This window comes from Psychrobacter sp. APC 3426, assembly GCF_030408035.1.
In the GTDB taxonomy this organism is placed as follows: domain Bacteria; phylum Pseudomonadota; class Gammaproteobacteria; order Pseudomonadales; family Moraxellaceae; genus Psychrobacter.
The window spans coordinates 1-57,671 of record NZ_JASDCF010000017.1; the positions used below are offsets into that span (position 1 = coordinate 1).

Sequence of the window (57,671 nt, forward strand, 5' to 3'; positions counted from 1 at the left end):
AAGGTCATACCCTCGTCTAAGCTTTTAAGAACTTGCATACGAAAATCTAGTGAGTAAGTCATGGTCTTTATAATAACAATTGGGTTTGATAATTAATTTATAACACTTTTAGGTGTGCTTAGCTATATAAAGTAATAACGCCTTACTATAGCGTCAAGCCTTAAAGGCTGGGTCTTAAAATTGCATTTAAATTCAAATGAGGAAGTTAGCGTAATGATGCGTATTGGATTGTTCTTATTAACCAACTTAGCGGTGATTGTGGTATTTAGCATCGTGTTTGGTATCTTATCCAGATTTTTTGGGATTGGTGGCGTACATGGCGCGGGCGGGCTAAATTACACCAGCCTTGCCATTATGTGCGGTATATACGGCATGGTTGGCTCGATGGTTTCGCTATTCATCTCCAAGTGGATGGCAAAAAGATCGACGGGAACGGTTGTCATTGAGTCACCAAGTAATGTCACGGAACAATGGCTGGTAGACACTGTCGCCAAACAAGCTCGTGCGGTAAATATTGGTATGCCAGAAGTAGGGATTTTTAATAATTCACAGCCAAACGCGTTTGCAACAGGCTGGAATAAAAACAAAGCTTTGGTCGCCGTTTCATCTGGTCTATTGCAGAACATGAATCAGGATGAAGTAGAAGCGGTGTTGGCACATGAGATTGGTCACGTGGCAAATGGCGATATGGTAACCCTTGCGCTCATCCAAGGGGTAATAAACGCCTTTGTGATGTTCTTCGCGCGTATTATCGGCAGCTTCGTCGATCGGACTGTCTTTAAGAATACGAGCGATGGTCCAGGTATTGGTTACTTTGTCACGAGTATCGTAATGGATATTTTGCTCGGATTCTTGGCGTCTGCCATCGTGATGTGGTTCTCACGTCTGCGTGAGTTCCGTGCTGATGAGATGGGTGCAAAGCTTGCCAGCAAAGACAAAATGATAAGTGCGCTTGATGCCTTGCGTCCTTCTGCACAACGTCCAGATCAAATGCCAGAGAGCATGAAGGCGTTTGCTATCTCGTCAGGGCAATCTACAGGCTTTAGTATTGCCAACCTCTTCCGCTCACACCCAACGCTTGATGATCGTATTGCGGCATTGAGGAAGTATAATCCTAGTGAAGCGTGATGGTTTCTTTGAGTCGTAGGGTACGCCTCGCCCAGTTGAGTATATAATAGCGTATGGCAGGATTGGCTTCCTTTATCTTCCCGTAAAGTCACGACACAAACATAAAAAAAGCCTATCTTTAAAAGATAGGCTTTCTATTAAATAAACTTACTGATTAAATATCGAACTCAAGCGCCCTGTCACCTTCGCTATCTTTGATACGCGTTAGCAAGCCAATCTTATTGAGTAAATTAATAAATGGCTTAGCATCTAGCTCTTCAACGTTGACCATCTTGCCAGCATCCCACTCGCCAGTCGCAACCAGCATCGCAGCAGCAACAGGTGGTACGCCTGCAGTATAAGAGATACCTTGGCTGCCTACCTCGTTATAAGCTTCTTTGTGATCTGAGATATTATAGATAAATACTTCAGTATCAACGCCGTTTATTTTACCTTTAACCTTGTCACCGATGCAGGTCTTGCCCGTATAATTCGGCGCAAGAGAGCTTGGATCTGGTAATACAGCTTTGACCACTTTTAACGGAATCACTTCTTGTCCTTCCGCAGTCATCACCGGCTGCTCAGACAACAGACCTAAACTTTGTAGTACAGTGAAGACATTAATGTAGTGCTCACCAAAACCCATCCAAAAGCGGATATTTGGCACGTCTAAGTTGGCTGATAAAGAATGAATCTCGTCATGACCACTTAAGTAGCTGTTTTGTACACCAACGACTGGTAAATCATCGGTACGCTTCACTTCGAACATCTTGTTAGACTGCCACTTGCTGTCCTGCCAAGAGTAGACCGTACCAGTGAATTCACGGAAATTAATCTCAGGGTCGAAGTTGGTCGCGAAGTACTTGCCGTGGCTGCCCGCATTGATATCGATAATATCAATATCAGTCACCGAACCTGCATCCATCATGTCATAGCCAAGACGCGCATAGGCATTGACCATACCAGGATCAAATCCTGCACCCAAGATTGCCGTGACATTATTGTCTGCACAGCGCTGACGACGTTTCCACTCATAGTTGTCATACCATGGCGGCGTCTCACAAATCTTGCGTGGATCTTCATGAATGGCGGTATCAATATACGCAGTACCCGTCTCAATACAAGCTTCTAACACGGTCATATTGATAAATGCCGAGCCGACATTGATAACGATTTGTACACCGGTATCTTGAATCAGTTGTATGAGCGCTTGGCTGTCCATGGCATCGACTTGGTGCGTATGCAAGACTGCTGCTTGTTTAAAGCTACCTTTATCCTTTACGCTTTGAGCGATGGCATCACATTTGTCCTGAGTGCGTGAGGCGATATGAATCTCGCCGAGTACATCATTATGCATCGCACATTTATGCGCGACCACTTGAGCGACACCGCCTGCGCCGATGATGAGTACGTCTTTTTTGCTGGGCTTAGCTTGTTGGTTTGTGTTCAATGAACAATCCTCCTTTGTGTCCCTGTCGATACCATTGATATTGGCTATGCAAAACAGAAACGAGTGAATGATATGCGTGAATTAAAAAGGAAGACCGAGGAAAACCCACGCACCCGTCGGGCAAGCACCATTTTTAACCGATGGCATTTACCCGAGGCGATTATAACAATTTTTATTCAGTTAACGGTAAAAATAATGTTTAAAAAATAGACTGCTTAAAAATCTCAACAACTTGACCTAAACCTTTGTTTCTAAGAGTTTAAATAAGTTAAGAGAACGGTTAATTTAAGACAGGCTGGCCTTGTAATCTTGATAATCGAACTCGCGCTGGATATCGATAGTACCATCTAGGCGACGGATGACAATCGCTGGCATGTTGACACCATTGAACCAGTTTTTCTTTACCATGGTATATCCTGCAGCATTACCAAACGCAATGGTATCGCCTACCTGTAAATTGTTGAGTAAGGCATACTCGCCAAAGATATCGCCTGCTAAGCAAGAACGACCATAGATAATAGTGTTATCTGACATATCAGCTGTCTTAACCATATCAACAGGTAAAATATCAATCTCTGCTCCGTTAATTGCTGCTATTGGCGCAGACTCACGATAAATCAGTAGATCTAGCATGTGCGCTTCAATAGAAGCATCGACGACGGCTAAGTTCTTTTCATTGTGCATGGTATCTAATACGGTCGTAACCAATGACCCAGCGCCATGGATACTTGCCTCACCCGGCTCAAGATAAACTTGTACGCCATATTTTTCGCTAAAGCCTTTTAACCGTGTCGCGAGTTTTTCTAGTGGATAATCAGGCGCGATAAAATGAATGCCGCCGCCCAAGCTTACCCACTCAAGTTTCGCTAAAACATCACCAAACCTCGCTTCGATATCAGCCAAGCTAGCACTAAACGCCTCAAAGCTATCATTCTCACAATTGTTATGAATCATCACCCCAGTAATGTCATTGAGAACTGAGGCAATCTTATCTTTATCATGCTCACCAAGACGGCTAAAAGGACGTGCAGGATCAGCAATGATAAAAGACGAATTACTGGTCTTTGGGTTTAATCGCAGCCCTACTGGAATATTCTGTGCACTGGCTTTATCTTTAAAAGCATTCAACTGTGAAATAGAGTTAAAAATAACTTTGTCCGCGTAGCTTAATACTTCGTCGATTTCATCCACGCTATAGGCCACGCTATAGGCATGAGTTTCTTTTTTGTCTTCGCTATTGCCATCGCTATTATTGCCGAAGGTTTCATAACCTAAACGCACTTCATTGAGTGATGATGAGGTTGTACCGTGCAGGTAAGGCTGCATGACATCAAATACGCCCCAAGTCGCAAAGCATTTAAGCGCGAGCAATGCTTTCGCGCCTGATAATTCACATAGCCGAGCAATAATCTGCATGTTGGCAACGATTGCCGCTTCGTCTAGTAAATAATAAGGGGTTGGCGGTAGTGCGGAGTTAGGAGTTTTTACAGTGTTTTTTGAATTCATAAGAGGTTACCTAATAGCTGCTGTTGGCATCATGACAGATATAAATATTTGCGCTATAGTAGACTAAATCCATCATAATTAGAATATCTTATGTCACTATCAACCGATTATTCCACCTCTGCCAGTCACCCCAATTTGTCGCAACTTGACAAAGATAACATTAATTTAGAACATCTAAATTCTGATGCGCGTGCAGTATTGGATTTTTGGTTCGATAAAAATAATGAGCAATACTGGTTTGCCCAAAATGATAGTTTTGATAAGCAGATACGAGATAAATTTGGCGAGATTTGGCAAGCTGCCAAGCAAGGTGAATGTGTCACGTGGCGTGTTGCAGACGTACCAGCCGATAGCAACAGCTCAATCACGGCTTTGGCGGGGCGATTGGCTGAAATTATTGTGTTAGATCAGTTCTCACGCAACTTATGTCGTGGACAGGCTTGTGCCTTTTCGCAAGACAGCATGGTCGTAGCATTGGCACAAGAAGCGATTGGACAGCCACACTTTGACACATTACCAATGGAATGGCGCAGATTCACTATCATGCCCTTCATGCACTCTGAGTCATCGGTGATTCATGAACGTTATTTGCCATTGTTTGAACAGTTAAATGATGAGAGCACTCTCAGTTTTGAGCATCGCCATAAAGAAATCATTGACAGATTTGGTCGTTATCCGCATCGTAATGAAACACTGGGTCGTGAGTCAACTGAAGAAGAAAAAGAATTTTTAAAGCAGCCGAACTCGTCCTTTTAAGCCTTATCTCTCATAATAAAGGGCTGAATCAGCAACCTGATTCAGCCCTTCTCTTTATCAATTATTTATATAAAGCATCTGTATGATTGCCATGACAACTGTTTGAGTTGCTTAACTAGTAGTTCACTTTACCCGTCGTAAAGGCAAATGACTGCTGCTCCAACCTTTGGTTATCAACTAGCACATCAAAGCTTACTTGATATTTAGTATTACCATAGAGTCCGCACTGCTGACTTTGGTTGTTATTGCGTTTGATATTACAGCTTTTTAAATTATCGGTAATGGGTAAGATAAAAGCTTCATTCGCTGGTAGCGCATTTGGCGTGTTCTTGTATGGGTCTTGACGATAATCCAATAACTCAATAGGTACATCTATATTACGCTGGGTATCATGAAACTTAACATTGCTAATACTAATCGTCTTTGCTGATGGCACATTAACATAGATAGGCTGTCCAATAGGATTCAAACGTAAATCACGTCCAGTATGCTTAACAGGGTCCGGAGTCTCATTGTAGAGTGCAGTTACCGTACCCGTTACCCCTTGGCAAGGATAAGTAAATACCCCTGCGACTGTTCTATCCTTGGTTGCTTTCGTGGCAGAAGCATGATTGACCAACACGTAACCTTGGTTATTAGCAGTATCGCTACCATGAGGTTTGTAGGTGACCATGCCTGTACCCGTCAAGCTTGAGCTGGGTATCATTAACGAACGCAAATGATAAGGTGCTGCCAATAATGACTTGGCCATCAAGCCTGCCACCACATCCGAGCTCACTAGATTACCAGCTGAGCTATAGTAAATAGACTGAGCAATATTCTCAGCAGCGCCATATTTTGCATTCAGATAATTGGCATTTAACAGACGGTCTGAAAAGCTGAAGCCACCAAAGTAAGGATTGTTATCTCCTGTCACATGAGCGATATTTTCAATCTTATTTTCATAATGCGCGTTAAATACGGTCGGTGAACTATTAGCGAATGCATATTTAATATATCTAGCATGCTGAATCGCAATACTATCAAGCGCACTATCAACAGACAAACCGCTAAGACCGCAACTGGTTCTGGCAAGGCTAAATTCATTATTGGCATTTAATGCAGCTTGTTCATCATTGCTATTGCTGGGTTTGGGCTGCTTATTTGAGGTAGCTGTAGGTGGTTTGATTTCTGATTTGACAGTATCAGAACCACTATCAGAACCTCCCCCACCGCCACAGGCTGTTAAAAATACCGTTAGAAAAAGTGCTGTAGCAAGATTCTGCGGAGGTGTATTAAAAGACATTCTTTATCCTAAAAGTAGTAGCACATATATGAGTCAATGAGACCATCGTTGTATTCAGAGACGTTGACGTTAGTCATTGATAGCACAGTGATTATTTGATTGTAACCACATTGTAATACAGTCTATGGACTTTTACTTATTATTTTTAGAACTATCTACCCTTTGCTTTACCGTTAGCTTTCAAGCGCCTTTCTAACAGGGGCGAAGCTGCGTCTATGCTCTGGCAATACGCCAAGCGTTGCAACTGCTTCCATGTGAGCGCGAGTCGGATAGCCTTTATGCTTCGCAATACCATATTCAGGATACTGGGCATCAAGCGCATACATGGTTTTATCACGGCTCACCTTTGCCAATATACTGGCCGCCGCTATACTGGTATGACGAGCATCACCCTTTACCCAAGCCTGACAATCAATCGCTGATCTCTCTATTCCTGATAGAGCAAGCGCTCCATAATCCAAATCAGGACAGCGATTACCATCAATCAATACCTCGAAGTGTCTTTTATCCATCGCGTTGAGATATTTGGCAACACTCCTGAGTAAAACCTCAGCGCATAAACGCATGCCTAGCATTGTTGCTTGCAAAATATTCACTTGGTCAATGACGGCGGCAGGTATATCAGCGACGATGTGCCCGACTGCATTCTGTTGTACCAACGGATAAAGAATGTCACGTTTTTTTTCACTGAGTTGCTTTGAGTCCGTCAGTATAGATAGTGGAGTGCTTAGTAATGGCTGCTCCTCAATCAGTCCTGACCACGTGGCAGGTAATATCGCAGCAGCAACATTAACGCTACCTAACAAAGGCCCACGCCCTGCTTCATCGATACCAATTTGTATGAGTGATTGGTCGCTCGCTTCATTTATCGGATATAGTGCAAGTAGCTCAGAGATATTTAACTGCCCTGATAACTGTATCGGTGCTGCCAGTTGAATATACTGCCCTTTAATATCAACTTGCTCAATAAAAATATCAATTGGCGTAAAAGAATTTTCACTGCAGGATAGCTTACTCATATAATTGTCATGTCTTTTTTGTTAGATGCTATTAAATAATACTTTTAAATAAGAGTGAGCTTACTTTACTCAAGGCTTAAAATTGTCTTGTAAGAACCACTGCTCAATCACGCTATTAGCAGGGCCATGATTACTCTGCTGTTGCAATAGATGCTTGGTCGTGAGCAAGTCGTTTAGTTGCTCGGCATACGCCCGTGGCTGTAATAGCCGCATCACGGTACGGCAGATATTGTCACCACTTGCCTGCTCTTGAATGAGCTCTGGGACAATCGCACTATCTGCCAAAATATTGGGCAAGGCGACATAAGGTACTTTGACTAAGCGCTTAGCAATCTGATAGGTCAGCTGATTCAATTGATAAATAACCACCATCGGCCGCTCTAGCAGCATGGCTTCTAGAGTGGCAGTACCTGAAGCTAGCATCACCATATCTGATGCTGCGATCGCCTGCTGGCTAAAACTTGGCTGGCTATCATCATAAACAACAACGATGGCCGCTCGTAGTTGCTCTGAGCGTTTATCGATGACATCTTGGACAATGTATTGATGGTTTTGATCAACCGTTGGGATGATAAAACACAGCTTTGGATCCAATAGTATGAGCTTTTGAATACCATCTAGCATCAACGGGAGAATGGCGGTAATCTCACCCCGTCTAGAGCCTGGCATCACGCAAATCAGCTGACTAACATCATCAAAGCGATCGATAAAAAACTGCTGTAAACCATCATTGTGCCAGACCAATTCACTACGGCACTGATTGATTGGCGTCTCTAGCAATGTCTGGTCTATCGTACGTAGTAGCGGATGACCGACACATATCGCTGGATGGTTATGACGCTCATAAACTGGCAACTCAAATGGGAATAGACAAAGAACCAAATTGGTTGCTGCTTTAATGTTATGAATACGCGACTCACGCCATGCCCAAATAGAAGGGCTGACATATTGCACACAGAATATATCTAGCGGCTTCAACTTTTTAGAGACTCGCAAATTAAAATCGGGGGCATCAATACCGATAAACCAATCGATATCAGCCGCTTTAAATGCCGTTAATAACTCGCGTCGCGCTTTGAGCAAGTCAGGCAATTGCGCCATTACTTCCACCAAGCCCATCACTGCCAGACGTTCTAGTGGAAAAATACTTTGCAGCCCTTGCGCTTGCATCTTTGAGCCGCCAACACCCACCCAAATAATATCATCGCGCAGGTTATTCATCTGCTGCATGAAGTCTGCCCCCAAACTGTCTCCTGAGACCTCCCCAGCGACGATTCCTATCACTAACGGCGTACCCGTCATAGCGGGCATTGCATCATAAGAGTCATAGCCATCAAGCGATGACGTTAAATCAGAAGGTTGGTGAGGCGTAGCAGAATCTGTCATGACAAGCTCTCAATATCAAGTTAGTACCATCAAAGCAGTACAATTAAAATAGAACAAAAAATACAATATAGATATTATAAAATATAGTATATGAAATCGCTCATAAGATTCCCATTAAAAGCCACCTTAGCAGCATTTATAAGGCTCAAGCTCAATTTATAAGTCTTAAATGCAGTTATTTACAAGCTCATCATACGTGACAGTGCTGAAAATAGCTAAAAACAGCGAAACCAACCAATAAAAATTCAATCATTACTGCGTAAAGTTTTTGCTCTCATTGGTTGATACAGACAAAATCGTACTCCTCATTTAATGCCTAACTCTGATAGCCATTAGTCCCAGCTTATAGCTCAAATTTGGCAATGATAACTAAGTTTTGGTTTCCTCATTCCAGTTATCAGTCAATTAACTGTGCGACTGCCCTTGTCAACCAACACTTTTGTCCGCATAATGAATATCCCTATAAATCAGCTAGACGATATATAACCATGACAACACCAGTTACCCATAATGCAGATATTGACGACGTGAATATTGAAAAATTCATTCCTTTGATCACTCCCGCTGAGCTAAAAGCTGAGCTGCCTTTATCAGACGAAGCTTATAAAACCGTACTAAAAGGTCGTAATACCATCCAAGACATCTTAGATGGTAAAGACAAGCGTCTGTTTGTGGTCATTGGTCCTTGCTCTATTCATGACATTAAAGCCGCTCACGAATATGCCGATCGTTTGGCCGTATTGGCAAAAGAGATCGAAGACAGTGTATTCGTTGTGATGCGTGTTTATTTTGAAAAACCGCGTACCACGGTTGGCTGGAAGGGGATGATTAATGACCCTGATATGAATGACAGCTTTGATATCGAAAAAGGTCTACGTACGGCACGTAAACTATTGATTGACTTGAATGAGAAAGGCCTGCCTTGCGCGACTGAAGCATTGGATCCGAACACCCCGCAGTACATGCAGGATTTGATCAGCTGGTCAGCCATTGGCGCTCGTACTACCGAGAGTCAAACGCATCGTGAAATGAGCTCAGGTCTATCATGCCCAGTTGGTTTCAAAAACGGTACCGATGGTGGCATGACGGTTGCTGTCAATGCCATGCAAGCCGTTAAAGAGGGTCATAGCTTCCTAGGTCTATCATCAGATGGCAAGGTCTCTATCATCAAATCTAAAGGCAACCCTTACGCGCACGTCGTACTACGCGGTGGTAACGGCAAGCCTAACTATGATGAAACGGCCGTGGCACAAGTTGAAAATGAGCTGGCAAAAGGCAAAACCAACAGCAAGATTATGATTGACTCAAGCCACGCCAACTCAGGTAAAGATCCGTACCTGCAACCGATGGTCATCCAAAACGTTGCCGAGCAGATTAAAAACGGTAATAAATCTATCATCGGCCTGATGATTGAGAGCCATCTAAAAGGCGGCAATCAAAAACTGACGGCTGATTTGAGCCAGCTTGAGTATGGTAAGTCTATCACCGATGGTTGCTTGGATTGGGATAGCACAGTTACCGCGCTATATGATCTACGTGATATGGTCAAAGATGTGTTGCCTAACCGCTAATCTTTTCTTCGATAACGGTTGCCCATAAGCAAAAGTTATTAAGCATTATTCAACGTTTCATAAAGAAGCCCATCCGATAGCAATATCAGATGGGCTTTTCCTTATTAAGTACTTTAGGGTCTTATAGAGTACTTCTCATAAATTACTTTAATTCACTCTACTCGCTCGCTGACCCTAAAACACTGTCTAAGCTCTCTAGCACATGTTTTGATGCAACGTGTTGTTGCAAGTCTATCAGCTGCTCATGCGCCATCTGGCGACGTGGCTCAGCCAATGTATTCCAACGTGCCAGCACTTGTAATAAGCGCGAGGCCAACACTGGATTGGCATCATCCAACTTTTCGATGACACTGGTATAAATATCCAAACCTTTTGTCGTCCATAACACCGTGGGCTGCGAGGTAAACGCACTGACGACCGAGCGCACACGGTTCGGTGTATTCCAATCGAACTCTGCATGAGCAAGCAACGACTTGATGGCATCAGGTGTGACAGTCTCAGCAGACGCTTGCACGCTAAACCATAAATCAATGACCAAATCATTGTCTTGGAAACGCTCATAAAAATCTGCTAGATAGCTATCCGCATTTTCCACTTGATGATTGACCATCACCTTTAAGGCACCGAAGCGCTCTGTCATACAACTGGCATTGTCATATTGCTGCTGCGCCCATGCTGCTGCGCCTTCAACGTTAGCCGTCAATGCCATGTCTAGTACCACATTGCGCAAGGCACGAGCACCACGAGCCTCAGGACTGTCTTCATAAGACTGCATTGGCAATTTTTTATAAAGCTCAGCCCACTGGTCTTTTAGTGTGTCGGCCACCAGCTGATACAAACTATCACGCTGCGCTTTAATCACCTCAGGATCGTAGTCTTTATGAATGGCAGAAGCCAGCTCTTGCGCGGATGGAATATCAAGCAAACGTGCCGCCAACATCGCATCCTCAGCCGCGAGCACAGGCAATGTCTGCGCCAGTGCTTGCAGGTAGATATCAGGGCTACTCTTCTGACCTTTACCTTGCAACAAGATACGATTGACCAGCATCTGCGTCACTTGCCAGCGGTTAAAGCCATTGGTTTCATGCTTGAGTAAAAATGCCAAGTCTTCATCTTGATAATCATAATTTAGCTGTACTGGCGCACTAAAATCACGTAGCAAAGATACTACCGGCTCACCAGTTACCCCTTCAAAGGTAAAGGTCTGAGTTGCTTGATCGAGTAGTAACATACGCTCAGCAACAATGTTACCAGTGCCTTTATCAAATAGCGCGGTCGCTACAGGTATCGGCAATGGTTTTGGCGCATCAAAACCACTAACATGGCGAGTTTGCTGACTCAACGTAATAGTCAGTGTCTGCGATTTGCTGTTGTAGTCTTGATGACCAGACACCACAGGTGTGCCAGGCTGACGATACCAATCGATAAAGTCCTCAATCTTGCTATCGCTAATACTGAGCGCAGATAAGAAGTCCTCCACTGTGACCGCTTGCCCATCATAGCGACGGAAATACTCATCTGTCCCTTTTCGGAAGTTGTCTGGCCCTAGCGTATTGGCAATCATACGCACGATTTCAGCGCCTTTCTCATAGACAGTTGTCGTATAGAAGTTATTAATCTCAACGAAGCTCTCAGGGCGTACAGGGTGCGCTAACGGTCCTGCATCTTCGGCAAACTGATGCGCACGCAAGGTTGCCACATCATCGATACGCTGTACCGCACTTGACTGCTGGTCGGCTGAAAATGACTGATCACGGTAAACCGTCAAGCCTTCTTTTAGGCACAACTGAAACCAGTCACGACACGTGATGCGATTGCCTGTCCAGTTATGAAAGTACTCATGAGCAATGATGGACTTGACACTAAAGCTACGCGCATCCGTCGTCGTTTCAGGACTAGATAACACACAGGCCGTATTAAAAATATTCAGCCCTTTATTCTCCATTGCGCCCATATTAAACTGACTAACAGCAACAATCATATAACGATCTAAATCATAGGCTCGTCCATAATTGACCTCATCCCATTTCATAGAATCTTTTAGGGCTTGCATACCGACATCACATTTATCGATATCGGCAGATTTTGCATACAGCTCAAGCTTAACGTCTCGCCCTTCACTAGTGGTAAAAGAATCCGTCAGCACATCTAAATCAGCGACCACACAGGCAAACAGATAGCTTGGCTTATTGGTCGGATCATGCCAAATCGCATAATGACGGTCTGACGCACCAGTAACCTCACCTGCCTCTACCAAATTGCCATTAGACAATAGCGTTGGATAGCGCTTGTCTGCTTCAAGACGCGTGGTAAATATTGCCAGCACATCAGGACGATCTGGATAAAAGGTAATCTTGCGAAAACCCTCAGGCTCACATTGGCTGACAAACATGGTATCGTCACCAGTACCTGCCATATAAAACCCTTCAAGCGCGGTATTGCTCTGCGGATGAATACGTACTTGAATCTCTAAGACAACCTCGTCAGGTGCATCCGATATCGTCAGCTTGCCCACCTGCTGCTGATAACGTTCAGAGGTTAATTTCTCGCCATTCATCGAGATAGCCAGCAGCTCTAACTCTTCACCATATAGTACAATATCGCCGGCTGTTTGACGTATCATCTTGAGCGTACTATCTACCTGTGCATACTCTTCAAACAACTTGATATCCAAGTCAACAGTTTGCACATCAAAACTTGGTTTTTTATAATCTTTTAAGTTAATTTTACTCGGCGCATGTGGTGGTACATCTGGCATTTCAGGATTGATAATTTGAGCAGCAGTTTCAGCAGTAGACATGTTTGTTCCTATTATTATTTATGAAAAAATGCATATGATAAAAAATACAATCACTTAGATTAAGGCGATTCATCAATAAGTATAAATTGATTGCTTCTAAAGTTTCTGTGATACATTCTACGTTATCTAGCTACATTGACCTAAACGACCAGATTTCAAGAGCAGCTTCGCAGATTATTGTGCTGGTAATCGGTGACTCATATCAAAAGCGTCAATCTTTCATTGGATAATGAATACCAAAGTGATTTAATACACACACTGATGACTACCATTTGATAAACGGCTTATTATATGACAAAGCAATCCGCTCGTCGCGCAGACGTTACGCTACCCCTATTGATAGATTATATTGATGCGCTGCTGCCCACACTGACACAGAATAACGATGTTCAGGCAGACGCTCAAACCACCGCCAAAGAGGTTGACGATAAGCCCGAGCTACTGTGGATAACAGAAGATAAAAACACACTTTCATCACTGAGCACAGAGCTGAAAAATCATGCTTCTTTTAAGGAAGGTGGCGCTACAACAGAGCCAGCTGGTGGGTATGCGTTATCGACCTTATTAGCGCTTAGCCAACAGCCAGTATCTGAACGTTATGAGTTGGTGTGCTTTTGGCTACCGACACTATCAGCGGAGATACTACAGCAGTATATTCCATTGCTCATGCGTTATCGCGACCTGTATGCAGCCCACCTGCTCATCGCACTTGATAGCAGCATAGACCTAAAAGCTTACGGATTTACCCCATTTGATATAGTGAACGCGCCGTTTTTAGCAACAGACAATCTTCATCCAAAAGACTCTTTATTGTTGATGACAAATCCATCAATATCAGCCACACTTTGGCAGTTCAATTTGTATGACTACAAACAGTTGCCAAACTGGCTCAACGCAGATTATTGGGCCAACCCTGAAAACTGGGGCAAACACCGTTGGTAGTCTCTCACTGCCAGCTTTTTGCTACCAGTCTTTTACTGCCAATATTTTATTAATAATATCCTGCATATCTGATTGTAAAAACTCGAATTATTTACAGTAATAGTACTTACATAAAGTAACATTTAGTATATTATAGATAGCAATTGCCTAAGTTTTATCGTAAGCAGTTTAAAAAAACAAATTTAATTAAAATTTTAGGAGCTCATCATGTCAATTAGTTTTTCTAAGATCGCAATCCTCGCTGTACTATCAAGCGCTGTAGCAATTACCACCGGTTGTGCTACCAAACGCTCTACTTCTGAGGTTGTTGTTGCCCCACTAGGTATCCCAGGCGGTCAAGCTGGTTACAATGGCGCGGTCATCGTAGATAACTCAAACGCTGTCATCACTGGCGCTGAAAACCTACAAGCCGTTGTTTACTTTGCTTTTGATAGCAGCGAAATCACTGCACAAGCAGCAAGCGTTCTGAACCAACATGCAGGTTTGCTCAGCTCAAACCCAGCCGCTGGTGTTGTTATCGCTGGTCACACTGATGAGCGCGGTAGCCGTGAATACAATATCGCTCTAGGTGAACGCCGTGCCCAAGCAGCGCGTAACTATCTTGCAACACAAGGTGTTGCTGCAAACAATATCCGTGTGATTAGCTATGGCGAAGAACGTCCTGCTGCTGCCGGCAACACAGAAGACGCTTATGCCCAAAATCGCCGTGCTGAACTGTCTTACTAAGACTTAGCATTATCTATCATAATCTTTACTGATGATAATTGAATATATTTCCATAAAAAGCCCAGCCATTTAATATTGCTGGGCTTTTTACATTTTTGTCAGCTAAAATAGCTAATACTAAAAAAGACAAACAACCAATAAGAATGATGATGGTGCAACACTTACTGTTAACTCAGGTTAAATATACTCAGCTCAATTCCATGACATGGTACGCCACTGCAGAGGTTGAAGAGTCGCTTTGTCTGAGTTTCCAGCCGCTATTGTACGATGCCTTACGGTTGCCGTTTTATCATTTATCACACGTTACCATACCTCAATTTGATAGCCACAACTGGCAGTCATACCTCTCAAAAGATAACTTCTCATCACATCAGCCATCCCGCAATATTGCTCACAATCAACGGCAAATACAACGTGCAGGCGTGCGTCTACTATTACAGCAACTACTTAATAAGTTAGAGATTAGCGATACGTTAGATGAGTCGGATTTTCCGTATCGTCTTGTCAATCATAAACACTACGTGTGTTTTAGTCATACAGGGATGAGTGGTAAAAATTCAAATCAAGTCAACCAAAATATGAACAATAAAATAGCAGTGGTCATCAGTCTTGACCGCCCTGCTGGAATTGACATCGAACATAATAATGTCGTGTGGAAAGTAGCAAAGCGTTTTTACTCAGACAATGAGATTAATAGATTACTAGCTTTGCCAATAGTTGAACGTGATACTGTCGTGAAACTATTGTGGCAACTCAAAGAATGCTTTATAAAAATTAATCACTATACGCTGGCTCAAGGTATGGGCATGGATTATTCACACCTCATTGCAGATATATTAGATGGCACGAGGCAAGAGTCACCCATGCATATCATCGCTGATGAAATAACCAATTATCATATTGCTATGTCAACGACACAGCATACGGTGGTGGTTTTTTAGTCAATACTTCTATAGCCGCCTACTACCTATCTGTTTAAGACTCTATTACTGTGCCATGAATGGCTATATCACAGACAAAAAAACGACCCTCGAAAGGGTCGTTCTTTTTTGCTTACGCTTCAACTAATAACAGTCTTAGACTGTGATTAGATTAGAAACGGTAAGTTGCACCAAGCTTAACAATTGGTAACCACTCTAGATAGTTGTCAGACTTTAACTCATTCTGAGCTTCTGCAGCTATTTGAGCTGAAGTTTTGCCTGAACCTATCTCACTACCTTTTACACCTACGTTCTCAGATGTACCATTTGTACGAACAGTAGCGTCAGTTTTACCTAAATATGCTGCACCAATCTCGCCAAATACACCAAAGTTATTAGTGATGTTTGGACGGAAACCAATAGTAGCATAAGGCGCTAACTTGTTACGATGCTCAATAGTACCAGTTAGGCTACCTACGTCAGTTGCGTCATATTCAACGCCGTCAATCTTATAAACACCGCCATCTTGTGGATTAGCAGTTACGTCAATATCGTTGTCAGGAACGATGATACCAGCACCCATAGTGAACCAGTTGGCTGCAGGACGTAATTGTACACCTAGGTAAGGGTTGCTAAAGTCAGAATCGATATCATAATTCACGTCATCAATATCAATATCGCCACCGAATAGGTCAGCAACATCGCCACCTGCCCAACCAGCTTGTAATTCAGTTTTGTCGTTCAATGCCCAACCGATGTTAGCACCATAACCTAGTGTACCAACTTCAGCACTGATAGCAGCTGGGTTAACAGCAGTTTGGAAGAAAGTCTTAGTACCACCAACAACAGCACCAGTAGTGTTACGTACTACACCAGCGTCAGCATTGTATGCATAAGCAGGGTCTGCTTCATAAGCTACAGCAACTGGCTCAACTTCATATGCAACCGCTTCATTACCATCAACAACGACTACTGGCTCAGCTGCAAGTGCTGCAGTTGATGCTAGAACGGCAGCAGAAATTGCTGTTAATTTAATAAGTTTCATAAATACTCTCCTAAAGTGTGGAATATATCGCCCATAAAAAATGATAATTTAGCTTTTTTTAAATCCATCATTTTGTTGAGCAGATTAAAACAATTTTGGCCACAAAAGTCACCCCTATGGAGGCTCTTTTTATTTGCCATTATGTAAAGATTGCATAGGTATTGTAATAATTGCTACACCAACTCGCAAAACTTCGGCTTTCTGTTACACAACGCTCTCAAAGTAACCAAGCAGCGTAGACATGAATATTGAGTAGCTTAATGTTCATGTAATGGTATTTCAAAATATGTCAGTATCATCGCTTATTTGGGGATTTAACTCAATAACAGTTATATAGCTTATTACTACAGTTTGTTGTGGTTTGTGAGTTAACGTATCTGAAGTTGCTTTTGGCTATGAAATTGGGCTAGACGTATCGTTGAAATCGAAAGTATAGCGCGCAACATAAATGTTCCTATAATCTGTCTATATAGTGCGACTAACCCTTGTCTAAGCGTCATATTATGCTAAATTAGAGACAGTAATAAGCGTGTTGCAAAAACGTCAAATTTATTAATATTTGTGTTATTTATTAAAACCTTGCGACGTTCTCTGCTTGATCCTTTTTTTGTTATTATTGAGCCATCTATATGCCTAAAGTATCATCGATTACCCGTGTGCTAGAGATTATCGAAGCCATATCATACGCCTCAAAGCCTCTCTCTCCACTTGAGCTGTCGCAAGAGCTAGATATTCCAAAACCAACCATTCATCGCTTAATCCAAAACTTGGTTGATGAAGGGTTTGTGACTGTCGATATCGGTGGCGGTATCATACCTGGTAAGCGGGTACGTAATTTGAGTGTCGAGCTTTGGCAACAGCGTCAATTCTTTCATGAGCGCCAAATGGTATTGCATAAATTGGTAGAAGAGATTGAAGAGACCTGTGGTATTGCTACCCCTTATCATATGGATATGCTCTATACCAACCGCGCCCAGACCTCATTACCACTGCAAATCTACTTGCCAGTAGGTGCCAAGTCACCAATGTGGTGTACAGCAACCGGTAAGCTGTACCTAAGCCAACTGTCTGATACGAGCCGTAATAAAATCCTTCAAGCCCTACCTTTGGACAAGTTCACCAAAAACACCATCACCGATATTGACGCCCTCAATAAAGAGCTGGATCGTATTGCGGAGACCGGTATCGGTATCGACAATGAGGAGTTTATCTCAGAAATGGTAGCGGTATCGGTGCCTGTATTGGATAAAAAATCACGCTATTTGGCTTCTTTGTATATTCACGCCCCAACCATCCGTGTGTCATTAGAGGAGCTAATGGAGCATGTGCCGCGCTTGCAAACAGCAGCGCAAGACATTCAAGCGTTGGTGTATGAGCTACAAAACTAAAGCCTGTATCATTAAGAAAAAATATGACCGAACACAAAAAGGTCTGCGCTATAAAACCAGCGCAGACCTTTTTGATGCTTTTCTATATAACACTATTAAGAACAGTTTTTTAATATTTCATCAAAGCACAATATTCAAAACTGGCTAAGAGGCTTAATCTTTAAGACCGTTAAGACAATACTGACCTGTCATGACGCCCCATAATGCTAGAAAAGTCTTTATCGCCGTTGTCTAGCGTATGTGCTTCATAAAGTTCTGTCGCTTTGGCTCCCATTGGGGTTTCAACATCGGTATCCTTAGCCGTTTGCATCGCAAGGTTGAGATCTTTTTGCATCAGCTTACTCATAAAGCCACCTTTATAGCCATTACTAGATGGGACGTTCTCCATCACTTGCGGATAAGGGTTATAGACTTCTAATGTCCAATTACGACCTGAGCTTTGTAGCATAATATCTGATAGCACTTTAGGGTCGAGACCATTTTTAACACCCAAGTTAATCGCCTCTGCCGTTCCCGCCATTAGAATACCTAACAGCATGTTATTACAGATTTTCGCGACTTGTCCGGCACCATGGTCGCCTGCATGAAAGATGTTTTTGCCCATAATAGCTAGTATCGGCTCGGCTTTGGCGAACGCATCAGCGCTGCCACCGACGATAAAGGTTAAACTACCAGCGATAGCACCGCCCGTACCGCCGGAGACTGGCGCATCTAAGAAGTCTATGCCAAGCTTACTTGCAGCCTCTGCCACCGTCCTAGCATCAGCTGCAGCGATGGTACTGCTATCGATGACCAATGTACCTTTGGGCAGTTCTGCTAGTAGGCCATTATCTCCATCATTGCCTAAATAGACAGAATGGACGTGCTTGCCCGCAGGCAACATACTGATAACGACTTGTGCATTGCTCGCAGCATCTTTAGGACTATCAGCCACACTGGCACCTGCTTGTTGCAAGCGCTGGGTAGCGTCTTCAGACAAATCATAGACAGAGAGCATATAACCTGCCTTTAATAAGTTCTCTGCCATCGGTGCGCCCATGTTGCCAAGCCCAATAAAGGCTATATTTGGCTTGGCAGTATTGTTTGACTCTTTATTGCTTAAATCTGAATCCTTTGTACCCATCTCATCGCTCCTTGATGATTGCTTATGCAGACAGTGCTACACATAGTTTTACGTTTTTTAGTTTATACCTGATTCTTATAATGAGCTTACAAGCTCTTAGCGCACAAGCTGGCTGCCTAAGGCTTCATCACCCAACCAATCGCCTAGAGGATGTTCGCCCTTAGCATAAGGGTTTACAAAGTGCTGATGTATATATTCCTGCCCTTCGGTGCTTAGACACTCTGCTAATGAGCGCGACCATTGTGGGTTGCGATCTTTGTCAATTAGTAGCGCACGTACGCCTTCTTTAAAGTCAGGATTGGCCGCACAATGTACCGCTACGTTGGCCTCTAAATACAGAACCTGCTCTAGCGATAAGTCCGTGACTTTATGATAAAGCGCGTAGGTTAAAGCGACAGTAACTGGGCAACCTTGACGGTACGTATCTACTGCCCGCTGCGTCCAGCTATCTTTAGCAAAGTCTGTATCTAGCTTTGCCAGCGCTTCGTCACTTTGTAAAAGTGCATCGATATCACCCAGTCCACCGCTGTTCATCAACTGCTGTATAGGTTTCCAATATGTCGCAAGCTTACTTGCAGGCAATTCTGCTACTGGCTGTGCTGCCAGTGCACGGCTAACGATACTATGAGCGCTATTGTTGTGACATTTATCGGTGCTACTTGCTGCCACTTGCCAATCGCTCTGTTTTAAACTTTGTATGATGGCATCATAATCACTACTGGCAACGGCATACTCTGCAAGATTAGATAATAAAGCGTCATTGCCGTTACACATCGCACCTGTTAACCCTAAGAACAAACCTGTTTTAGCTGGCATGCGCTGTAAAAACCAACTGCCAGAGGCATCAGGGAACAGTCCAATAGTCACTTCTGGCATCGCAAAGCGGGTGCGCTCAGTGACCAAACGATGACTACAACCTGCCATCAAGCCCATGCCGCCCCCCATAATAATACCGTCACCCCAGAGTATTAATGGCTTTGGATAAAAATGCATCTGCCGATAAAGACGGTATTCATGACCAAAAAACTCTGTCGCATAAGGGTTGGGAAGCGGCGCACTGGTAGACATACTGTCATACAGCTTACGAATATCACCGCCAGCACAAAACGCCTTGTCGCCTGCTCCTTTTAATACCAATGCCACTATCTGATCGTCATTTTGCCACTGCTCTAGCTGCTGGGCTAATAACTCACACATCTCAACACTGAGTGCATTGAGAGATTTGGGCGTGTTTAACGTCATTATTCCAATAAGATGACCACACTCTGTCGGCTCAGTATCGAACAATACTGGCGCTTCTTGTGTGATGTTTTCTACGGAATTTTGATTATTAGTATCGTCCGTCGCTGTCGTCGCTGCTGTCATAAAAGTAACCTAAAAATTAAAAGGAAAGATATTAACGCTAAGTCTGATTCAATTTGGCTTATTTAATTTGACTTATTTATTTTGCCAAGTGGGTTTACGCTTTTCTAAAAACGCTTGCACGCCTTCGCGCTGATCGTTGGTGTCGAACAACTTAACAAAAGCTTCACGCTCATGGATAAGGTTTTGGGCAGGCGGGGTGTTTCTGGCGGCTTGGATAAGCTGTTTAGAGTAACTGACGGCAACAGGAGATTGCTTAGCGACTTTTTGCGCTAATGCTTGCGCCGCTAGTAAACCGCCACCTTTTGCCGTGACTTCTTCGACTAAGCCAATGCGTAATGCAGTATCGGCATCGACGCGCTCGCCGCACAATATCATACGTTTCGCCCAACCTTCACCAACCAATAAAGGCAGATTCTGCGTACCGCCCGCGCATGGCAATAAGCCCACGCCGGTCTCCGGTAAGGCCATCTGTGCATGCGCTTCTGCGATACGGATATCACAGGCCAGCGCGCACTCAAGTCCACCGCCCATCGCATAACCATTGATAACCGCGATACTCACACCGCGATACGCTGATAGCGCTTCAAACGCTTCACCAAAAGCGATTGCCATGCTGATTGCTTGGCCTTTATCACCGTCTGAGAAATTGTTTAAATCCGCACCTGCTGAAAAGAACTTCTCACCATCGCCATGAATAATTAAGGCGTAAACGTCATCATTGGCATTGAGGTCAGTGACCAGCTGTTTGAGCGCTGGTAGACTGTCCATCGTCCAAGTATGGGCTGGTGGGTTATTCAGTGTTACGGTAGCAATGTGACCGTCAATTGATAACTTGAGATTGGTATAATCCGTCATAAATAATCCTTTATTTTATCTGAATTTGGTACGATTTATTGGTTAAGCGCTAGGTAAAATAGCTATAGAAAACCATAGCGAACTTAAAATACCGTGATAAAAATATTGCCATAAAAAAGTTGCGTACTACGATTAACGCAATTGACTCAATGCATCATCTTGCATAAGCTGACGCGAGACAATCACTCGCATAATCTCATTGGTGCCTTCCAAAATCTGATGGACACGCAAGTCTCGCACATGGCGCTCAAGCGGGTACTCATTTAGATAACCATAGCCACCATGTAGCTGTAAGGCTTCATTGGCAACATCGAAACAAAGATCAGTGGAGAGACGCTTTGCCATCGCACAGTAGGTAGAAGCTTGCCCATCATTGTTATCGACTTTATTAGCCGCTAGATAAAGCATTTGACGCGCGGTAATGGTTTGGGTGAGCATATCAGCAAGCTTAAACTGTACGGACTGTAAGCTTGCAATCGGGCTACCAAACTGGCTGCGCTCTTGCACGTAATTGGTCGCGGTCTCTAGCGCTGACTGCGCCGTACCTACCGCACAGATACCAATATTGATACGACCGCCATCTAAGCCTTTCATCGCAATGCGAAAACCTTGGCCTTCCTCGCCGATGAGATTTTCAGCGGGTACTTTGACATCTTTAAAACTAATGGTGCGCGTCGGCTGCGCTTTCCAGCCCATTTTATGCTCGTTTTTACCGTATTCGATGCCGGCGCTGTCAGCGTCTACCACAAATGCTGAAACCCCTTTTGGCCCTGCACCGCCTGTACGTGCCATGACCACTAAGACGTCAGTCGAGCCTGCGCCCGAGATAAAGGTTTTTTCGCCATTGAGTACATAATGGTCGCCTTGTTTATCGGCTTTGGTGCGTAATGAGGCAGCATCAGAACCGGCGTTTGGCTCAGTTAAGCAATAGCTGCCAAGCCATTCACCACTGACCATATTGGGTAAATACTTTTTGCACAAGGCATCACTACCATACTCACCGATCATCCAGCCCGCCATGTTATGAATACTCATATACGCGGCGACTGCCGTATCACCCCATGCCAGCTCTTCAAACACCATGGCAGAGTCTAAGCGTGGTAGCCCTAAACCATCATATTCTGGGTTGGTATACAGCCCCAAAAAGCCAAGCTCGCCTGATTTCTTAATCACATCGACTGGGAAATGTGAGGTACGATCCCATTCAGCCGCATTCGGCTTTAGCTCTTTTTGGGCAAACTGCCGAGCGGTTTGGCGAAAGGCAATTTGGTCTTCGGTCAATGAGAAATCCATAGGGTCATCCTTGTGCTTGCATAGCAAATATGGTGAAGAAAGTTTAGTAAGTCATCAGTTCAATATCGTTATACAGTATAGCAGCGACAAAACGACAATCATAAATCATGCTTTGTTAAAAACATACTGAGTAAGATTGTCGCTATGTTGTTGAGATGCTGCCAATATAGTGGATTAACGATTACATTGAAATAGTGGTATTCACGCCGCGGCTTGCCTCATCATCAAACCAGCGTGCAGTAACCGTCTTGGTCTGGGTGTAGAATTGTACCGCCTGCTTACCATAAGGACCGAGATCACCAAGTTTACTAGCACGCGAGCCTGAGAACGAGAACATCGGTAGTGGCACAGGAATTGGTAAGTTAATACCGATTTGACCGACTTGCACATCCTGTTGGAATTTATGTGCGGCCGCTCCTGACTGAGTGAATATCGCCGTACCATTACCATGTGGGTTGGCATTCAATAGCTCAATCGCTTCATCAAGGTCAGCTGCACGCATGATACACAGAACAGGCCCAAAGATTTCTTGCTGATAAATTTGCATATCAGCGGTGACGTTATCAAAGATAGTTGGTCCTACAAAGTTGCCTTTCTCAAAGCCTTCAACCGTGATACCGCGACCATCAAGAAGTAGACTAGCACCCTCTTCTACCCCTGTACCAATCAGATGCTCAACACGGGCTTTTGCGGCAGGAGAAATCAGTGGGCCTAAATCTTTGTCGTCTTTACCTGCTGAAACCACCAAACCTTCTGCTTTGGCTTTGATATCGTCAATCCATTCACCTGCTGCACCGACTAGCACCACGACTGACAGTGCCATACAACGTTGACCGGCAGCACCAAAGGCGGCACCCGCTAACTGATTGAGTGTTTGCTCTTTATTGGCATCAGGTAGGATAACGCCATGGTTTTTGGCACCCATCATACACTGGGCACGTTTGCCAGATTTACTAGCACGCTCATAAACATGCTTGCCGACGTTGGTTGAGCCAACGAACGAAACCGCTTTGATGTCTGGATGATCACAAATAGCATCAACTGTCGCCTTGCCACCATGCACCACGTTGAGCACACCTTCAGGGACGCCCGCTTCTACTGCCAGCTCAATCAAACGCATGGTGACCATTGGGTCTTGCTCAGAAGGTTTTAGAATGAATGTGTTACCCGTGGCAATCGCCATTGGGAACATCCATAGTGGAATCATCGCTGGGAAGTTAAACGGGGTGATACCAGCACAGACGCCAAGTGGCTGCCAGATACTATAGGTATCAACGCCTGAGGCGACGTTTTCAACGAAGTCGCCGATTTGCAGATTGGCAATACCTGCTGCATGTTCGACGACTTCTAGACCACGGAATACATCACCGCGAGCGTCAGCGATAGTCTTGCCCTGCTCTGCTGTCAGGGTTTCTGCCAGCTCATCCATATGCTCACGTATGAGCGCTTGATACCTTAAGAAGATACGCGCACGAGTAGTGATTGGCGTTTTGCGCCACGTCTGAAATGCTGTTTGGGCGGCAGCGACGGCTTGATTGATTTCATCGTCAGTGGTTTGCGGGACTTTAGCGATGACTTCTTGCGTGGCAGGATCGGTGATATCAATCCATTCGCTGGTATTAGAATCAACAAATTGACCATTGATGAGCTGCTGAACGTGGTGCATAAGATATCCTTATCTTGTTTGCCGGACTACCGTGTCACGGTGTCTTAGTGTGCATAAAAAAGATTAAAAACAATAAGTTTTCATTAACCAATTAATAAATTTAAAATGATTTATTTCGTATCGTTATTGACTATAACAATAAAACAATTTTAGGGTCAAGTGCTTTATCAAACTTTTATCTAAGAAGTTATGACTCTTTAAACTCTCTAACGCTTAAAAACGAAAAAGCCCATGATTGTGCATGGGCTTCTTCGGTATCAAAGGTGGCTGGTTTTTTTCAATTGATACGCCATTAGATTAATAATCTTTCATAGACTGTTTAATGGCGTCAATGGCGGTTGGATTATCAAGGGTAGACATATCGCCCGTAGGATTATCTTCTGCCAATGCGCGAATAGCACGGCGCAAGATTTTGCCGGAGCGCGTCTTTGGTAGTGCTTGCGGGAAATAAATCGCCGCCGGTCTTGCGATACCGCCAAGGGATTTGACCACAGCACCAATGACCTGCTGCTCAATACGGAAACGGTTTTCTGTTGTTGCCACTTGCTCATGATCCTTTAGTACACAAAAAGCAATCGGCAACTCACCTTTCAACTCATCCTGAATACCCACGACCGCACACTCTGCCATCTCTGGATGGGTGCTTATCGCCTCCTCAATCTCTTGAGTGCCGATACGGTGACCCGCCACGTTAATCACATCATCCGTACGTCCTAAGATATAAAAATAGCCATCTTCGTCCGTCACCGCATAGTCTGAGGTTGAGTATTGCTTACCATCAAACAGACCAAAATAGCTGCTGATAAAGCGTTCGTCATTGCGCCATACCGTCGTGAGACAACCGGGTGGCAATGGCGCACTAATGGCTAGTAGTCCTTTTTCACCAGCAGCACAAGGTTCACCGGTCTCTTCATTGATGACATGCGCGTCATAGCCATACATGGGATAACCGGGCGAGCCCTGCTTATGCGGCTTATGATTGAATTTGGGCGTATTACTTAGAATCGGCCAGCCAGACTCTGTCTGCCAATAATGATCTAAAATCGGTACGCCTAGATGCTTGGTCAACCAATTGGCCGTTGATTCATCGAGTGGCTCACCTGCTAAAAAGAATGACTTGAGACTAGAGACATCATAGCGTGTCATCCAAGTCTCATCTTGTTTTTTAAGCATTCGTACACCGGTCGGCGCCGTAAATAGAATATTCACTTTGTTGGCCTCAACAATCCGCCACCAGATACCTGGATTTGGACGATGCGGCAAGCCTTCATACATCACGCTCGTCATACCAGCGAGCAATGGCGCATAAATCGTATAAGAGTGACCAACCGCCCAGCCGATATCTGATATCGCCCAAAAGGTCTCGCCTGCTTTGCCATCGTAGATATAATCCATCGAGGTGGTGAGTGCCACTGCGTAACCACCGGTATCCCGTTGTACACCTTTTGGCGTGCCAGTGGTGCCTGAAGTATACAGAAGATACGACGGCGTATTTGACTCTAACCATACTGGCTCAACAATCGCATTGGCTTCACAACTGATACGGCGCTGAGTGGCATAATCGACATCGATGGCTTTTGGCTCAAATGGTAGTACACCACGGTTAACGACCAATACATGCTCCGGCTTGACCGTTGCTTGCTCGACGCCTTGATTGACCAAGCTCTTGTAGTTAACGACTTTTCCACCGCGTAAACCTGCATCTACTGTGATGACCATTTTTGCCTCAGCATCATCCATACGAATGGCCAAGTTATGGGCAGCAAAGCCACCAAATACCACCGAATGTACGGCACCAATACGAGCGCAGGCTAGCATGGCATAAGCCGCTTCTAAAATCATCGGCATATAAATGATGACACGATCGCCCTTGCCGATACCGTGACGCTGTAGCACATCGGCAAAGTAATTGACTTCTTTATATAAGTCGTTATAGGTTAGACGACGCTTGGTATAGTCGGTATAAAGCTCAACGTTATTGCCCAAATCTTTAAAGGCATCGACGACAGCGGGGAATGTTTCTATCAGCTCTTGGTTTATCTCAGACGTTAGCCACACAAAGGCATCTTGCTCTGCACGTTCTGGCAAATGGCGATCGACACAGTTGTAGCAAAGATTGGTTTCACCACCGACATACCATTTAGCAAATGGTAGGTTGCTGTCATCAAGTATTTGCTCAGGTTCTTTATGCCAATAAATACGTTTGGCTTGCTCTGCCCAAAACTGCTCTCGATCATTGATTGAAGCATGATAAATATCAGCAAATTTAGGATTATTGCTTGCTTGATTAGAGGCTGATTCTGGATTGGAGACTGTTTTATTGATTGGGTCGCTCATAATGGCTGTCCTTAGCATAAACGAGATGTGAGGCAATGTGGTTTTGATAGGCACTGATAAAAACAATGTCCTGACTTAGTATTGGTCATCCTTACCCATACTAAAAAACCGATACATAATGTATCGGTTTAAAATGTAGCAGAGCTGACAATAAAGGTCAACTATTAAGCGAAAAATCCATCTGATATTTTAACTAATTCAAACAGATTATAAGTGAATGCCGTTACTGAAAATCAGAGTAGCAAACACAAATGCTCTGATAGCGCTAATCATATTTTTGAGTGGTATATGCGCTAATTATACTTCCGTTTGATTGGCATACATCTCGCGCATTACTTTCTTATCATGTTTACCTACTGAGGTTTTCGGTAATTCATCGACAAACTTAAACTGACTTGGCACACCGTATTTAGGAATGATGCCACGTTCCACTGCTTGCTCAGCAATGGCTTTGATGTCCTCCACCTTGGTGTCTTGGCAGGCAGGCTTTAGTACAACCAATGCTAGAGGACGCTCTCCCCATTGCTGGTCACGCACACCAATGACTGACACATCAGCCACTGCTGGATGTAGGGATAAGATGGTCTCAATCTCTAATGAGGATATCCACTCACCACCAGACTTAATCACGTCCTTTAAGCGGTCAGTAATTCGAATATAACCATCAGGACGTATATAGGCAATATCTTGGGTATGCATATAGCCATTTTCCCACAGCTCTTTGCCTGCATCGTCATTTTTTAGGTAACTTTGGGTCAGCCAAGGTGCTCTTAATACCAGCTCACCAGTATGGTCTTTACCAGTCCCTACCGACTTATTATTTTCACCCCATACTTGAGCATCCACCATCAGCACAGGCTTACCAGTCATACAGCGACGAGCGATGTCTTCTTCTTCAGACATTTCAGGCTCATCGAGACTAAACTCTGTTAGGCTAATGAGTGGCGCCGTCTCTGACATACCATAGCCAGTATAAACCTCGATACCTTGTGCCAGTGCCGCTTTTGCTAGGCCTTCTGTCAGTCTTGAACCACCGATAATCATTTTTAAACCATTAAAATTGGCATCACAATCTTGCGCTTCTTTGAGTACCATCTGTAATATTGTCGGCACACAATGGGTGATGCTGACTTTTTCATTGATAATCAAATCCATCAACGCATCAGGCGCATAGCGACCAGGATATACCTGTTTTAGACCAACCATCGTTGCTGTAAACGGAAAACCCCATGCATGCACATGGAACATTGGCGTCATCGGCATATAAACATCACCATAGCTCACGCCTTGCTTATCAGGCAGCATACCCAAAGTTGCCGCTTCTGCTAGTGTATGTAGCACTAGCTGACGATGGCTAAAGAAAACCCCTTTTGGATCACCTGTCGTGCCTGACGTATAAAAAGTCGTCGCGATGGTGTTTTCATCAAAATCTGGGAAATCAAATTCGCTATTAGCAGCTTCTAGTAGCGCTTCATACTCGCCTGTGACACGGCTTTGGTTACTACCAAAAATACCTTCAGCAGTGACACCATTGTCATCAAGCCAGATAATATGCTCAATACTTGAGTTCTCGAACTGATAGTCTTTAACCAATGGCGCAAACTCAGAATTGAGCATGAGCACTTTAGGCTTGGCATGGTTGATGGTATAAAGAATTTTCTCAGGCGATAGACGGATATTGACAGTCTGTAAAACGTACTCTGACATTGGCACGGCAAAATAAGACTCAAGATAGCGATGACTGTCCCAATCCATCACGGCAACCACATCACCTGCATCGAGCTTTAGGTCTGCCAATACATTGGCCAAGCGATTGATACGCTCAAACAGCTCTTTGTAAGTCAGGCGCTTTTTGTCCGCATACACAATCTCTTGATCTTGCGATACCGTTTTTGCACGGCTTAATAATTGCTTGACCAGTAGTGGATAATCGTAGGCAGATGGTGCACTGTGATAAATGTTTGACATAGAACTGACTTCCTTGTTTGTTGTACTTATAAGGGATAAATAACAATCAAGTTAATAGCAGCATAAAATCTACTGCGCTAACCATTTTAATTTTTATAATAACATCGTTATTGATAGTAAGAAAAAAGCGGCGCTGTGTAAAGCGGTCTTACATTAAGTATCATAAGATGGCCGACCAGACCTATGCTACATAATACAGCCAATCACTTTACCCGTACTGTGGTTTTAATCATTCCAAAACTGGCTATTAATAACGCCAGTACCTGCACAAATAATAACAACCATACGGTAAGAGACCACTGCCCTCGCGCATAAGCTATGCCACCCAGCCATGCTCCTAGCGTACCGCCTGTATAGTAGCCCATATAATATAGACCCGATGCTAATGAGCGGCCTTTTTTCACATTGACCGCGATATAGCTGATGGTCGCCGACTGCGTGATAAATACACCTGACGACATAATAGCCAGTCCTATAATCACCCCCCATAATGGCGTGACCAAAGTTAATAACAATCCAACCATAGATACGACGATAGCTACCCGTACTGTACGCGCTGAGCCGAACCGTCGTAGCAATGTCGTAGATAATGGCGTGATAATAACACCAAGCAGATACACTGCAAAAATATTGGCGAGCGCACCAGTACCAAGCTCATAAGGCTTATCTGCCAAATGTAAATTGATAAAAGTGAAGCAGCCTACAAGGGAGAACAGCACGCAAGCGCCAAGCAGACATGCTGTTACCACATAGCGATTGGTGACATGCTCACCCAGCGTCTGTATCGCTGAGCGAAAATTAGGATTGGCCACAAAGTGACGAGACGATGGTAGCATCTTGCCAACCCATATTGCCCCCAATAGCGTCATCGCCGTCATCACATAGTAGCCATGACGCCAGCCAATCAGCTCATGTAAATGCCCTAACAAGAACCGACCCATAAAGCCGCCAAGCACGCATCCTGACACATAAAAGGACATCAGCTCAGTCATCGCCCGGCCCTCAAACTCCTCACCGATATAGGCAATTGTCACCACCGTAATCCCCGGTACGGACAATCCTTGCATGAAGCGCCAAATTCCGACCCATTCAATGCTTGAGCTCTGAGCAATGAGCGCTGTTGGTATCGCTAAAAACAATAAAGCACCAACGATAAATGATTTGCGCCCGACTGCATCTGAGAGCATACCCAGAAATGGTGACATAATCGCAATGGCTAACACAGTGGCACCAACGATCATGCCAGCCTGTACTTCGGTCGCAGCAAAGTCCACCATCATGACTGGTAGCACCGCTTGAATAGAGTACACTTGCAAAAAAGCAAACATACCTATTAGACCAATTGTAAGCTTCAATATCCACGACGTTGAATGATTGGAGGGAGCTGGTGGCACAGCTGTTATATCTTGGATCTGATCTTTAGAATTATTCACAGGGGATCTGACTATATTGGTTATACCATGACTGCAAATAATAACCGTCACTGGCGTGGATGATAGAGAGGAATAACGGTGATTTTGCTTATGCTAAATGTATAAGCAAAATCACCGTTATTAAACGATAAATGCTCATCATAATGACAAGCAAATTATGGTAGCACATTCACTAATATACTCAGGTTTAAAAGTGTTATTGCCTCTTGATAGATTCTTTATTTGGATTCGAGATTATCGTAGAAAAACTTGACTAGGAATCACATTTCGACTTGAGACGGTGAAGACAGTTTTCGACTCACGAGGTCAAGATCAACGTTACGTTTATTGCACATACAGGATAGTATGGTTAGATGCTATTTGCGCACTTGTTAAGTACTTAACTGCTTTAACGATTGATAGCGTTGACAGTTCACAATCACTACCTGCGTCTATCTTTTTTAGCCTAGAGACGTGCACGATTACACAACCTTTTAAAATACGATTTACTATGATGAAAAATATGGTGCTTTTAAAACTTATTATCGCGATGAGTACATTGGTTTTCTCTACGATGGCTGTAGCAGAAGTAACTGCGTCCGAAACTAGGGTTGAAGGTCTTAATCCAGTCGTACCGACGTCTAACTATACAAAATCACTAGCGTCAGTAGACTGTATAAAGGATGACGATATCACTGCTACTGAGCTCACTAAAACACGCGATAACGGTCCGTTTTCTGTCAGTACCAAGCACGTGAGTCGCCAATCAGCCAATGGCTTTGGTGGCGGTACCATACATTATCCAACGGATGCTGCTAACTGTGGTCTGCTAGGTGGTATCGCGGTGGTGCCAGGTTACGTGTCTTATGAGTCTTCTATCAAATGGTGGGGACCGCGTTTGGCCTCTTGGGGATTTGTTGTTCTCACTATCAATACCAACTACCCTACTGACAATCCCGATAGTAGAGCCATGCAACTGAGTGCTGCACTAGACCATCTCTTACTCGATAGTACAGTGGGTAACCTGGTAGACCAAGATAAATTGGGCGTTATTGGCTGGTCAATGGGCGGCGGCGGTGCGCTTAAACTGACCACTGATCGCAGTAATGTTCGCGCTGTCATTGCGCAAACCCCTTATCACGATACTGGTTACGCTAGTATGAACACGCCTGTTCTATTCATTGCCTGTGAAAATGATCGCATAGCGCCCAATAATAAATTTACCAATACTTTTTATGACAAAGCCGCTGGACCCAAGATGAAAGTCGAAATCAAAAATGGCAGTCACTTCTGTGCAAGTTATCGCTTTAACGAGATACTCCTTAGTAAGCCTGGTATCGCATGGATGCAGCGCTATATGAATAACGATACTCGCTTTGATACATTTTTATGTAGCCATCAGAACTATAGCGACAGCCCTCGCATATCGGCTTATGATTATAAAAACTGCATGTAGCGGCGTTTTTGAAATTGCATGACATCAATAACATTCCTATAAATAATCGCTGTCAAATTTACACATCTACATTGCTTATATCTAATTTATTACAGACTTTGCAAGCTCGAATAACCATAATCATCAGGTATTGGCTATTTATTAGCATTATTAATTAAGGTGTGCCCTTACTCTGAACATCAAACTTTAAGTGGGCTAAACACACCTCATTTTTTATTGCAGTTTGGCTGCAATTCATCTCATTTTTATCACCATTTTCAAAATGAGGGTACACCCTAAAAAACTCAGAAACAACTATTAAGGATAAGTATAAATGTCAGATAAAATTCATGATTTAGGTGCAGGATTTTGGAATATACGCGGCTCATTCCGTCTAGGCGGTGTGCTCGATATCGGCACTCAGTGCTCGCTTGTACGACTCGAGTCAGGCAAGTTTATTTTTTTAGACAGCTATGAGCTCACAGGTGAAGTGCGCGATGAGATTATGGCATTGACCAATAACGGAAAAGATGTCGAAGCCGTCCTGAATGTGCACCCGTTTCACACTATCAGCTGTGCGCAAATGGCAAAAGATTTCCCACAAGCGACTTTTTATGGCAGCAGCCGTCATCATAAACAAGTCTCAGAAGTGCAATGGGCAGATGACTTAGTCGAGAGTGAAGCGGTAGCTCAGCGCTACCCTGAGCTCAAGTTCTCTATGTCAGAAGGTATTCATTATATCTCGCCCAATGAGATGATTCATGCCGGTTCTTTGTTGGCCTATCATCCTGCTAGCAAGAGCCTACACGTTGATGATACCTTTATGAGTCCACCGATGAAGCTGCTAGAAGTGGTACTTCCTGAGCTGATACTACACCCTACCACTAAGAAAGCACTGAAAAATGAGCCGAACGCCGGTAAAGAATACTGTGATTGGGCGACGAAAATAGCGCAAGATTGGGATGTTCGCAACTTTTGTGCCGCACACTCTTACTTAGTCAAATTTGAAGAAGGCGAGTTTAAAAAGGCACTATTGAAAGCCATTAATAAGGTACGCCCAAAGCTAGAAAACGCTTAATTTAGGGCCTTTCTTGACGTGGTTTTGGACGTAGAATGCAAGTTGAAAAAAGGAGCTTCCAGATGGTAGCTCCCTTTTTTTGTAATACTATTCTTTAATCCGCTGTTGAAGCCATTAGCGAAACATAAGACATTAGCGAAACATAAGACATTAGTGGAACAATAGCGTTGCCAGTTCGTCTTCATTCTTAATAATATCTGCCAAGGTATATTTTTCAAGGACAGTAATAAATGCCGTTAATGCCTCAAAAAACACACCCTTGAGTTGGCATACTGGTGTAATCACACAGCCGACAGATTTATCGGCTTCTTCATTGATAAGGGTGATTGGCAAACCTGTCGAACGTGGCTCTCTATCATCACTGCTGACTGGCGTGGCAAAGCACTCGACCAAATCAAAATCAGGCTCTATCTGTTTAATCAATACACCCAAATTAATGTCTTTAGGCGCGTAAGCCAGCCGAATACCGCCGTTCTTACCGCGCACACTCTCTATATAACCAAGCTGACCTAATTGATGAATAATCTTGGTCAAATGACTTTTGGATATATTATAGCTGCTAGCGATATCACTGATATTGGCAAGCACTTGTGGCTCTGGCCTTACTGCTAAGTAAATCAACGAGCGCAGTGCATAATCACTATAATTGGTCAGTCGCATAAATTTGCGCCCCTGTTTCATTCAAATTATTTAAAGACTTATCTCTCTAAACCTTAATTATATCACCCAAATAAACCATCGGGTCTAGGACGTGCGAGCATCGGCAGATAGCTCATGCAAAATAGCACAAAGCAAGCAATCCACGCACCTTGAGCAATCATAATCCATAATATATAATGACTCATATCAACGAGCGGTAACAATACCCGACTAAAAAATACCAGCACCATCAAGACATACATCACATTCACGCTCTTGGGTGGTTGATGAATACTGCGTCCCGTATGCCCAAGTGATACCCGCGTCATCATCGCCACCGTCATCATACCGACACCTGCAATCGCTAGCCCATGCATAGCAATACTATGCGCGTAACCGAGCCATGGCTGTAGCGCATACAACAAGAAGCTCAAACACATACCTAAAAAAGCAATATATAGCGACCATAACAATGGCTTTTGCCAAATACCGCGATGATACCAACCTTTTAGGCGCACGATATTGACCACTGCCACCCCAAGCGCGGTAACGGTAAGCAAGTACTTGTTAGGATAAAACAAATCAACAATAAAAAAGGCCAAAAAGAACAATAGGCTGGCGGCATCTTGCACTTTGCTATTACGTAGGGTGACAATTTCTTTAACGCCTTCAGCATTAGTCACGCTAAGGCCCCTTTCAATAAAGAATGGCACCACTCGCCTGCCAATGGTCAATACCAAGCCGATAATTAAGTAAAAACCCAAGTAGATACCTACTCTGGTCGTACTCATGTCTGCGTTGATAATCCCCCAGTAACACAATCCGTTGCCCAACGTTAATAGCGCCAGCTTCGCTAAAATACCCATCTGCTTATATTGCTTTACTTGCAATACTGCTCGAAAGATCACAAAAGCCATCGAACCGATAAACAGTAAATCAAACACTGCGGCAGCATATAACAACGATATACTGCTACCCGCAATCGTCATACCCAGCCCAAAGGCGAGCCAGCTAAGACGTGCCAGCAACCAGTAGCTAAAAATGCCTAGCAGCTTGTAGCCATGCGGCATCATCACCCCTGTCCATGTCTTTACCGCTGTCAGTAAAAACCCCGCGACCACCGCCAAGGCGTAACCATAAATCATTTCATGGCCGTGCCAGTACAACGGATTTAAAACCTGCGCATCGATATCAGTATGTCCAGTAAACACAAATGACCACAGCACCATCATCGCTACCGCAAATACTGCCGCTGCACTAAAAAATATGCGAAAACTTAAATTAAGAATAGGGTGCGGAGAGCTTGGTGGCTTGCTAGGTAAGTTGATAGATTGCATGACCGTCTTCTTAGAGTTTTAAAGAATAGATATTAAAGTTCATTTTAAATGAATGTTATAAACTATACAATGGATAGCCGTAAACATTACTACTCATTCATCACTTATAGTAAAAACATCCTAAAAACGCTACGGTATTGCTGATATCAATTTTTGTAGCCTCTGTCTGCGCAGGCACAGCAAGCAAGAAAAGTTGATATCAGCAGCGTGTGATGTATCGATATTACTTTTCACTGACTATATCACTTACATTACACTCGCCTCATTGACTGTCACGATCTCCACTGCTTAAATGGTTCACTTCTAGGAGAATACTATGACTGAAGAAAATACACCGGAAGAAAAGCGCAAAATCGTTAATAAGTTTTTGATGACGCTTACCAAAGAACAGCCCCAAATGTATTATGCAACGACCTCTGAAATCTCTCGTATCATCCATACGATGATAAAAGAACATACCAATCGTTTGTCGGTAGAAGAGCAAGCGCTCGTTAGAAATATGACTATTGAAGAAATTGAAGCTTTGCTAGGTTTTCATTCTCGATAGCATATTTTTAGATAAAGCAATCCACAATGACATGTGACGCTCACAAAAAAAGACCGCTATAAAAGCGGTCTTTTTCATACGTGTTAATTAAGTTTAGTATTATTAAAACGGCTCAATTAGAACGGATATTGACGCGGTTCGTTTTGCATTGATATCCAATGCGTTCTGGTAAATTCTTCAAGTATCCACTCACCATTAAAGCGACCAATACCTGAGTTTTTCTCGCCACCAAATGGCATATTGCTCTCATCGTTCACTGAGATATCATTAATATGGGTCATGCCCGCTCTGATACCACGAGCAAAGCGCAGACCTTTTTGCATATCTGCTGTAAATACCGCACTAGATAGACCGTACATGGAGTCATTGGCTATCGATAACGCATCATTCTCATCTTTGGCACGGATGATACCGACTAATGGTCCGAACACCTCATTACGTGACAAATCCATCTCACGAGTGACTTCAGTAAAGATGTGCGGCGGTACTACCTGACCTTTTATCTCACCACTCAAAATCATTTTGGCACCTTCTTCCTGTGCTTTAGCGATTTTTTCTTTCAGCGATTTGACTTGTTTTTCATTAATGATTGGACCGACTGCCGTATCTTGCTTGTTCGGATCACCGACGTTTAAGGTTTTAACATGAGCTAAGAAGCGCTCTACGAAGTCATCATAAATCTTGTCTTCAACGATAATACGGTTGATAGCGAGACAGATTTGACCTTGATGCAGGAACTTACCAAAGGCTGCGGCTTTTACCGCTTGCTCAATATCCGCGTCTTTTAATACCACAAATGGACTATTACCGCCGAGCTCAAGCGCAACTTGCTTGATGTAGTCGCCTCCATTGGCCAGCTCGCCAATATGTTTACCGACTGAAGTTGAACCGGTAAATGATACAAAGCTTGGAATATCATGAGTGACGATGGCGTCCCCTATTTCACTACCAGCACCAACGACGACGTTGAGCAGTCCTTTTGGCAGACCCGCTTCTTCGAATACTTTTGCTAACAACAAACCACCGGTAATAGGTGTGTCACTTGCAGGCTTGAGTACGACCGCGTTACCAAGTGCTAATGCAGGCGCGATAGAACGCTGGGTAAGATGTAGCGGAAAGTTCCATGGGCTAATAACGGCTACGACACCGATTGGCTCACGGTAAACGAAGTTTTCTTTGCCAGGCGTGTTTGACACGCGAATCTCACCATGGACGCGGTTAGGAAAGCTTGCAGCTTCAAGTGTAATCGCACGCGCACTACCGAACTCCACCATTGCTTTGATACGCGTACTGCCCGACTCCTTAATGAGCCAATCGACAATCTCGTCTTGACGCTGATCTAAGACATTGACGACGTTATACATTAAACCGGCGCGCTCGGCTGGCGTCTTTTGCGCCCATTCTTTTTGTGCCGCATTTGCCGCTTGATAGGCTTCATCAAGCTGCTTACTGGTAGCCTGTTTAATCTCGACCAGCGTGTCGCCATTATATGGATTGACATTAGTATTGATGCTGTCATCTTGTCCGCTCTGCCACTCACCTGCAATATACTGCAAATGAAAGTCGCTATAGGCATTGTTATTGGTTGTCATAACTACTATCCTTAATTAGTTGTGATAATTGTTAGTGTGATGTTAGTTAAAATTATTCTTTATAAAATATTTTGCGAAAATCATAAAAAAGCGCTAGCAAGATTCTAGACTATATACCTTATATAGACGATAAAGCTATTAAGTTAGAAACCAAGCTTGCTAGACGACTGGTCTAATGGTAACATAGACGGTAGATAAAACAAGACTGCTTCGGCCTTAAACATTGTTGATAAAACGTAACGTCATAACCTAGCCATCTATATTTTTAAGAACGACCCTTTATATAAAGAGTCGTTCTTAAAAGTATAGATGTGCACGCAATGGCTTTGACTCAAATTCACACTTATGATTAGCACTCATCAATAATTATTAATGATTTGTAATCACTGCTAATTATTATGTTTTAACCATACATCACTTATTTTAATAAACAATAAAAGACTAGGAGGGCATTACTATTATGTCTGCTAATGCAACCACAATTCCACCTGATACCAAGACCCATCTTTTAGAAGTAGGCTATCAGCTTATTGCTAAAAAGGGCTTTACCGCTGTTGGCATCAAACAAATTTTAGACACAGCAGGTATTCCAAAAGGCTCTTTTTATCACTACTTTGCGTCAAAAGAAGCCTTTGGCGAAGCCATTATCACGCATTATTTTGAAAATTATAAAATGCGACTAGAGACTATTGGCGCACAAGACGTCAGTTCTCAGCAAAAGCTCTATGACTACTTCCAAGGCTGGTATGACACTCAGCAAAATGGCTGTGATCATGAGAAGTGCTTAGTCGTCAAGCTCAGTGCTGAGGTTGCTGACATGTCAGAGCCGATGCGTATCGCTTTAAATGCCGGTTATCAACAAATCATTACATGGCTCGCCGAACAAATCAAAGCTGGCTGGTCAGATAATTCAGTACCGCAACCTGATAATATCGCTGCAGAAAGCATGGCGAAACGTTGGTACTTTGCATGGCTTGGTGCCAGTTTGATTGCTAAAATCAGTCAAACCAATACGCCACTTGCAGAAGTATGGCAGATGACGACTACTGAGATGGGCCGCTAGTAGCGGCTTTTTGCCTCTATACCTAGCTCTTTTTTCTACTTAACTTGATTTTGTAAAAGTATTTTTAAGACTTACTATCTTTTAGACATCTTTTTTTATTTGTCTCCGGTCACCTAACTTTGGCTCCACCTAAGCCATTCTCAAAATAATCAAGTAGCGCTTAACAGCATATGTGCTATCAGGGTTTCACAATAATTTCTGCACGAAGGTTTTCGCCTTCTCGTTTTTATACTCGGTTTCGCATAAACTATAAATATACGAGATTTTTGTAAATAGCTCTAGACGACCGGTCTAATTAATGTACAATGCCCACATACACAAAAGCGAACTTGATAATTTTCAGTCCGTTTACAACTCATATACTCAGTAGCATTCAATAGATTTTAGGAACTTTATGAAAAACTTTCAATATTACAATCCAGTACGTATCGTCTTCGGTGAAGGTCAAATCGCACAGCTATCAGATTTAGTACCTAGCGATGCAAAAGTGCTCATTACTTATGGTGGCGGTTCGGCTGAACGTACAGGTACTTTAGATGAAGTTAGAACTGCACTAGCAGCAAGTGGTAGCCGCGAAGTCTTTGAGTTTGGCGGTATTGAGCCAAACCCTGAGTTCAATACTTTGCTTAAAGCTGCTGATATGGTTAATGAGCATAATATTGATTTCTTATTAGCCGTTGGCGGTGGTTCAGTCATTGATGGTAGTAAATTTGTCGCACTCGTATCGTCACTCACTGAACAAGATGGCTCAGTTTCACGTGATAAAGCATGGGATGCGCTAACCAGCTATACCAGAAGTATAGACTCTGCAATTGATTTGGGCGCAGTACTGACTATTCCAGCAACAGGTTCAGAGATGAATTCCGGCGGCGTGGTCAACCACAGCGAACGTCAAGCAAAACTACCCTTTGGTAACCCACTCGCCTTCCCTAAATTCTCAATTTTGGATCCTACTAAGACGCTAACTTTGCCTGAACGTCAGGTAATGAATGGTGTTGCGGATGCCTTTGTCCACGTGATGGAACAATACCTGACTTACCCAGTCAATGCGAAAGTACAAGATGCCTTCGCTGAGAGCTTACTTAAGATTTTGATTGAAGAAGGCGCAGCGGTTAAAGCTGACCCAGAGAATTTAGAAACACGTAAGAACATTATGTGGACAGCTACCATGGCTCTTAATGGCCTGATTGGCACTGGTGTACCACAAGATTGGACGACACACATGGTTGGTCATGAATTAACGTCATTACATAGCATTGACCATGCCCGTACGCTTACCATTCTATTGCCATCGGTAATGCGTGAGCTCAAAGAAAGCAAAAAAGACAAGTTGCTTCAATATGCCCGTAACGTTTGGGCTATCGATAGCAATACTGATACAAAACAAGACGACGACAGCATCATTGAGACTGCTATCGTTAAGACTGAGAACTTCTTCCGTAGCCTTGGCCTACCAGTCAGCTTAGCAGATGCTGAATTAGATGAGTCAGCGATTGACCCAATTATCAAGCAACTTGAAGCGCATAACATGGTAAAACTGGGCGAGCACGGTAACAATGACTTAGAAGTATCACGTCGTATCTTAGAGCGTTCGTTAACCAGTGTGGCTTGATAGTAGTAGAGTCTTTTAGAAGCTGTAATCTGAGAATATAAGCCCATAAAAATAATAACTTTATATAAAACAGCAGCTTTGCTTATTTTTTTATTATTAGTAGCCATTCACTGTTGAGTGACTGCTAACTTTAAAACCTATACTCTAAAACCAAAACTATACTTTAAAACCTTAAATCAATAAATAAAATAAGGATTATTAAAATGAGCTTTGATAAACAACAAAATCAAAAAATAAACCGTCAAATTAAATTGGCCAGTCGCCCTCACGGTGAACCAACATCTGAAAACTTTGACATGACCACCAGCGATATCCCAACGCCAAATGACAACGAAATGCTATTACGTACTGTCTATTTATCACTAGACCCGTACATGCGTGGACGTATGAGCGATGCAAAAAGCTATGCCGATCCCTTAGAAGTTGGTGATGTGATGATGGGCGCAACAGTTGCTCAAGTCGTTGAATCTAATCTTGATAAATTTGCCGTCGGTGACTTGGTGGTATCAAATTCAGGCTGGCAGGATTATAGCCTCAGTGATGGGATAGGCGTGCTGAAATTAGATAAAGATATGCCAAACCCTTCTTATGGCTTAGGCGTATTGGGTATGCCTGGCTTTACCGGTTATATGGGGTTGACTGATATCGGTAAACCACAAAAAGGTGAGACGCTGGTCGTCGCTGCTGCAACCGGTCCTGTTGGCGCAACGGTTGGTCAAGTTGGTAATCAATATGGCGTACGCACCGTTGGTATCGCAGGTGGTAAAGAAAAATGCGACTTCGCTGTTAATGAGCTAGGCTTTGATGTTTGTATTGACCATAAAGCGGACGACTTTGCTGAACAATTAAAAGCTGCTTGCCCAGATGGTATCGATATCTATTACGAAAACGTCGGCGGTAAAGTATTTGACGCGGTCATGCCATTATTAAATGCTCATGCACGTATTCCAGTGTGCGGTCTGGTCTCTCAATACAACGCGACTGAACTGCCTGATGGTAAAGACCGTTTGAGTGTATTAATGGGTCAAGTATTGGCCAACCGTCTAACCATCAAAGGCTTTATCATCTTTGAAGAGTATGGCGATCATTTCCCAGAGTTCCTCAAAACCATGAGCAAATGGGTAGAATCAGGTGACGTGAAAACCAAAGAATCCATCGCTGAAGGCTTAGACGATGCACCAAATGCCTTTGTTCGTATGCTAAATGGCGATAACTTCGGTAAAACAGTGGTTAAAGTGGCTGATGTTAAATAATCAGTATTTTTTGACGAAATTCAAGTAAGTGATAAATAACGACTTAACAACATAATTTGTTAAGACAACCACTGAAAATGATATCTTTATTATGAATACTGTTATATGAATAAAAAGATGCTGTTAGCAGCCATTATTAATTATTAATACAAAGAACTCTAAGCTCAATTGATTAAGCATGACTGCTAACCATCAATCATTTAAAAACCACTCTAATAAAAAAGGACAACTATGAATATTTTAATGGTACTAACCTCACATGATAAATTGGGCAATACTGGTAAAAAAACTGGCTTTTGGCTAGAAGAATTCGCGGCGCCTTACTATGCTTTTCTTGATGCTGGTGTTAATGTGACCCTTGCCTCTCCTGCTGGCGGTCAGCCACCACTTGATCCTAGTAGCGATACTGAAGATGCACAAACGAAAGACACCAAGCGTTTTAAAGAAGACAGCGATGCGCAAAAGCATCTTGCTAACACCAAGAAACTTGCTGATATGAAAGTGGAAGATTTTGACTCAGTATTCTATCCTGGTGGTCACGGCCCATTATGGGATTTGGCAGTCGATAAAAACTCTATCAATTTGATTGAGACTTTCGTCAAGCAAGATAAGCCTGTTGCTTTTGTTTGTCACTCTCCTGCCGCCCTTAAAAATGTCAAGATCGATGGCGAGTATTTAGTGAAGGGCAAAACTGTGACTGGCTTTACCAACACTGAAGAAGAAGCGGTTGGCCTTACCGATGTCGTGCCATTCTTAGTAGAAAATGTACTGATAGCCAATGGCGGCAACTACGAAAAAGCTGCTGATTGGGAATCGTTTGTGGTCGAAGATGGTTTGTTGATTACCGGTCAAAACCCAGCCTCATCAGAAGAAGCAGCCAAACGTTTGATTGCTAAGCTTAAAGGCTAATAGCTTCGATCAATGACTACCATAATAGACCACGCAAAAAAGGCAACATCATGATTCGCTTACATCACCTTAATCAATCTCGTTCGCTACGTACGCTTTGGCTGTTAGAAGAACTGGGTATCGCTTATGAAATCACTAGTCACCAACGTGATGCCAAAACCCATCTAGCACCAGACAGTCTAAAAGCTGTACATCCACTCGGTAAATCTCCGGTTATCGAAATGGATGGTCAGCTATATTCTGAGTCAGGCGCAATCACTGAACTATTGATTGAACGCTTTGCACCTGAACGCTTGCGTCCTGCGATAGACAGTAGTGATTATGGCTATTACTTACAGTGGATTCATTTCGCTGAGAGCTCACTGATGTTGCCGTTACTGCTTGAGCTCTTTACCAAAAAAGCAGGCGTTGCTGATAACGAGTTTTTAGATGGTTATATCGGTGCAGAAAAGCACAGACTGTTGAGCTATCTAAACGATGAAGTCGAAGGTAAGTCATTTATCGTTGGCAACAGACTAAGTGGTGCTGACTTTATGCTGTCGTTTGATTTGATTATGCTGGCGAAGCGTGAAGCATTGGAAGATTATCCGCATATCAAACAATATGCGCTGCAATTGACCAGTCTTGATAGTTACCAGCGCAGTATGCGCTTGGAAGCAAATTATGACCAGTCTATTTAGTGGTTGTTTGCATAACGCCTTTTCTTGTATAACACCTTAGCATTATAGCGTAGGTCAATATCAGTGCTAACTAATTGTTAAATCAAAAACAGCTCTAATAAGAGCTGTTTTTTTGTGTGCGTAATAGAATTATATTGCCTGTGGCTTTGGAGAACCTAAAGGCTACGATTTAAAAATTTCTGCTCAAGCCAACTATTCATAAATACATTATCAGGATCGTACTCACTACGAATCTCTAAAAACCGATTGAGTTTAGGATATAGGTTTTGTAGCTCAACATGACTGAGTTTATTCACTTTACCCCAGTGCGGGCGACCCTCCCATTTTTTCATATATTCATACAGCCATTTAAACAAAGGCTCGCATTCCATGCCTTTATACACATGAAATGACAATACCGCACAGTCCTCACCCTGAGTCGGGCTTAGCATGCCAGTCTCACCCTTATGGGTTCGCACTTCAATGGGAAAGTGCGAGCCTTTATTGTCGGCTAATAAGATATGATTGACCTCGCTGATACATTCATCAAAATCTGACAGCTTAATAAAATACTCTGATTCGTTAAACTTCACGCCACGCGGTGTCGGAAACACTTCATAGCTATACCCTTCACGCTTGGTATTGGGAATGGAGTTGGCTGATATTTGACTGACTTTTTTGGTCAGTGACGGCTTCATCCGTGCCAATTCACACAACACATAAAAAGCACCATTAAGCGTCACCACACTGTCAAATTGGTCTTTGGCTTTTTGTACGCCATTCATTGGTTTTGGGGCGACGACTGACAGGGTTTTTTGCTGTAATTTATTAGTGCCTGGAAACAAAAACCACTCTAAATGCCGATGAGCATGAGCAGTATCATGAAACCTTGCTAGCCCTTCTTCAAAATCAAGCACTTCGTTGCGTTCTTGCAGCCCGTATAGGTCCACGACTTTCAGCGTTAACTTGGTAAATATACCCAACATGCCAAGGCTAGCATGCAGCGCGTTGCCCAAATCATCTGTTTGCGGATTGCCGCGATGATGGGTATGCACCTCTCCTCTGCCATCTACCCACTCCCAAGCCACTACTTGATTGGCAATAGACCCTAAAGTAATTCCTGTACCATGCGTAGCAGTACTCGCAGCGCCTGCGATGGTCTGTGCTTGCACATCACCCATATTTTCTAGTGCCAGACCATGCTCTTTTAAGGCTTCGCCGATTTCATACAGATAGGTTCCCGCATGTAGCGTTGCTAGCTTGGCCTCAGTATCTACTGAGATAAGCCCGCGCATATTATGCAGACTGATAGCAATCTCTTCTGGTTTGGCGCAGCCACTAAAAGAATGCGCAGCGCCGGTTACTCTGACGCGCTTTTTGTTTTTTCGAGCACTTTTGATAATGTCTTGTAATTCTTCTACTGAGGAAGGCGTGAGTTTTTGCTCAGGTTGTGCGGTGACATAGCCCACCCAGTTTTGCCAATCACTATTCCCTTGCCATTGTCTTAATGAAAACATTTACCCTCTCCTCGGTAAGTGGTCATGGTTTTTAGCACTTTCACGCCAGTAGAAACGCTGCCATTGACATCGTTGCTCTCATTATTGGTCGCCTGAACCTGATTGCTTGCGTCTCGATAACCAATAAGTTCATTAAAATGCTCACATAGTTCGCCTGCTTTGGCATGTCGACACCAGACAGCATCACCAATCTTTAGATCACTATCACCCTTAGTAGCTTTTTTGCCAACTTTACTAAGCATCATGGGTGTTTGTACTTCCCCAAAACCTTCGTCATTTAATAGAGTTAAATTGGAGGGATAATGCACAACAGGGGCTTTATCTATTCCTATGGCACCTGAGGCGATGAAGCCACCACCGTGACAAGTAATCACGCCTTTTTCAGGCTGGCGCGTGACAGGTAATACAAAGCCAGCAGCTGGCTGAAATGCCGCCATACTGTCCATATAATCAAAATATGCAGGTTTATAATATGCTGACCCTACGGTGATTTCGGTAATCTCAGGCTGGCTTGAGGTAAAGTCCATACTACCGCTACCACCGCCATTGACGAGTTGTAGCTCATAGCCTTGCTTCTTAAGCCAATTCACAATTGAACCACGGCGCTGACTGACTTGTTTTTGCGAGCGGTTTTTTAACAGACGAATAGCAGGTGTCAGTAGTGCTTTGCCTGGTAAATGCTCAGGCAAGCCAGCAATTTGTGCCTCATAACCCATCGCTGCACAGACATTCACATTGGCTGATTTTTTAATATGCTTAAGCAATGTTTTCACATCTTTTTTACTCAGTAATGCGGAGCGCTTAGTACCGAAATACAGTTTTGGCAACGGCATCGACATATTAATATCAAGACAGATATCAATGACCGTCTCATTTTCTTGAGCGACTCGGTTTAGCATATCTACATGCTCAGGACGATCAACCATCCAAATCATGGTTGCGCCCTGCTTCGTATATTGAAACGTTTTTTTAACGCTGATCATATCCAAGGTTGGATAAGCGCAAAGAATATTATCAAAACCATTCTCAAGCAGATACACTGACTCGTCGGCCGCATAGGACATGAGGCCGATGAAATTAGGAGAGTTCGCTTTTATATAGTGTAGTACATCAGTGGAACGAATAGACTTGGTGGCTAAGCGTAGATTGACGGCTTGGGTCTTTTGATTGACGAGTGCAATATTATGATCAAGAGCATCCATATCAAGCCATGCACTCGGTGTTTTGGGTGGAGAGATTTGTGCAAAATCCATGTTACTTTCCTTGTAGCAGCTGTTAGACACAGTCCTGTGTCTTCTTCTCTTCTATCATTATGGTCGTTCAACACGCATAAATCAGCATCATAGTGTGAACTGAGAGTATCAGACAGTCAAGCACCCTACCGATAAAATAGAACACTTGTCAGATATTTCATGCCAACTATATTTAATGATGCCAATAAAAAAACCCAAGATAAACTTGAGTTTTTTATAGAACATTATTGAATGACGATTAGGGTGTGTCCTAGCCAATAAACAGTTATGGTAATAAACGCTTGGTCGTCCAGCTTTCTGCACCAGCTTTACCTTCTTGCGTATAGACAATGCGGTCATGCATACGGCTAGCACGACCTTGCCAAAACTCAATACTTTCTATGGCAATCTCATAACCACCCCAAAACTCTGGTGTAGGCACTTGAGTGTTTTTAGGATACTCGCTTTGTAATTTCTCAAAAGTCTGTTCCATCACTTCCCGATTAGCAACCGCACCACTTTGCGGCTGACTGACCCACGCACCTACTTGACTGTCATGTGGGCGCTTTTGAAAGTATGACGCAGATTTATCAGCATCTATTTTAGCAATATGTCCACTGATACGAATCTGACGTTCAAGCTCATGCCAAAAGAACAATACCTCTGCATTTGGGTTTTCTGCAATATCTTGTCCTTTGGCACTTTCATAATTGGTATAAAAAACGATACCCGTATCTGTAATCTCGCGTAGCAATACAATACGTACGCTAGGTTTGTGGTCCGCACCGCAAGTGGCCAAACTCATCGCATATGGCTCTTGTACTTTTTGCTCGATTGCCTCGTTCATCCATGTGCTCAACAGCTCAAATGGTGAGGCTGGAACCGACTGTTGATCAAGCTCGCCTTTTTCATATGAGAGTCGTTGATCGCTAAAGTCCATGCTCATTGATATTCCTTATTTTTATAGTATTACATGATCTTAATAATGTTATATGAGCCATCATTAGCCCAATACTGCTTTGATTTTATCAGCGAGATCATTTGCCATTACATCACATTCTATCTCATCATCAGACTCAACCATAACCCGAATCATAGGCTCTGTGCCAGACTGACGGATGAGCAATCGACCACGACCTTCCAAGGTGGCTTGCGCTTTATCAAATTCAGCGACCAGTTCTTCATGCTCAAATGGATCTTGCATATGAGACAATCGCACATTGACCAGTTTTTGTGGCAACACCTCAAACCCTTCGACAAGATCACTAAGCGCGCGACCACGTGCCTGCATAACTGCTAGTACTTGTAACCCCGCGATAATAGCATCACCTGTACGGCTCTTATCTAGACACAAAATATGACCAGATGGCTCGCCGCCAAGTATCCAACCGTTGGCCTCGAGGTCTTTCATGACGTAGCGGTCGCCTACCTTTGCACGGGTAAACTTAATGTCTGCGGCTTTCAAGGCGAGCTCTAAACCCATATTACTCATCAGTGTACCAACCACACCTTCAGCCTTTGTGTGACCTTGAGTCGCCAGTACATACAAGATACCATCACCATCGACCAGCTCGCCCTTCTCATCAACCATTACGATACGATCACCATCGCCATCTAAAGCAATACCGACATCCGCTTCATGCTTGATGACTGCTTCTTGTAAGCTTTTTGGATTGGTTGAACCACAATTGGCATTGATATTGATGCCATCAGGCGTGTTATGAATGGCAATCACATTGGCACCCAGCTCTCGCATGACTCTTGGTGCCACGCTATAGCCTGCGCCATTGGCACAATCAACCACAACGGTCAGATGGCCAAGGTCATATTGATAAGGAAAGCTGCCTTTACAGAACTCTATGTAGCGACCTTTGGCGTCATTGATTCGATTGTTTTTACCAAGCTTGGCAGGATCAAGAATAGGCATGATGGTGTTGTTATCAGCTTCAGAAGCACTCATTATCGCGGTCAATTTATCATTGATGGCAGTTTGCATCACATCCGTGAGCTTTTTGCCATCACCTGAGAAAAACTTGATGCCATTATCATAATAAGGGTTGTGCGACGCTGAAATGACAACGCCGGCATCTGCATGGAAGCTACGCGTTAAATGAGCAATGGCAGGAGTTGGTAGAGGACCAAGCATATGGACGTCAACACCCGCTGCGTTAAAGCCTGCTTGTAGCGCCCCTTCGATGACATAACCGGATAAACGCGTGTCTTTACCAATCACCACACTAGGTCTGCGTGCAGGATTGTCATTATTTTCTATGAGTACGCGCCCAGTCACATAGCCCAGTTTCAAAATAAAATCAGGTGTGATCGGTAATTCACCAAATTTTCCACGAATCCCATCAGTGCCAAAATAGCTCATTATGCAAGTTCCCCAAGTATAAAAATGAAAAGCCACACGTATACGCAGGCGAAAGAATTTATGGCTCTATTTTACAAAGAAAAACAGTCAACAATGACTGGGCATTGTTGACTGTTTGTATCTCAAATAACTATGTTTTAGGCTCACGATTTTGAATATGACTTGCTATCCATCACACACAACCATGAGATACAAATTAGTTCACTCGATAGTTTGGTGCTTCTTTGGTGATTTGCACATCGTGAACATGCGACTCTTTCATACCTGCTGAAGTCACTTTGATGAACTGTGGCTTGGTACGCATCTCTTCGATGGTCGCAGAACCTGTATAGCCCATTGATGAGCGTAAACCACCAACCAATTGATTGACGATACCAGCAACCGGACCTTTATAAGGAACACGACCCTCGATACCTTCTGGTACCAGTTTTTCTACACCGTCTTTGGCATCTTGGAAATAACGATCTGATGAACCATTTGAGCCCGACATCGCACCAAGACTACCCATACCGCGATAAGCTTTGTAATAACGACCTTGGAATAGCTCAACCTCACCTGGCGCCTCTTCGGTACCCGCCATTAGTGAACCTACCATAATGCAAGACGCACCAGCGGCAATGGCTTTTGCCATATCGCCTGAATAGCGAATACCGCCGTCAGCAATCAGCGGAATGCTATCTTTAAGGGCGCTAGCAACATTATCAATGGCTGAAATTTGCGGCACACCGATACCTGCGATGATACGAGTGGTACAGATAGAACCAGGACCGATACCCACTTTTACCGCATCTGCACCCGCATCACGTAAAGCTAAGGCGGCATCACCAGTGGCGATATTACCGCCAATGACTTGCACATGCGGATAATGCTTCTTAATCCAAGAAACTTTATCAATCACGCCCTTTGAGTGACCATGAGCGGTATCAACAACAATGATATCGACATCAGCACCAATCAAAGCTTCAACACGTGCTTGGGTATCTGCACCTGTACCAACGGCTGCGCCAACACGCAAACGACCTTGCTCATCTTTACAAGCATTAGGGTTGTTTTCCGCTTTAGCAAAGTCATTAACGGTGATAAGACCTTTTAAACGGAAGTCATCATCAATAACGATTACTTTTTCGATACGATGTTCGTGTAGCAAACGTTTGATATTCTCGTTGCTTTCGCCTTCATGTACGGTCACCAATTGATCTTTTGGTGTCATAATTTGACTAACAGGCAGTGATAAATTGGTTTCAAAACGCCAATCTCTGTGAGTGACGATACCAACGACTTTATCGGTGCCTTTTTCTACGACAGGCACACCTGAGATATTATTATCTTGAGTTAGCTGTAACAAGTCACCAATCGTCATCTCTGGATGTACAGTAATTGGATCAACGACCGTACCGGCTTCGAACTTTTTCACACGACGTACTTGGGTTGCTTGCTTATCGATATCCATGCTTTTGTGCAAGATACCTAGGCCACCCAGCTGTGCCATGGTGATGGCCATTTCAGACTCGGTCACGGTATCCATAGCCGCAGAAATAAGCGGTAGATTTAGGGTGATGTTTTTGGTTAAACGAGTAGACAGATCAGCAGTTTTTGGCAAGACTTCAGAATAAGCTGGCAACAATAAAACGTCATCAAAGGTTAAGGCTTCATCGACAATTCGCAACATACAGACCCCTAGTGGTGGCTATTTTGATGGATGGGATTTTCGCATTAAGACAATCAACCAAGATACCGATATGACCTTACGATATTCAATCCTTGTATGACAAAGACTGATAATCATAGAGTTTTTGATAAGTAGCAATGAGCCATTATTTATTTGCTAGCAAACAAATGGAGACACTCGAAAATTGCAATTGATTTATGAGTCGCAAGATTACGCAAATACAGCGTGTTCTTACTCTTAATTGCTCAGTTATCCCTTAAAAATAACGCCATATTATAACAAATAAGCAAGCTATTCGCATGCTATATTTGTCAGATTATTTTACTGGCATCTGTCTACAAGTATCGCTGCCTCATCTATGAACGAATCCTGTAATCACATAACAATCTATTCATCCTTATTTTTTACAATCAAACGTTCTGCTGGTAGATAAGACTTTTGCTCACGGTACAGATAGTTAAGCATTTGTTCGCGCACCTGACACTCTAAGTCAAACGCACTCATAGGTCCGTCAGAGGCTAAGCTACCACGTAATTTGATGGTATTTTCACTGACGGATACGGTAAGCAGCTCAGGCTCAGTTTCTCCATCCCACAACTCATTTTCTTTGACCAGTTCAACGTATTTTTGGCGAATGGCTTCGATGTTTGCGCCATAGTCGACGTATAAATAGACCACACAGGTTTGATGCACTTCCGTGTGCGACCAGTTTTCAACGATCTCGGTAATCAGCCTACGCATGGGTACAATTAAGCGGCGTTCATCCCATGTCTTGAGCACCGCATAGGTATAGCGCAAATCCTCAATCGTCGTCCAATCCCCTTCCATCATGACCGTATCGCCGATACGCACAGGTTGCGTCACAGCCACCTGCACGCCTGCGATGATATTCCCCAGTATCGGCTGTGCCGCGATGCCAATCACCACACCAGCAATACCAGCCGAGGTCAATAACGTCTTACCAAGCCCTTCCATATTGGTAAATTCACTGAGACCTATCCAGATACTGCCCAAAATCATGACGAAGATAAAAACGCGGCGAAATATCGACACATAGGTACGACGTCGGCGCTCTTTATCGAAGTGCTCTTCGGCCAGATTTTCAATCTGCATATTCTGATAGCGGTTGGCAAAGAAGTTAATAATACGAATACCAAGCCACATGGTGCTAAACACCAAACCTATCCAAATAAGTGGGCGAGTCGATGAGGCAACGGCGTCTAAATAGGGAAAGCCACCTGAAACCAACGTAAAGACCAAAGAGAAACTGATGGTAAAGGTCAAAGGTACCGTCAGTTTACTGACCAAGTCAGCCACTCCATGCGTACTACCAACATAATTACTGTATTTTTCATCATCGATATAACGACTGATGATTTTTTCAGTGCCCTTACTTAGTAACCAGCCGACTCCCATGGTCAATAAGAAAAAAACAGCTAATAATAAAAATTCCCATAGCGCAATGCTGAAAATCTGTATTTTTAGCCAGGTAGGCAGGTAACGCTCAAACTCTGCTGGATGATATTGCTCATACAAATTATCAATATTACCGACTGTCTGCGCAGAAAAAACCCAAACAGGTGCATGATCGTCTACCTGTACTCGTTCCAAATAAATAGGGACTCGGCGCTCACGGTAATCAATATAGCCGAGCTGAATAGAGCGTCTAGGAATGCCCATCACACTACTGGTATTACCGAGTGGCGGCTCAATCAAACCGTCTGGGCGATCTGGCAAATCATCAAATACATAAAGCTCCCTTTCAGATAACAAAAAATCCAATCTTTTTGACAGCTCAACCGAACGGCTGCGTTGGTCCTGTTGATCGATTAGATTCATATTAAGTGCATAAGAGGCTAAATCGTATTGCTGCTTCATCACCGCTGACTGAAAAAACTCCAAAGTCGCCAGGGGCGTGATTAGGTTCGGTGGTTGAGACAACGGGGGCAAACCCACATTGAGCTTATCTAACACATAGAAACTTTCATTGTATTCGCCCGTCAGTCCTGCATCACCTTGCAACTCACCTGCTTGCTGGACGGCATTACGTTCAGTAGGATCAAATATCTCTTCGGCAATCGCAGAGACACTCACCTTCTTATCTGTGATGGTGTTTAGCTGTTGCGTCGCGTACTCGGTCAGACTATCCGGTTTGGTCGATTGCTGAGCACTAGCTTGCTCGTTTTCACTCTGTGCATGAGCGGGTGCATAAATAGCTGGTATATACACAGCACCGATGACAACAATTAAAAACCCTAACAGCAGCTGCAGACTCTTAGCGTACATACTTTTAGGCTTTGCACAGACACACTCTACACAACCAAAATCTGCACAGACACAATCATGACTGTTGCAAACTGTCGATACCTTGCGACTCTCAGCCGCACTATTTTTCAGAGTATTCATGTTTTCAAAGCCACCAGTCTACGAAAGAATGTTATGTAAAAACTGACCTTAGTCGGTTCTAAGCTAATGCAATCGGCAAAAAAAAGCCAGCGCGATGCTGACTTAATTTATTACCGTTTGTATACGATGCAGACCACTTTTAAGCACGGCGCCATGTCGTACCAGCACGGCTATCTTCAAGCTCAATGCCCGCTTCTTTGAGCTGCTCACGTATTTCATCAGCACGAGCAAAGTTTTTATTGGTTTTGGCATCTGCACGCTCAATGATTAATCCATCAATATCAGCATCGGTTAATCCATCATCTGCTTGATCACCAATCACTGCTTGCAAAAACTGTTGGACTGGCTGCTGTAGAATGTTCAGCACTTGTGCCAACGCTTTTAGCTGCTGCGCCAACTGCCATGCAGTATCTACCTCTCCAGCCTTGACAGCTTTATTAATATCACGTGCCAGCCCAAATAATACGCTAATCGCCGTTGAGCTATTAAAGTCATCATTCATCGCTTTTATAAAGTCTTGTCCAGCATCGCTACTGTAAGCAGTATTTATCAACTCGTCATTGACTGTCAAAGTCTGCCCTTTTTGCTGCTCGGCTAGCTTTAACGCATTGTATAGTCTGCTTAGGCTATTGTGCGACTCATCTAAGGCACTGTCTGAAAAATTCACTTGGCTACGATAATGACTCGATAATAAAAAGAAGCGCACCGTTTCAGGCAAGTATTTTGCGGTTACATCGCGAATGGTAAAGAAGTTGCCCAATGACTTGGACATTTTTTCGCCATCGACATTGATAAAACCAACGTGCATCCAGTTACGCGCGTACTCGCAGCCTGTCGCTGCTTCAGATTGGGCTATCTCGTTTTCGTGATGCGGGAACTGTAAGTCATGACCACCGCCATGAATATCAAAAGTATTCCCTAGGCATTTGGTCGACATCGCCGAGCACTCAATATGCCAGCCTGGACGCCCCTGACCCCATGGTGATGCCCACTGCGGCTCATCAGGCTTGGCTGATTTCCAAAGTACAAAGTCAAACGGATTACGCTTATCGTTTTCGACATCGACTCGCGAGCCTGCCTGCATATCATCAAGATTACGTTTTGACAATTTGCCGTAATCTGCGAAGCTGTCCACCGCATAATAAACATCACCATTATCGCCTGCATACGCATAGTTGCCGGTGACCAGCGTCTCAATCATTTGCTGCATCTCATCGATATGGTCAGTGGCACGCGGCTCAGCATCTGGCATCTCACAGCCAAGAGCAGTCGCATCCTCGTGCATCGCTTCGATAAAACGCTGAGTCAACGCACTAATATCTTCACCATTCTCGTTGGCGCGAGTGATAATCTTGTCATCAATATCGGTAATATTGCGCACATAATTGACGTCATAACCCAATTGCTTAAGCCAGCGCACGACCATATCAAAACCAACCATCACGCGGGCATGACCTATATGACAATAATCATAAACGGTCATGCCGCACACATACATGCCTACCTGCCCGGCTTTGAGTGGTTCAAACTGGCGTTTACCGCCAGTCAGTGAATCATAAATGGCAAGCTGAGACATCGCATCGGCAAGTGGTGTGGTCATGGTATAAAAGCCTTTTAATTAGAACAAAATAAATGGAGATAAAATGAAAATATCAGCAGTATTACGCTTATCAGCAAGCCCAAAATGCCGCTTATCATCCCAAAAATTACTACAATATAAAACTTAACCCATTATCTTAGCGAAAACGGCTGTAAAATACTACAATGAGCGCGCAACTAACACTATTGAAAGATAAAAAACGTTAAGGATATTTGGACATGGGCAATCGTTTAAGCAAAATATATACGCGTACTGGAGATGATGGCAGCACTGGCATGGCTGATGGTAGTCGTGTGAGTAAAGCTGACAACTTATTTAGTGTGATGGGTGACATCGATGAGCTGAACTCGCACATTGGTCTGATTCGTGCTCAATTGCTACACAATAAAGGACAGTCGATAGGAAAAGAGTTCTCTGCAGCCTTGGTCATCATCCAGCATTTACTCTTTAATATCGGTGGTGAGCTTGCGATGCCAGAGTATGAAGGCGTCAATGCAAGCCATATTGAATGGCTAGAGCAGCAAATCGATACGATGAATACCACCCTGCCGCCGCTCAAAGACTTTATATTACCAACCGGTTCAGTATTGGTCAGCCAGCTGCATGTGGCACGAAGTGTCTGTCGACGTGCTGAGCGCCAAGCGGTCTTATTGCAGCAAGCGCGCCCACAAGCGATTCGCAATACGGCACTGAGCTTCATCAATCGCTTATCTGATTGGTTATTTGTCGCTGCGCGCTTTTGCACTGACCCTGAACAAGTCTCTGAAGTATTGTGGGACAGTGAAGTATTAAAGACGTTTGCAGATAGTAAGTAACATTCGACCGTCAACCACTCAAACATTAGCCTGTTCAACAATTTTTAGAAAAACAATTTTGATAAACACTTATATGAAAACGCCCACCGTGTAAAAGCGGTGGGCGTTTTCATTAGCGATGTAACAACAATATCTTAGCAGCTCGTTAAAAAGCAGCTGACAAACCAAACCTTATTGCTTAATAAGTCGCGCTTTCATCTTCAACGATAATCATATCGATACTTTCATCTTTAGGGACTGCTTTTGGCGCTGCTTGATTCACTGGCTTTTTGGCTTCAGTAGTCGATGCGGCTGCCGTTGTGTTGCTTTCTGCAGGGGTACTCGAACCAGTATTTGAGCTATTGGCACTTGAACTATTTTCGGTTGAACGACTGGCACTTGGCTTATTGATAGTGGGTGGCGTCGCAGGCTCAATAGGACGAATCGGTTGAACAGGCGTTACCGTTCTAGGCTGACGTGCTGGCGCTGATTGATTGTCATTGTTCTGTGCCGCTGAACGGCGACGAGCGTTCTGCTCAGCTGCACGTTGAGCGCGCGCCTCATCCATCGCCGACTTGAATACAGACGCTGCCATCACATCGGCTACGACAGTAATCAAGGCTGGTTGACCAGCAATGCGCGTACGTACTTGGCCACCTTGAGTGCCAACCACATAAGTAAAGGCATCATCAACGAGCATATTATTATTAATGCGAATGTTATTTTGTGCTAGACGAGATTGTAAACTTGGCTGATTATTAGCTGCTTGTACTTGACTGGCTTGATACAAATCTTCGCTTGGTAGCGTCATGCTCACGCTTGCCTGACAGGTCGTCATACCATTAGCATTGGCTGCTTGTAGCACAGCGGCGTTTTGCACATCAATCATAATGCCATTGGTTTTGTCACTGACCACGCCACTCGCTAGGCTAATCTCAGCATCGTTGGCATAGTTAGCAGCCAGGGTTTGCGCTTGTTGATTGAGCGTATTCTTTAGAGCTGATTTAAGGCGATCTTGCACCATAGGATCATCACAACTGATCGCAGGCGCAACACTATTTTCAGCATCGACCGTCTCTTGTTCTGTGAGCTCTGCTGGCTGAGTGGTATCTTCCTTCTCTGAGCGATCACAGCCTGCAAGCGCCAAACTACATGCTATGCCAATACCAGCAGCTTTCTGCCACTTGCTCAAACTTATATTTGCTACGCTCATACTAACTCTACTCCCAATTTACAGGTTCGTACCGCCACTGACTGACAGTGTTCAACATTCAAATCGCAACGCTAGCTGCTACAGATATGAAAACCACATCATTATACGGTGTTTAAATCAAATGGTCATTAGTGTAGCCCATGGATATACAAATAGTGCCCCTCATTGTGGAAAAAACCTGCGTTTGGTTGCAAAAACATAACAAACATTCGCAGATTTGGACTTTAAAAAGTCATATTCAAAAAAGTACGGATTGCATCGCAGTTTTTGTTAGACGTCGTTGATATGACGCTATATGATTGGGCATAAAAATCATCGATAATTGGTGCATATGATAAATTTTAGAGATACGTTATTACTAGGTCATCGAGGCGCACGCGGTGAAGCGTTAGAAAATACCTTTTCAGGCTTTCAATACTCTCAAAATCTTAAGTCAAGAGGCTTAGCAGGCGTAGAGTTTGATATACAACTAAACGCTGACGGTCACTTAATCGTATTCCACGATGACGATCTAGAGCGTATGTGCGGTCGACAATCACGTATTGACCAGTTAAAACTGACTGAGATTCAATGCCAATTGCAGTTTGGCCAACCCATTATGACATTGGCAAGCATAGCGCCTGCACTTAGTGGATTTAACGTTATTGAGCTGGAAATTAAGACGCATAGCCGTACCAACTACGCGGAGTTGATTGCAGCGCTTCGGCAGGCATTTATTGATACACCTCTTGCCAGCTTACCAGTTGTATTGACGAGCTTCGATGTCGAGTTACACAACCGTTTGCAACGTCACAAACTATTATCTCATATGCCTCGCGGCTTGCTTATTCGTACGCCAGAAGCGTTGGCAAGCGCGACCAATACCGCATTGCAACTCGGCTGTATTCAACTGGGCATTCATTATCCGCTTTTGACCCAAGCCGTCATCAAGCATAGCCACCGTTATGGATTGCCCGTAAGTGCTTGGACGGTTAATGATATTCCCACCATTGAGCAGCTCATCAAATGGGAGACTGATGTCATCATTACGGATTTTCCAAGTCATTTGCTGTTGCCTTGACCGAGTTATCCGTACTTTTTTGATATTTAATCATTTTTTCGATAAACGCATTCTTTCCTACATATCTATCCTTCTTGTTACACTTCTCCTTCATGTCTGATAAGTCACTCGTATTTTTGATCAATACATTCTATAATCCATACAAGTTATTGTTATTTAGCAATATTTTTATAGTGTATAAGTGTTCACTTTACACGCTTTTTAAGGTACTATGGTGGCTTAAATTAATACCGCTAGGGATATTATATGATTGCAAAAAAAGCACTTGGCTTACCGCTTAAAGGCTTACGTTTCGCTATCAAATCTGGTGATACGCTTGTAAAGACCGCCAGCACTCAAGTAACGCGTTTTAAAACTCGTTTTGATGAGAAAAAAGCGCAAATGGCGCTTGATGAGCAGCCGGTTGCCAAACGCAACTATGCAAATGCTGCCAATCAAGTCGACGCTAATGCAGAAGACAGTATCGACATGCGCGAGTTTGAATTTACCAAAGCGCCCATCAACTGGATTCCAGCGGCTATTTTAGTAGCGACGCCAATTGCTGCTGCTGTGATTACGCCATGGTATCTATGGACTCATGAAGTTAGCGCTCCTGTTTGGGGTGTGTTTGGTGCCTTTATGGTATGGACGGGTATCAGTATCACTGCCGGTTACCATCGTCTGCTATCGCACCGTGCTTACAAAGCGCACCCTATTGTCAAAAACTTTTTATTGTTAGGTTCAACCTTAGCCGTACAAGGCTCAGCGTTTGATTGGGTTTCTGGACATCGTACTCACCATCGTCATGTAGATGATCGTTTGGACGATCCATATTCAGCACAGCGTGGTTTTTGGTTCAGCCATATTGGTTGGATGCTACGCAACTACCCTAGCGGTAAATTTGATTATAAAAACATTCCTGATTTGACCAAAGACAGAGTCTTACAGATTCAGCATAAATATTATGGTTTGTGGGTAGTTGCCATGAATGTTGGTATGGTTGCTGCTATTGGTTGGCTCATTGGTGATGTTTGGGGTACTTTACTGATCGCTGGTTTGCTGCGCTTGGTATTAACTCATCACTTCACCTTCTTCATCAATTCGCTATGTCATATGTTTGGTACACGTCCTTATACGGATACTAATAGTGCTCGTGATAACTTTTTCTTAGCTATCTTTACGTGGGGCGAGGGTTATCATAACTATCATCATTTCTTCCAGTATGATTATCGTAATGGCGTGAAATGGTGGCAATATGATCCAACAAAATGGTTGATTGCTGGTTTATCAAAAATCGGTTTAACGACGGATTTGCGTACTGTTGATGATACGACTATTAAGCATGCCGAAGTGCAAATGCAGTTCAAAGCAGCACAACAGCAGATCGATACAGCCACAAGCACTGGGCTTGATCTTCCTCATGCGATGAAGAGCTTCCAAGACCGCATTAAGTTTGAATACGATGCATTTAAACAAACTGTCGAAGAATGGCAATCACTGAAAGCTCAAACTATTGCAATGAAAAAAATAGAATGTGCTGATCGCTTACGTGAAGTTGATGATAAGTTGAAGCATGATTATGCCAAAATCGAACAGAAAATCCTTGAGCATAACAGCAATCTAAAAACCGCCTTCCGCTCTATTGGCGCAAACGAAAAAGCGGCTTAATTAACTTCTGATTTGTTTTATAATTTTGAAGCTTCTCCATCCCCCTATCCGTCCTAGATAGGGGGATTTTTTTGCTTATAATTTATCGTTTATGTCATTCTAGCTACTTCTAATA

Annotated in this window: 44 protein-coding genes; 18 read left to right on the forward strand and 26 right to left on the reverse strand. The window is 43.5% G+C overall.

Annotated features, from left to right (window positions below):
* Positions 1-213 precede the first annotated feature (213 nt).
* On the forward strand, positions 214-1,128 hold the full coding sequence (gene htpX, locus QL919_RS09215) for a protease HtpX (RefSeq protein ID WP_290189252.1): 915 nt from the start codon (positions 214-216) through the stop codon (positions 1,126-1,128).
* 154 nt (positions 1,129-1,282) lie between these two features.
* On the opposite strand, the gene QL919_RS09220 is transcribed toward htpX, so the two are convergent.
* Positions 1,283-2,557: a saccharopine dehydrogenase family protein gene (locus tag QL919_RS09220; protein WP_290189253.1), complete on the reverse strand. Its 1,275-nt coding sequence runs from the start codon at positions 2,555-2,557 to the stop codon at positions 1,283-1,285.
* A gap of 285 nt (positions 2,558-2,842) precedes the next feature.
* A complete protein-coding gene (locus tag QL919_RS09225) occupies positions 2,843-4,063 on the reverse strand; it encodes a carboxynorspermidine decarboxylase (protein ID WP_290189254.1) in 1,221 nt (406 codons plus the stop codon).
* A 90-nt stretch (positions 4,064-4,153) separates the two neighbouring features.
* Between QL919_RS09225 and QL919_RS09230 the strand changes: the two genes are divergently transcribed.
* The gene (locus QL919_RS09230; protein ID WP_290189255.1) at positions 4,154-4,819 is read left to right on the forward strand and encodes a DUF924 family protein; all 666 of its coding nucleotides are present in this window, start codon (positions 4,154-4,156) and stop codon (positions 4,817-4,819) included.
* Between the two features lie 115 nt (positions 4,820-4,934).
* On the opposite strand, the gene QL919_RS09235 is transcribed toward QL919_RS09230, so the two are convergent.
* The 3 genes from QL919_RS09235 to lpxB all read right to left on the reverse strand — a co-directional run bounded on the left by QL919_RS09235 (position 4,935) and on the right by lpxB (position 8,509).
* Positions 4,935-6,104, reverse strand: a complete 1,170-nt coding sequence (locus QL919_RS09235; RefSeq protein WP_290189256.1) for a CAP domain-containing protein — start codon at positions 6,102-6,104, stop codon at positions 4,935-4,937.
* Between the two features lie 173 nt (positions 6,105-6,277).
* The gene (locus QL919_RS09240; RefSeq protein WP_290189257.1) at positions 6,278-7,123 is read right to left on the reverse strand and encodes a ribonuclease HII; all 846 of its coding nucleotides are present in this window, start codon (positions 7,121-7,123) and stop codon (positions 6,278-6,280) included.
* Positions 7,124-7,192: 69 nt separating this feature from the next.
* Positions 7,193-8,509, reverse strand: a complete 1,317-nt coding sequence (gene lpxB, locus QL919_RS09245) for a lipid-A-disaccharide synthase (RefSeq protein WP_290189258.1) — start codon at positions 8,507-8,509, stop codon at positions 7,193-7,195.
* 488 nt (positions 8,510-8,997) lie between these two features.
* On the opposite strand from lpxB, the gene QL919_RS09250 reads away from it, so the two are divergent.
* Positions 8,998-10,080, forward strand: a complete 1,083-nt coding sequence (locus QL919_RS09250) for a 3-deoxy-7-phosphoheptulonate synthase (protein WP_290189259.1) — start codon at positions 8,998-9,000, stop codon at positions 10,078-10,080.
* 157 nt (positions 10,081-10,237) lie between these two features.
* Here QL919_RS09250 and pepN read toward each other — a convergent pair whose 3' ends face one another.
* The gene (gene pepN / locus QL919_RS09255; RefSeq protein ID WP_290189296.1) at positions 10,238-12,838 is read right to left on the reverse strand and encodes an aminopeptidase N; all 2,601 of its coding nucleotides are present in this window, start codon (positions 12,836-12,838) and stop codon (positions 10,238-10,240) included.
* 333 nt (positions 12,839-13,171) lie between these two features.
* Here pepN and QL919_RS09260 point away from each other — a divergent pair, with 333 nt between their 5' ends.
* The 3 genes from QL919_RS09260 (at position 13,172) to QL919_RS09270 (ending at position 15,489) form a co-directional block, all read left to right on the forward strand.
* On the forward strand, positions 13,172-13,822 hold the full coding sequence (locus QL919_RS09260) for a DUF6231 family protein (protein WP_290189260.1): 651 nt from the start codon (positions 13,172-13,174) through the stop codon (positions 13,820-13,822).
* Positions 13,823-14,029: 207 nt separating this feature from the next.
* Positions 14,030-14,548, forward strand: a complete 519-nt coding sequence (pal, locus tag QL919_RS09265) for a peptidoglycan-associated lipoprotein Pal (RefSeq protein ID WP_290189261.1) — start codon at positions 14,030-14,032, stop codon at positions 14,546-14,548.
* Between the two features lie 95 nt (positions 14,549-14,643).
* Positions 14,644-15,489, forward strand: coding sequence for a 4'-phosphopantetheinyl transferase superfamily protein (locus QL919_RS09270; protein ID WP_290189262.1), 846 nt, complete (start codon positions 14,644-14,646; stop codon positions 15,487-15,489).
* Positions 15,490-15,640: 151 nt separating this feature from the next.
* Here QL919_RS09270 and QL919_RS09275 read toward each other — a convergent pair whose 3' ends face one another.
* Positions 15,641-16,513 (reverse strand): hypothetical protein, encoded by an 873-nt coding sequence (locus tag QL919_RS09275; protein ID WP_290189263.1) that lies wholly within the window; start codon positions 16,511-16,513, stop codon positions 15,641-15,643.
* 629 nt (positions 16,514-17,142) lie between these two features.
* Between QL919_RS09275 and QL919_RS09280 the strand changes: the two genes are divergently transcribed.
* Positions 17,143-17,901, forward strand: a complete 759-nt coding sequence (locus QL919_RS09280; protein ID WP_290189264.1) for an IclR family transcriptional regulator — start codon at positions 17,143-17,145, stop codon at positions 17,899-17,901.
* 169 nt (positions 17,902-18,070) lie between these two features.
* Here QL919_RS09280 and mmsB read toward each other — a convergent pair whose 3' ends face one another.
* From mmsB to QL919_RS09320, 8 genes are all read right to left on the reverse strand, one after another.
* A complete protein-coding gene (gene mmsB, locus QL919_RS09285) occupies positions 18,071-19,024 on the reverse strand; it encodes a 3-hydroxyisobutyrate dehydrogenase (protein WP_290189265.1) in 954 nt (317 codons plus the stop codon).
* 96 nt (positions 19,025-19,120) lie between these two features.
* On the reverse strand, positions 19,121-20,389 hold the full coding sequence (locus QL919_RS09290; RefSeq protein WP_290189266.1) for an enoyl-CoA hydratase/isomerase family protein: 1,269 nt from the start codon (positions 20,387-20,389) through the stop codon (positions 19,121-19,123).
* A 72-nt stretch (positions 20,390-20,461) separates the two neighbouring features.
* Positions 20,462-21,244, reverse strand: coding sequence for an enoyl-CoA hydratase (locus QL919_RS09295; RefSeq protein WP_290189267.1), 783 nt, complete (start codon positions 21,242-21,244; stop codon positions 20,462-20,464).
* Positions 21,245-21,376: 132 nt separating this feature from the next.
* The gene (locus QL919_RS09300; RefSeq protein WP_290189268.1) at positions 21,377-22,537 is read right to left on the reverse strand and encodes an acyl-CoA dehydrogenase family protein; all 1,161 of its coding nucleotides are present in this window, start codon (positions 22,535-22,537) and stop codon (positions 21,377-21,379) included.
* A 181-nt stretch (positions 22,538-22,718) separates the two neighbouring features.
* Positions 22,719-24,203 carry a CoA-acylating methylmalonate-semialdehyde dehydrogenase gene (locus QL919_RS09305; RefSeq protein ID WP_290189269.1) on the reverse strand — a complete coding sequence of 495 codons (1,485 nt, stop codon included), beginning with the start codon at positions 24,201-24,203 and terminating at the stop codon, positions 22,719-22,721.
* A 297-nt stretch (positions 24,204-24,500) separates the two neighbouring features.
* Positions 24,501-26,540 carry a propionate--CoA ligase gene (locus QL919_RS09310; RefSeq protein ID WP_290189270.1) on the reverse strand — a complete coding sequence of 680 codons (2,040 nt, stop codon included), beginning with the start codon at positions 26,538-26,540 and terminating at the stop codon, positions 24,501-24,503.
* 297 nt (positions 26,541-26,837) lie between these two features.
* A complete protein-coding gene (locus QL919_RS09315; RefSeq protein ID WP_290189271.1) occupies positions 26,838-28,508 on the reverse strand; it encodes a fatty acid--CoA ligase in 1,671 nt (556 codons plus the stop codon).
* Between the two features lie 203 nt (positions 28,509-28,711).
* Positions 28,712-29,866, reverse strand: a complete 1,155-nt coding sequence (locus QL919_RS09320) for an MFS transporter (protein WP_290189297.1) — start codon at positions 29,864-29,866, stop codon at positions 28,712-28,714.
* Between the two features lie 565 nt (positions 29,867-30,431).
* On the opposite strand from QL919_RS09320, the gene QL919_RS09325 reads away from it, so the two are divergent.
* Both QL919_RS09325 and QL919_RS09330 read left to right on the forward strand, forming a co-directional pair.
* Positions 30,432-31,376 carry a dienelactone hydrolase family protein gene (locus tag QL919_RS09325; RefSeq protein WP_290189272.1) on the forward strand — a complete coding sequence of 315 codons (945 nt, stop codon included), beginning with the start codon at positions 30,432-30,434 and terminating at the stop codon, positions 31,374-31,376.
* A 313-nt stretch (positions 31,377-31,689) separates the two neighbouring features.
* Positions 31,690-32,433 (forward strand): hypothetical protein, encoded by a 744-nt coding sequence (locus QL919_RS09330; protein WP_290189273.1) that lies wholly within the window; start codon positions 31,690-31,692, stop codon positions 32,431-32,433.
* 150 nt (positions 32,434-32,583) lie between these two features.
* Here the strand turns inward: QL919_RS09330 and QL919_RS09335 are convergent, their stop codons facing one another.
* Together QL919_RS09335 and QL919_RS09340 are read right to left on the reverse strand one after the other, a co-directional pair.
* Positions 32,584-33,093 carry an Rrf2 family transcriptional regulator gene (locus QL919_RS09335; protein WP_290189274.1) on the reverse strand — a complete coding sequence of 170 codons (510 nt, stop codon included), beginning with the start codon at positions 33,091-33,093 and terminating at the stop codon, positions 32,584-32,586.
* Positions 33,094-33,155: 62 nt separating this feature from the next.
* The gene (locus QL919_RS09340; protein ID WP_290189275.1) at positions 33,156-34,409 is read right to left on the reverse strand and encodes an NnrS family protein; all 1,254 of its coding nucleotides are present in this window, start codon (positions 34,407-34,409) and stop codon (positions 33,156-33,158) included.
* Positions 34,410-34,725: 316 nt separating this feature from the next.
* Between QL919_RS09340 and QL919_RS09345 the strand changes: the two genes are divergently transcribed.
* Positions 34,726-34,956 (forward strand): hypothetical protein, encoded by a 231-nt coding sequence (locus QL919_RS09345; RefSeq protein WP_290189276.1) that lies wholly within the window; start codon positions 34,726-34,728, stop codon positions 34,954-34,956.
* 116 nt (positions 34,957-35,072) lie between these two features.
* On the opposite strand, the gene QL919_RS09350 is transcribed toward QL919_RS09345, so the two are convergent.
* Entirely contained in the window at positions 35,073-36,548 is a 1,476-nt protein-coding gene (locus QL919_RS09350) for an aldehyde dehydrogenase family protein (RefSeq protein WP_290189277.1), read from the reverse strand.
* Between the two features lie 460 nt (positions 36,549-37,008).
* Between QL919_RS09350 and QL919_RS09355 the strand changes: the two genes are divergently transcribed.
* The 5 genes from QL919_RS09355 (at position 37,009) to QL919_RS09375 (ending at position 42,065) form a co-directional block, all read left to right on the forward strand.
* Positions 37,009-37,611, forward strand: coding sequence for a TetR/AcrR family transcriptional regulator (locus QL919_RS09355; RefSeq protein ID WP_290189278.1), 603 nt, complete (start codon positions 37,009-37,011; stop codon positions 37,609-37,611).
* A 394-nt stretch (positions 37,612-38,005) separates the two neighbouring features.
* A complete protein-coding gene (locus QL919_RS09360) occupies positions 38,006-39,223 on the forward strand; it encodes an iron-containing alcohol dehydrogenase (RefSeq protein ID WP_290189279.1) in 1,218 nt (405 codons plus the stop codon).
* A 203-nt stretch (positions 39,224-39,426) separates the two neighbouring features.
* Complete coding sequence (locus QL919_RS09365; RefSeq protein ID WP_290189280.1) at positions 39,427-40,476, forward strand: NADP-dependent oxidoreductase; 1,050 nt, start codon at positions 39,427-39,429, stop codon at positions 40,474-40,476.
* A gap of 231 nt (positions 40,477-40,707) precedes the next feature.
* Complete coding sequence (locus tag QL919_RS09370) at positions 40,708-41,385, forward strand: type 1 glutamine amidotransferase domain-containing protein (RefSeq protein ID WP_290189281.1); 678 nt, start codon at positions 40,708-40,710, stop codon at positions 41,383-41,385.
* 50 nt (positions 41,386-41,435) lie between these two features.
* Positions 41,436-42,065: a glutathione S-transferase gene (locus QL919_RS09375; RefSeq protein ID WP_290189282.1), complete on the forward strand. Its 630-nt coding sequence runs from the start codon at positions 41,436-41,438 to the stop codon at positions 42,063-42,065.
* 155 nt (positions 42,066-42,220) lie between these two features.
* Here the strand turns inward: QL919_RS09375 and QL919_RS09380 are convergent, their stop codons facing one another.
* From QL919_RS09380 to cysS, 7 genes are all read right to left on the reverse strand, one after another.
* A complete protein-coding gene (locus QL919_RS09380; protein ID WP_290189283.1) occupies positions 42,221-43,561 on the reverse strand; it encodes a D-arabinono-1,4-lactone oxidase in 1,341 nt (446 codons plus the stop codon).
* Positions 43,549-44,814: an alanine racemase gene (locus tag QL919_RS09385; RefSeq protein WP_290189284.1), complete on the reverse strand. Its 1,266-nt coding sequence runs from the start codon at positions 44,812-44,814 to the stop codon at positions 43,549-43,551. Before QL919_RS09385 ends, QL919_RS09380 begins: the two co-directional genes overlap by 13 nt.
* 265 nt (positions 44,815-45,079) lie before the next feature.
* The gene (gene pdxH / locus QL919_RS09390) at positions 45,080-45,733 is read right to left on the reverse strand and encodes a pyridoxamine 5'-phosphate oxidase (protein WP_290189298.1); all 654 of its coding nucleotides are present in this window, start codon (positions 45,731-45,733) and stop codon (positions 45,080-45,082) included.
* Between the two features lie 63 nt (positions 45,734-45,796).
* Positions 45,797-47,167: a phosphoglucosamine mutase gene (gene glmM, locus QL919_RS09395; protein WP_290189285.1), complete on the reverse strand. Its 1,371-nt coding sequence runs from the start codon at positions 47,165-47,167 to the stop codon at positions 45,797-45,799.
* Between the two features lie 196 nt (positions 47,168-47,363).
* Positions 47,364-48,836 (reverse strand): IMP dehydrogenase, encoded by a 1,473-nt coding sequence (gene guaB / locus QL919_RS09400; protein ID WP_290189286.1) that lies wholly within the window; start codon positions 48,834-48,836, stop codon positions 47,364-47,366.
* A gap of 387 nt (positions 48,837-49,223) precedes the next feature.
* On the reverse strand, positions 49,224-51,242 hold the full coding sequence (locus QL919_RS09405; RefSeq protein ID WP_290189287.1) for a mechanosensitive ion channel family protein: 2,019 nt from the start codon (positions 51,240-51,242) through the stop codon (positions 49,224-49,226).
* Between the two features lie 139 nt (positions 51,243-51,381).
* A complete protein-coding gene (gene cysS, locus QL919_RS09410; RefSeq protein ID WP_290189288.1) occupies positions 51,382-52,842 on the reverse strand; it encodes a cysteine--tRNA ligase in 1,461 nt (486 codons plus the stop codon).
* 218 nt (positions 52,843-53,060) lie between these two features.
* On the opposite strand from cysS, the gene QL919_RS09415 reads away from it, so the two are divergent.
* Positions 53,061-53,657, forward strand: coding sequence for a cob(I)yrinic acid a,c-diamide adenosyltransferase (locus QL919_RS09415; RefSeq protein WP_290189289.1), 597 nt, complete (start codon positions 53,061-53,063; stop codon positions 53,655-53,657).
* A 178-nt stretch (positions 53,658-53,835) separates the two neighbouring features.
* On the opposite strand, the gene QL919_RS09420 is transcribed toward QL919_RS09415, so the two are convergent.
* The gene (locus QL919_RS09420; RefSeq protein WP_290189290.1) at positions 53,836-54,849 is read right to left on the reverse strand and encodes a hypothetical protein; all 1,014 of its coding nucleotides are present in this window, start codon (positions 54,847-54,849) and stop codon (positions 53,836-53,838) included.
* A 331-nt stretch (positions 54,850-55,180) separates the two neighbouring features.
* On the opposite strand from QL919_RS09420, the gene QL919_RS09425 reads away from it, so the two are divergent.
* Entirely contained in the window at positions 55,181-55,909 is a 729-nt protein-coding gene (locus tag QL919_RS09425; RefSeq protein WP_290189291.1) for a glycerophosphodiester phosphodiesterase, read from the forward strand.
* A 468-nt stretch (positions 55,910-56,377) separates the two neighbouring features.
* Positions 56,378-57,556, forward strand: a complete 1,179-nt coding sequence (locus tag QL919_RS09430; RefSeq protein WP_290189299.1) for a fatty acid desaturase — start codon at positions 56,378-56,380, stop codon at positions 57,554-57,556.
* The last annotated feature ends 115 nt before the right edge of the window (positions 57,557-57,671 follow it).

Excerpts from the sequence above, each read along its gene's own strand:
- guaB (WP_290189286.1), bottom strand. The coding sequence starts at position 48,836 with ATGTTGCGAATTGTCGATGAAGCCTTAACCTTTGATGACGTTTTATTG.
- QL919_RS09420 (WP_290189290.1), bottom strand. The coding sequence starts at position 54,849 with ATGAGCGTAGCAAATATAAGTTTGAGCAAGTGGCAGAAAGCTGCTGGT.
- QL919_RS09350 (WP_290189277.1), bottom strand. The coding sequence starts at position 36,548 with ATGACAACCAATAACAATGCCTATAGCGACTTTCATTTGCAGTATATT.
- QL919_RS09365 (WP_290189280.1), top strand. The coding sequence starts at position 39,427 with ATGAGCTTTGATAAACAACAAAATCAAAAAATAAACCGTCAAATTAAA.
- QL919_RS09310 (WP_290189270.1), bottom strand. The coding sequence starts at position 26,540 with ATGAGCGACCCAATCAATAAAACAGTCTCCAATCCAGAATCAGCCTCT.
- QL919_RS09380 (WP_290189283.1), bottom strand. The coding sequence starts at position 43,561 with ATGTTTTCATTAAGACAATGGCAAGGGAATAGTGATTGGCAAAACTGG.
- pal (WP_290189261.1), top strand. The coding sequence starts at position 14,030 with ATGTCAATTAGTTTTTCTAAGATCGCAATCCTCGCTGTACTATCAAGC.
- pepN (WP_290189296.1), bottom strand. The coding sequence starts at position 12,838 with ATGCCAGATGTACCACCACATGCGCCGAGTAAAATTAACTTAAAAGAT.
- QL919_RS09355 (WP_290189278.1), top strand. The coding sequence starts at position 37,009 with ATGTCTGCTAATGCAACCACAATTCCACCTGATACCAAGACCCATCTT.
- QL919_RS09360 (WP_290189279.1), top strand. The coding sequence starts at position 38,006 with ATGAAAAACTTTCAATATTACAATCCAGTACGTATCGTCTTCGGTGAA.
- QL919_RS09275 (WP_290189263.1), bottom strand. The coding sequence starts at position 16,513 with ATGAAACTTATTAAATTAACAGCAATTTCTGCTGCCGTTCTAGCATCA.
- glmM (WP_290189285.1), bottom strand. The coding sequence starts at position 47,167 with ATGAGCTATTTTGGCACTGATGGGATTCGTGGAAAATTTGGTGAATTA.
- mmsB (WP_290189265.1), bottom strand. The coding sequence starts at position 19,024 with ATGGGTACAAAGGATTCAGATTTAAGCAATAAAGAGTCAAACAATACT.
- lpxB (WP_290189258.1), bottom strand. The coding sequence starts at position 8,509 with ATGACAGATTCTGCTACGCCTCACCAACCTTCTGATTTAACGTCATCG.
- QL919_RS09385 (WP_290189284.1), bottom strand. The coding sequence starts at position 44,814 with ATGGATTTTGCACAAATCTCTCCACCCAAAACACCGAGTGCATGGCTT.
- QL919_RS09315 (WP_290189271.1), bottom strand. The coding sequence starts at position 28,508 with ATGTCAAACATTTATCACAGTGCACCATCTGCCTACGATTATCCACTA.
- QL919_RS09330 (WP_290189273.1), top strand. The coding sequence starts at position 31,690 with ATGTCAGATAAAATTCATGATTTAGGTGCAGGATTTTGGAATATACGC.
- QL919_RS09335 (WP_290189274.1), bottom strand. The coding sequence starts at position 33,093 with ATGCGACTGACCAATTATAGTGATTATGCACTGCGCTCGTTGATTTAC.
- pdxH (WP_290189298.1), bottom strand. The coding sequence starts at position 45,733 with ATGGACTTTAGCGATCAACGACTCTCATATGAAAAAGGCGAGCTTGAT.
- QL919_RS09305 (WP_290189269.1), bottom strand. The coding sequence starts at position 24,203 with ATGCACCACGTTCAGCAGCTCATCAATGGTCAATTTGTTGATTCTAAT.
- QL919_RS09300 (WP_290189268.1), bottom strand. The coding sequence starts at position 22,537 with ATGGATTTCTCATTGACCGAAGACCAAATTGCCTTTCGCCAAACCGCT.
- QL919_RS09250 (WP_290189259.1), top strand. The coding sequence starts at position 8,998 with ATGACAACACCAGTTACCCATAATGCAGATATTGACGACGTGAATATT.
- QL919_RS09405 (WP_290189287.1), bottom strand. The coding sequence starts at position 51,242 with ATGAATACTCTGAAAAATAGTGCGGCTGAGAGTCGCAAGGTATCGACA.
- QL919_RS09230 (WP_290189255.1), top strand. The coding sequence starts at position 4,154 with ATGTCACTATCAACCGATTATTCCACCTCTGCCAGTCACCCCAATTTG.
- QL919_RS09290 (WP_290189266.1), bottom strand. The coding sequence starts at position 20,389 with ATGACAGCAGCGACGACAGCGACGGACGATACTAATAATCAAAATTCC.
- QL919_RS09235 (WP_290189256.1), bottom strand. The coding sequence starts at position 6,104 with ATGTCTTTTAATACACCTCCGCAGAATCTTGCTACAGCACTTTTTCTA.
- QL919_RS09340 (WP_290189275.1), bottom strand. The coding sequence starts at position 34,409 with ATGCAATCTATCAACTTACCTAGCAAGCCACCAAGCTCTCCGCACCCT.
- QL919_RS09370 (WP_290189281.1), top strand. The coding sequence starts at position 40,708 with ATGAATATTTTAATGGTACTAACCTCACATGATAAATTGGGCAATACT.
- QL919_RS09280 (WP_290189264.1), top strand. The coding sequence starts at position 17,143 with ATGCCTAAAGTATCATCGATTACCCGTGTGCTAGAGATTATCGAAGCC.
- QL919_RS09260 (WP_290189260.1), top strand. The coding sequence starts at position 13,172 with ATGACAAAGCAATCCGCTCGTCGCGCAGACGTTACGCTACCCCTATTG.
- htpX (WP_290189252.1), top strand. The coding sequence starts at position 214 with ATGATGCGTATTGGATTGTTCTTATTAACCAACTTAGCGGTGATTGTG.
- QL919_RS09295 (WP_290189267.1), bottom strand. The coding sequence starts at position 21,244 with ATGACGGATTATACCAATCTCAAGTTATCAATTGACGGTCACATTGCT.
- QL919_RS09375 (WP_290189282.1), top strand. The coding sequence starts at position 41,436 with ATGATTCGCTTACATCACCTTAATCAATCTCGTTCGCTACGTACGCTT.
- QL919_RS09430 (WP_290189299.1), top strand. The coding sequence starts at position 56,378 with ATGCGCGAGTTTGAATTTACCAAAGCGCCCATCAACTGGATTCCAGCG.
- QL919_RS09425 (WP_290189291.1), top strand. The coding sequence starts at position 55,181 with ATGATAAATTTTAGAGATACGTTATTACTAGGTCATCGAGGCGCACGC.
- QL919_RS09345 (WP_290189276.1), top strand. The coding sequence starts at position 34,726 with ATGACTGAAGAAAATACACCGGAAGAAAAGCGCAAAATCGTTAATAAG.
- QL919_RS09415 (WP_290189289.1), top strand. The coding sequence starts at position 53,061 with ATGGGCAATCGTTTAAGCAAAATATATACGCGTACTGGAGATGATGGC.
- cysS (WP_290189288.1), bottom strand. The coding sequence starts at position 52,842 with ATGACCACACCACTTGCCGATGCGATGTCTCAGCTTGCCATTTATGAT.
- QL919_RS09240 (WP_290189257.1), bottom strand. The coding sequence starts at position 7,123 with ATGAGTAAGCTATCCTGCAGTGAAAATTCTTTTACGCCAATTGATATT.
- QL919_RS09225 (WP_290189254.1), bottom strand. The coding sequence starts at position 4,063 with ATGAATTCAAAAAACACTGTAAAAACTCCTAACTCCGCACTACCGCCA.
- QL919_RS09325 (WP_290189272.1), top strand. The coding sequence starts at position 30,432 with ATGATGAAAAATATGGTGCTTTTAAAACTTATTATCGCGATGAGTACA.